Source organism: Phreatobacter sp., from assembly GCF_027532945.1.
In the GTDB taxonomy this organism is placed as follows: Bacteria; Pseudomonadota; Alphaproteobacteria; order Rhizobiales; family Phreatobacteraceae; genus Phreatobacter.
On the sequence record NZ_JAPZTZ010000028.1, the window covers coordinates 1 to 55,616 of the forward strand.

General features: G+C 69.1%; 53 protein-coding genes, 1 other RNA gene and 2 riboswitches (1 of these 56 running past the window's edge). Of the genes, 27 read left to right on the plus strand and 27 right to left on the minus strand.

Annotated elements, in window-relative coordinates:
* The first annotated feature begins 303 nt into the window (after positions 1–303).
* From O9344_RS17605 to O9344_RS17625, 5 genes are all read left to right on the plus strand, one after another.
* The gene (locus O9344_RS17605; RefSeq protein ID WP_298480427.1) at positions 304–1,911 is read left to right on the plus strand and encodes a class I adenylate-forming enzyme family protein; all 1,608 of its coding nucleotides are present in this window, start codon (positions 304–306) and stop codon (positions 1,909–1,911) included.
* Positions 1,912–2,022: 111 nt separating this feature from the next.
* A complete protein-coding gene (locus O9344_RS17610) occupies positions 2,023–2,901 on the plus strand; it encodes a polysaccharide deacetylase family protein (RefSeq protein ID WP_298480429.1) in 879 nt (292 codons plus the stop codon).
* Positions 2,902–3,143: 242 nt separating this feature from the next.
* Entirely contained in the window at positions 3,144–3,284 is a 141-nt protein-coding gene (locus tag O9344_RS17615) for a hypothetical protein (protein WP_298480432.1), read from the plus strand.
* Between the two features lie 470 nt (positions 3,285–3,754).
* Positions 3,755–5,107, plus strand: a complete 1,353-nt coding sequence (locus O9344_RS17620; protein ID WP_298480726.1) for a cytochrome ubiquinol oxidase subunit I — start codon at positions 3,755–3,757, stop codon at positions 5,105–5,107.
* A 5-nt stretch (positions 5,108–5,112) separates the two neighbouring features.
* Positions 5,113–6,117, plus strand: a complete 1,005-nt coding sequence (locus O9344_RS17625) for a cytochrome d ubiquinol oxidase subunit II (RefSeq protein WP_298480435.1) — start codon at positions 5,113–5,115, stop codon at positions 6,115–6,117.
* Here the strand turns inward: O9344_RS17625 and O9344_RS17630 are convergent.
* On the minus strand, positions 6,108–6,686 hold the full coding sequence (locus O9344_RS17630; protein ID WP_298480438.1) for a GbsR/MarR family transcriptional regulator: 579 nt from the start codon (positions 6,684–6,686) through the stop codon (positions 6,108–6,110). The genes O9344_RS17625 and O9344_RS17630 overlap by 10 nt on opposite strands.
* A 113-nt stretch (positions 6,687–6,799) precedes the next feature.
* A riboswitch (cobalamin riboswitch) is annotated at positions 6,800–6,993 on the plus strand.
* Between the two features lie 103 nt (positions 6,994–7,096).
* On the opposite strand from O9344_RS17630, the gene cobU reads away from it, so the two are divergent.
* Genes cobU through O9344_RS17645 form a run of 3 tightly spaced genes read left to right on the plus strand, consistent with a single transcriptional unit; the run spans position 7,097 to position 9,755 of the window.
* On the plus strand, positions 7,097–7,636 hold the full coding sequence (gene cobU, locus O9344_RS17635) for a bifunctional adenosylcobinamide kinase/adenosylcobinamide-phosphate guanylyltransferase (RefSeq protein ID WP_298480440.1): 540 nt from the start codon (positions 7,097–7,099) through the stop codon (positions 7,634–7,636).
* Between the two features lie 26 nt (positions 7,637–7,662).
* Positions 7,663–8,292 (plus strand): cob(I)yrinic acid a,c-diamide adenosyltransferase, encoded by a 630-nt coding sequence (cobO, locus tag O9344_RS17640; protein WP_298480443.1) that lies wholly within the window; start codon positions 7,663–7,665, stop codon positions 8,290–8,292.
* A 23-nt stretch (positions 8,293–8,315) separates the two neighbouring features.
* Positions 8,316–9,755 (plus strand): cobyric acid synthase, encoded by a 1,440-nt coding sequence (locus O9344_RS17645; protein WP_298480446.1) that lies wholly within the window; start codon positions 8,316–8,318, stop codon positions 9,753–9,755.
* Positions 9,756–9,761: 6 nt separating this feature from the next.
* Here the strand turns inward: O9344_RS17645 and cbiB are convergent, their stop codons facing one another.
* Together cbiB and O9344_RS17655 are read right to left on the minus strand one after the other, a co-directional pair.
* Positions 9,762–10,736: an adenosylcobinamide-phosphate synthase CbiB gene (gene cbiB, locus O9344_RS17650; RefSeq protein ID WP_298480449.1), complete on the minus strand. Its 975-nt coding sequence runs from the start codon at positions 10,734–10,736 to the stop codon at positions 9,762–9,764.
* Positions 10,720–11,604: an ABC transporter substrate-binding protein gene (locus O9344_RS17655; RefSeq protein ID WP_298480453.1), complete on the minus strand. Its 885-nt coding sequence runs from the start codon at positions 11,602–11,604 to the stop codon at positions 10,720–10,722. The genes cbiB and O9344_RS17655 overlap by 17 nt, the downstream gene beginning before the upstream one ends.
* Here O9344_RS17655 and cobD point away from each other — a divergent pair.
* On the plus strand, positions 11,596–12,663 hold the full coding sequence (gene cobD / locus O9344_RS17660) for a threonine-phosphate decarboxylase CobD (RefSeq protein WP_298480456.1): 1,068 nt from the start codon (positions 11,596–11,598) through the stop codon (positions 12,661–12,663). The genes O9344_RS17655 and cobD overlap by 9 nt on opposite strands.
* Here the strand turns inward: cobD and O9344_RS17665 are convergent.
* From O9344_RS17665 to O9344_RS17675, 3 genes are read right to left on the minus strand one after another with little or no spacing between them, the layout of a single operon-like run.
* On the minus strand, positions 12,594–13,379 hold the full coding sequence (locus O9344_RS17665; protein ID WP_298480459.1) for an ABC transporter ATP-binding protein: 786 nt from the start codon (positions 13,377–13,379) through the stop codon (positions 12,594–12,596). The genes cobD and O9344_RS17665 overlap by 70 nt on opposite strands.
* Complete coding sequence (locus O9344_RS17670) at positions 13,376–14,392, minus strand: iron ABC transporter permease (protein WP_298480462.1); 1,017 nt, start codon at positions 14,390–14,392, stop codon at positions 13,376–13,378. The genes O9344_RS17665 and O9344_RS17670 overlap by 4 nt, the downstream gene beginning before the upstream one ends.
* Positions 14,393–14,400: 8 nt before the next feature.
* Positions 14,401–16,374, minus strand: a complete 1,974-nt coding sequence (locus O9344_RS17675; RefSeq protein ID WP_298480466.1) for a TonB-dependent receptor — start codon at positions 16,372–16,374, stop codon at positions 14,401–14,403.
* 33 nt (positions 16,375–16,407) lie between these two features.
* Positions 16,408–16,616: riboswitch (cobalamin riboswitch) on the minus strand.
* Positions 16,617–16,762: 146 nt separating this feature from the next.
* Here O9344_RS17675 and O9344_RS17680 point away from each other — a divergent pair.
* Complete coding sequence (locus tag O9344_RS17680) at positions 16,763–17,185, plus strand: LysR family transcriptional regulator (protein ID WP_298480469.1); 423 nt, start codon at positions 16,763–16,765, stop codon at positions 17,183–17,185.
* Here O9344_RS17680 and modC read toward each other — a convergent pair.
* The 5 genes from modC to htpX all read right to left on the minus strand — a co-directional run bounded on the left by modC (position 17,173) and on the right by htpX (position 22,166).
* The gene (modC, locus tag O9344_RS17685) at positions 17,173–18,285 is read right to left on the minus strand and encodes a molybdenum ABC transporter ATP-binding protein (protein ID WP_298480472.1); all 1,113 of its coding nucleotides are present in this window, start codon (positions 18,283–18,285) and stop codon (positions 17,173–17,175) included. The genes O9344_RS17680 and modC overlap by 13 nt on opposite strands.
* The gene (gene modB / locus O9344_RS17690; protein WP_298480475.1) at positions 18,282–18,986 is read right to left on the minus strand and encodes a molybdate ABC transporter permease subunit; all 705 of its coding nucleotides are present in this window, start codon (positions 18,984–18,986) and stop codon (positions 18,282–18,284) included. Before modB ends, modC begins: the two co-directional genes overlap by 4 nt.
* Before the next feature lie 9 nt (positions 18,987–18,995).
* Positions 18,996–19,778, minus strand: coding sequence for a molybdate ABC transporter substrate-binding protein (modA, locus tag O9344_RS17695; protein ID WP_298480478.1), 783 nt, complete (start codon positions 19,776–19,778; stop codon positions 18,996–18,998).
* A 74-nt stretch (positions 19,779–19,852) separates the two neighbouring features.
* The gene (locus O9344_RS17700) at positions 19,853–21,208 is read right to left on the minus strand and encodes an RsmB/NOP family class I SAM-dependent RNA methyltransferase (RefSeq protein WP_298480481.1); all 1,356 of its coding nucleotides are present in this window, start codon (positions 21,206–21,208) and stop codon (positions 19,853–19,855) included.
* A 46-nt stretch (positions 21,209–21,254) separates the two neighbouring features.
* Positions 21,255–22,166, minus strand: coding sequence for a zinc metalloprotease HtpX (gene htpX, locus O9344_RS17705; RefSeq protein ID WP_298480484.1), 912 nt, complete (start codon positions 22,164–22,166; stop codon positions 21,255–21,257).
* A gap of 160 nt (positions 22,167–22,326) precedes the next feature.
* On the opposite strand from htpX, the gene fdxA reads away from it, so the two are divergent.
* The 3 genes from fdxA (at position 22,327) to O9344_RS17720 (ending at position 24,712) form a co-directional block, all read left to right on the plus strand.
* The gene (fdxA, locus tag O9344_RS17710) at positions 22,327–22,662 is read left to right on the plus strand and encodes a ferredoxin FdxA (RefSeq protein ID WP_298480487.1); all 336 of its coding nucleotides are present in this window, start codon (positions 22,327–22,329) and stop codon (positions 22,660–22,662) included.
* Between the two features lie 398 nt (positions 22,663–23,060).
* Positions 23,061–23,654, plus strand: coding sequence for a CarD family transcriptional regulator (locus O9344_RS17715; protein ID WP_298480489.1), 594 nt, complete (start codon positions 23,061–23,063; stop codon positions 23,652–23,654).
* Between the two features lie 185 nt (positions 23,655–23,839).
* Positions 23,840–24,712: an RNA polymerase factor sigma-32 gene (locus O9344_RS17720; protein WP_298480492.1), complete on the plus strand. Its 873-nt coding sequence runs from the start codon at positions 23,840–23,842 to the stop codon at positions 24,710–24,712.
* A gap of 4 nt (positions 24,713–24,716) precedes the next feature.
* Here O9344_RS17720 and O9344_RS17725 read toward each other — a convergent pair whose 3' ends face one another.
* The 3 genes from O9344_RS17725 to O9344_RS17735 form a co-directional block, all read right to left on the minus strand.
* Positions 24,717–24,941 (minus strand): Trm112 family protein, encoded by a 225-nt coding sequence (locus tag O9344_RS17725; protein ID WP_298480495.1) that lies wholly within the window; start codon positions 24,939–24,941, stop codon positions 24,717–24,719.
* A gap of 69 nt (positions 24,942–25,010) precedes the next feature.
* Positions 25,011–25,685 (minus strand): LON peptidase substrate-binding domain-containing protein, encoded by a 675-nt coding sequence (locus O9344_RS17730; RefSeq protein ID WP_298480498.1) that lies wholly within the window; start codon positions 25,683–25,685, stop codon positions 25,011–25,013.
* 85 nt (positions 25,686–25,770) lie between these two features.
* Positions 25,771–26,322, minus strand: a complete 552-nt coding sequence (locus tag O9344_RS17735; protein WP_298480728.1) for a peroxidase-related enzyme — start codon at positions 26,320–26,322, stop codon at positions 25,771–25,773.
* A 366-nt stretch (positions 26,323–26,688) separates the two neighbouring features.
* Here O9344_RS17735 and O9344_RS17740 point away from each other — a divergent pair, with 366 nt between their 5' ends.
* Both O9344_RS17740 and O9344_RS17745 read left to right on the plus strand, forming a co-directional pair.
* Positions 26,689–31,524, plus strand: coding sequence for an NAD-glutamate dehydrogenase (locus tag O9344_RS17740; protein WP_298480500.1), 4,836 nt, complete (start codon positions 26,689–26,691; stop codon positions 31,522–31,524).
* On the plus strand, positions 31,521–32,384 hold the full coding sequence (locus tag O9344_RS17745; protein ID WP_298480503.1) for a prolyl oligopeptidase family serine peptidase: 864 nt from the start codon (positions 31,521–31,523) through the stop codon (positions 32,382–32,384). Before O9344_RS17740 ends, O9344_RS17745 begins: the two co-directional genes overlap by 4 nt.
* Before the next feature lie 3 nt (positions 32,385–32,387).
* Here O9344_RS17745 and O9344_RS17750 read toward each other — a convergent pair whose 3' ends face one another.
* Positions 32,388–32,573, minus strand: coding sequence for a hypothetical protein (locus O9344_RS17750; RefSeq protein WP_298480506.1), 186 nt, complete (start codon positions 32,571–32,573; stop codon positions 32,388–32,390).
* Between the two features lie 143 nt (positions 32,574–32,716).
* On the opposite strand from O9344_RS17750, the gene O9344_RS17755 reads away from it, so the two are divergent.
* A complete protein-coding gene (locus O9344_RS17755) occupies positions 32,717–33,898 on the plus strand; it encodes a GGDEF domain-containing protein (protein ID WP_298480509.1) in 1,182 nt (393 codons plus the stop codon).
* A gap of 3 nt (positions 33,899–33,901) precedes the next feature.
* Here the strand turns inward: O9344_RS17755 and O9344_RS17760 are convergent, their stop codons facing one another.
* The 4 genes from O9344_RS17760 to xth all read right to left on the minus strand — a co-directional run bounded on the left by O9344_RS17760 (position 33,902) and on the right by xth (position 37,636).
* Positions 33,902–34,777 (minus strand): 3-hydroxybutyryl-CoA dehydrogenase, encoded by an 876-nt coding sequence (locus O9344_RS17760; protein ID WP_298480512.1) that lies wholly within the window; start codon positions 34,775–34,777, stop codon positions 33,902–33,904.
* A gap of 193 nt (positions 34,778–34,970) precedes the next feature.
* On the minus strand, positions 34,971–35,906 hold the full coding sequence (locus tag O9344_RS17765; RefSeq protein ID WP_298480515.1) for an FAD-binding protein: 936 nt from the start codon (positions 35,904–35,906) through the stop codon (positions 34,971–34,973).
* On the minus strand, positions 35,906–36,655 hold the full coding sequence (locus tag O9344_RS17770; protein WP_298480518.1) for an electron transfer flavoprotein subunit beta/FixA family protein: 750 nt from the start codon (positions 36,653–36,655) through the stop codon (positions 35,906–35,908). Before O9344_RS17770 ends, O9344_RS17765 begins: the two co-directional genes overlap by 1 nt.
* Positions 36,656–36,823: 168 nt before the next feature.
* Positions 36,824–37,636, minus strand: coding sequence for an exodeoxyribonuclease III (gene xth, locus O9344_RS17775; protein WP_298480521.1), 813 nt, complete (start codon positions 37,634–37,636; stop codon positions 36,824–36,826).
* A 198-nt stretch (positions 37,637–37,834) separates the two neighbouring features.
* Here xth and O9344_RS17780 point away from each other — a divergent pair, with 198 nt between their 5' ends.
* The 4 genes from O9344_RS17780 to O9344_RS17795 all read left to right on the plus strand — a co-directional run bounded on the left by O9344_RS17780 (position 37,835) and on the right by O9344_RS17795 (position 41,938).
* Complete coding sequence (locus O9344_RS17780; protein WP_298480524.1) at positions 37,835–37,984, plus strand: histidine kinase; 150 nt, start codon at positions 37,835–37,837, stop codon at positions 37,982–37,984.
* A gap of 4 nt (positions 37,985–37,988) precedes the next feature.
* Complete coding sequence (locus tag O9344_RS17785) at positions 37,989–38,912, plus strand: site-specific tyrosine recombinase XerD (RefSeq protein ID WP_298480527.1); 924 nt, start codon at positions 37,989–37,991, stop codon at positions 38,910–38,912.
* A gap of 123 nt (positions 38,913–39,035) precedes the next feature.
* Entirely contained in the window at positions 39,036–39,989 is a 954-nt protein-coding gene (locus O9344_RS17790; protein ID WP_298480529.1) for an acetyl-CoA carboxylase carboxyltransferase subunit alpha, read from the plus strand.
* 236 nt (positions 39,990–40,225) lie between these two features.
* Positions 40,226–41,938: a L,D-transpeptidase family protein gene (locus tag O9344_RS17795; protein ID WP_298480531.1), complete on the plus strand. Its 1,713-nt coding sequence runs from the start codon at positions 40,226–40,228 to the stop codon at positions 41,936–41,938.
* Positions 41,939–41,949: 11 nt separating this feature from the next.
* Here O9344_RS17795 and thpR read toward each other — a convergent pair whose 3' ends face one another.
* From thpR to O9344_RS17810, 3 genes are all read right to left on the minus strand, one after another.
* On the minus strand, positions 41,950–42,489 hold the full coding sequence (thpR, locus tag O9344_RS17800) for an RNA 2',3'-cyclic phosphodiesterase (protein ID WP_298480534.1): 540 nt from the start codon (positions 42,487–42,489) through the stop codon (positions 41,950–41,952).
* A gap of 149 nt (positions 42,490–42,638) precedes the next feature.
* A complete protein-coding gene (locus O9344_RS17805) occupies positions 42,639–43,421 on the minus strand; it encodes a glutamine amidotransferase (protein ID WP_298480536.1) in 783 nt (260 codons plus the stop codon).
* A 133-nt stretch (positions 43,422–43,554) separates the two neighbouring features.
* A complete protein-coding gene (locus O9344_RS17810) occupies positions 43,555–43,941 on the minus strand; it encodes a response regulator (protein ID WP_298480539.1) in 387 nt (128 codons plus the stop codon).
* 70 nt (positions 43,942–44,011) lie between these two features.
* Between O9344_RS17810 and O9344_RS17815 the strand changes: the two genes are divergently transcribed.
* From O9344_RS17815 to O9344_RS17840, 6 genes are all read left to right on the plus strand, one after another.
* Entirely contained in the window at positions 44,012–44,944 is a 933-nt protein-coding gene (locus O9344_RS17815; RefSeq protein ID WP_298480542.1) for an AEC family transporter, read from the plus strand.
* Between the two features lie 121 nt (positions 44,945–45,065).
* Positions 45,066–46,859, plus strand: a complete 1,794-nt coding sequence (locus O9344_RS17820; protein ID WP_298480545.1) for an ABC transporter ATP-binding protein/permease — start codon at positions 45,066–45,068, stop codon at positions 46,857–46,859.
* A gap of 49 nt (positions 46,860–46,908) precedes the next feature.
* Positions 46,909–47,484: a hypothetical protein gene (locus O9344_RS17825; protein WP_298480547.1), complete on the plus strand. Its 576-nt coding sequence runs from the start codon at positions 46,909–46,911 to the stop codon at positions 47,482–47,484.
* 87 nt (positions 47,485–47,571) lie between these two features.
* Complete coding sequence (locus O9344_RS17830) at positions 47,572–47,925, plus strand: DUF2794 domain-containing protein (RefSeq protein ID WP_298480550.1); 354 nt, start codon at positions 47,572–47,574, stop codon at positions 47,923–47,925.
* A gap of 155 nt (positions 47,926–48,080) precedes the next feature.
* Complete coding sequence (locus tag O9344_RS17835) at positions 48,081–49,241, plus strand: acyl-CoA dehydrogenase family protein (RefSeq protein ID WP_298480553.1); 1,161 nt, start codon at positions 48,081–48,083, stop codon at positions 49,239–49,241.
* 7 nt (positions 49,242–49,248) lie between these two features.
* Positions 49,249–50,223 (plus strand): acyl-CoA dehydrogenase family protein, encoded by a 975-nt coding sequence (locus O9344_RS17840; RefSeq protein WP_298480556.1) that lies wholly within the window; start codon positions 49,249–49,251, stop codon positions 50,221–50,223.
* A gap of 6 nt (positions 50,224–50,229) precedes the next feature.
* Here O9344_RS17840 and O9344_RS17845 read toward each other — a convergent pair whose 3' ends face one another.
* Positions 50,230–51,093, minus strand: a complete 864-nt coding sequence (locus O9344_RS17845; protein WP_298480559.1) for an aldose 1-epimerase family protein — start codon at positions 51,091–51,093, stop codon at positions 50,230–50,232.
* A 130-nt stretch (positions 51,094–51,223) separates the two neighbouring features.
* On the opposite strand from O9344_RS17845, the gene uxaC reads away from it, so the two are divergent.
* Entirely contained in the window at positions 51,224–52,660 is a 1,437-nt protein-coding gene (gene uxaC, locus O9344_RS17850) for a glucuronate isomerase (protein WP_298480562.1), read from the plus strand.
* 4 nt (positions 52,661–52,664) lie between these two features.
* On the opposite strand, the gene recR is transcribed toward uxaC, so the two are convergent.
* The 4 genes from recR to ffs all read right to left on the minus strand — a co-directional run.
* Entirely contained in the window at positions 52,665–53,270 is a 606-nt protein-coding gene (recR, locus tag O9344_RS17855) for a recombination mediator RecR (RefSeq protein WP_298480565.1), read from the minus strand.
* Positions 53,271–53,287: 17 nt separating this feature from the next.
* Entirely contained in the window at positions 53,288–53,611 is a 324-nt protein-coding gene (locus O9344_RS17860; protein ID WP_298480568.1) for a YbaB/EbfC family nucleoid-associated protein, read from the minus strand.
* 21 nt (positions 53,612–53,632) lie between these two features.
* Positions 53,633–55,507: a DNA polymerase III subunit gamma/tau gene (locus tag O9344_RS17865; RefSeq protein WP_298480571.1), complete on the minus strand. Its 1,875-nt coding sequence runs from the start codon at positions 55,505–55,507 to the stop codon at positions 53,633–53,635.
* A 94-nt stretch (positions 55,508–55,601) separates the two neighbouring features.
* Positions 55,602–55,616, minus strand: an RNA gene (gene ffs / locus O9344_RS17870) — signal recognition particle sRNA small type (it continues 83 nt past the right edge of the window).

A 55,616-nucleotide genomic window follows, 5' to 3' on the forward strand; every position in this document is an offset into this window, starting at 1 on the left:
ATGGACCTCTGCCCGATCACTTGCCAATCACGAACTTGAGAAATTGCAACGATGGATGAAAGTTTAAACTTGCATCATTGCACAATCGCACATCCGTGATCATTGGTCGCGAAACCGTGAGCCGACAAGCCTTGCGGAACCGGATCGCGTGACATGGAGCCCTGTGCTGGCCGCCGGCGGGCGGCTCCTGACACTCTGTCCAACCGCCAGTGGCGCGGGCCCGCGATTGTCGGTGATCTTGGCGCATCCAGCCGGACGGCGTCTCCCCCTGACACCGCCGACCGGCAGCCGCAGGAGCAGATCATGAGCTGGCGCGACACCTCTCCGCCGCCCCTCCGCCGCGAGGCCCATTTCGGCGATCGCGTGGTCTCCTGCTTCGCCGACCGGCCGGCAAGCCTCTTCGCGCTGCTGGACGAGGCCGTCGCCCGGCGGCCCGGCGGCGAGGCGATTGTCTGCGATGACGTCCGCTGGACCTATGCCGCGCTCGACGGTGCGGTCGGCCGGATGGCCGCGGGTTTCGTGGCGGCTGGCGTGGTGGCCGGCGACCGCGTCGGGCTGCTGGTGGGAAACCGAACGGATTTCGTCACCGCCCTCTTCGCCCTGGCGCGCCTCGGCGCGGTGTCGGTGCCCATGGGCTTGCGCCTCCAGGCGCCGGAGATCGCCCATATCCTCGCCGATTGCGGCGCGCGGCTCCTCGTCCACGAGACCGAGATGGCGGACCGCTTGCCCGCGGACAGCGACCTTCCGGCCCCGGCACGGCGCGTCACGGTCGGTGGAGAGGGTGGCGACCGCCTCGCCGATCTGGTCGCCCGCGCCGGGGCCCTGCCGGTGCCGCCGGTCGCCGACGTGGATGAGGAGGACCTCGCGGTGATCCTCTACACGTCCGGGACGACCGGACGGCCGAAGGGCGCCATGCTCACCCATCTCGGCATCGTCCATTCCTCGCTGGTCTACGAGCATTGCATGGGTCTGACTTCGGCGGACCGCTCGCTCGCCGCCGTGCCGCTCAGCCATGTCACCGGCCTCATCGCCAACATCACCGCGACCGTTCGCGCGTCGGCGACGCTCATCATCATGCCGTCCTTCAAGGCCTCGGATTTTCTCAGCCTCGCCGCACGGGAGCGCATGACCCAGTCAGTGCTCGTGCCGGCCATGTACAATCTCTGTCTGCTGCAGCCCGATTTCGACGCGCACGACCTCTCGGCCTGGCGGATCGGTGGCTATGGCGGCGCGCCCATGCCGACGCCGACGATCGAGCGGCTCGCCGCCCGCTGCCCCGACCTCGCGCTGATGAATGCCTATGGCGCCACCGAGACCACCTCGCCGACGACGATCATGCCGCCGCGCTATACGGCGACCCATGGCCATAGCGTCGGGATGGCCGCGCCGGGGGTCGAGATTCTCGTGGTGGACGACCGGGGTCGCGAGGTGCGAGCCGGCGAGGTCGGCGAGATCTGGATCGCCGGCCCGCATGTGGTGAAGGGCTACTGGGGCAATGCGGCGGCGACGGCCGAGGGCTTCACCGCCGGCTTCTGGCATTCCGGCGATCTCGGCTGCATCGATGCGGAGGGCTTCGTGCAGGTTCTCGACCGCAAGAAGGACATGATCAACCGGGGTGGCTACAAGATCTTCACCGCCGAGGTCGAGACCGTGCTCGTCGCCTGCCCGGGCGTCGTCGAATGCGCCGTCGTGGCGGTGCCCTGTGCCGTGCTCGGCGAGCGCGTCCACGCCGTGGTCGTCACCGACGCGAGCGAGCCGGCCACGCAGACAATCCGCGACTGGTGTGCGGCGCGGCTCTCCGACTACAAGGTGCCGGAGACGCTGACGCTGACCACCGAGCCATTGCCGCGCAACGCCAATGGCAAGGTGATGAAGCGCCTTCTGCGCGAGGGGCTGAGGCCCGTGGCCTGAACCATGCTGCTTTTTGCGGCAGGTGCTCCCGGCGACGATCCGTGACGCAGGTCCGGCGCGTATGTATACAATCGCGCCACCGCTGATCAGACCGTTGTCCCGCAGGCCCCCATGACCCTTCCCCGCGACCGCGCTCCCTATTCCGCCATCGTCGACCGGCCGCCGCTGAAGCTGCCCGGCGGGGCAAGGGTCGTGCTCTGGACCATCGTCAATCTCGAGGTCTGGGACATTTCCCGCCCCATGGCCCGTCAGGTGCTTCCGGCACCGACCGGGCAGGTCCTGCTGCCGGACGTGCCGAACTGGAGCTGGCACGAATACGGGATGCGGGTGGGGGTGTGGCGCTTCTTCGACCTCTATCGCCGGCTCGGCATCCGCCCCACCCTCTCCATCAATGCCCGTGTCTGCGAGGATTACGAGCGCGTGGCGGCCGAGGCGCGCGATGCCGGCTGGGAGTTCATGGGCCATGCCTATGAGCAGATGCCGATCCACAAGGTGGAGGACCAGCGCGGCATGATCCACCGCTCCATGGACATCCTCGAGCGCTTCGCCGGCAAGCGTCCCATCGGCTGGCTCGGCCCCGGCCTGACGCAGACGCTGGAGACGCCCGACCTCCTCGCCGAGGCGGGGGTGAAGTATATCGGCGACTGGGTCTGGGACGACGAGCCCTCGGTGATCGACACCGCCCACGGACCCCTGACCACGCTGCCCTACACGGTCGAACTCAATGACATTCCCACTATGATCGTCCAGCACCACGAGAGCCCTTATTGGGCGCAGCGGTGCCGCGACAGCCTCGACCGGCTGCACCCCGAGGGCGCCGAGCGCGCCAAGATCATGGCCGTGGCGATCCACCCCTATATTTCCGGCCAGCCGCACCGCATCCGTTACCTCGAGGAGGTCTACGACTACGCGCGCTCGCTCGGCGACGTGGTCTTCTGGAACGGCGAGGAGATCCACGACTGGTACCAGGGCGTCCGCGCCGCCGGCTGACCGGCCACCGGGGCCGGTTGCGACACGAGGGGAAAATCTCCTCCGCTGCCCAGGGGCGCTGCGTTGATATTCTCCGGAGGCGGGTACATTCAGCTGGCCATTTCATTGCCTCTGGACGGCTTCGGCCCGATCATCGGACTTCCCGATGCCGTTGGCTTTGATCGTCCATGCTTGAACGTTATGACCCCGCCGATGCCGCTGTTCCCGCGCCGGTTAGCGCCAGGGTCCTGAAGCAACGGACGATGCTGCACCAGATGGCTGACTGGAGCCTTGTGGTCGGCTCGTTTGGCCTCATCCTGTTCTCGACGGTGGCCCTGCGGCCCCCTGCGCCGCAATCGGCCGTTGTGACGGTGACGCCCGTCATCCTTGCGACGAACCGCTGAGACGTCGGCACTGAGCGCTTCGGTCCGGACCGCGGCCAGACCTATTCCTTCGCCTTCGTCCAGATGGCCTGGCGGTGGCCACGGCCGGGCGGATGCAATAGGAGCTGCAGACCTTCCCCGCGACGGTGCGCGCCGCCTGATCGCGGCGCAACTGGCAGCGGCCCCCGCATCCAGCCATTCCTCACCATGTTGCGCCCTCCAGTGTCCTCGCCGGTGGGCGCGGCGTTTCGGCAGGGCCAGCGGTCTTGCTTTTCAAGGCGCTATCGATATTTTCAGAAATAACAGAAATTAGCGATAGCCAGACTTTCCCCCGATGCCCTGGTCCGCCGCCGCCTGCGCCTCCGTCGCATTGCAGCCGTCACGTCGCGGCGGCATTGTGATGCACCGCGTCCCGGCATGGTCCCGGCTCGCGGGTGTTCCGGTATCCCCCGGCCAGGAACAGGAGCCTTGACGCCATGGACTCCCCCATCATGGACCCGACCATCCTCGCGCGGATCCAGTTCGCCGCCAACATTTCCTTCCACATCCTCTTCCCCACCATCACCATCGCGATGGGCTGGGCGCTGGTCTTCTTCAAGCTGCGCTACCGCGCGACCGGCGACATGAAGTGGATGGATGTCTACCATTTCTGGGTAAAGGTCTTCGCCCTGTCCTTCGCCCTCGGTGTTGTCTCCGGCATCACCATGAGCTTCCAGTTCGGCACGAACTGGCCGGGCTTCATGGAGAAGGTCGGCAATGTCGCCGGCCCGCTTCTGGCCTATGAGGTGATGACCGCCTTCTTTCTGGAGGCCGTGTTTCTCGGGATCATGCTCTTCGGCTTCCGCAAGGTGCCGGGCTGGGTGCACACCTTGGCCACCGTGCTGGTCGCCGGCGGTACCACGCTCTCGGCCTTCTGGATCATCGTGCTGAACTCGTGGATGCATACGCCGGTCGGCTTCGAGATCCGCAACGGCGTGGTCCATGCCACCGACTGGTTCGCCATCATCTTCAATCCGTCCATGCCCTATCGGCTGGCGCATATGCTGCTGGCCTCGGGCCTGACGGCGGCCTTCCTCATCGCCGGCCTCTCCGCCTATCGCTGGCTGAGGAACGACCGCTCCCCGGCCGTGCTCTCGGCCATGCGCTTCGGCGTCGGCGTCGCCGCGATCCTCATTCCGATCCAGATCTTCGCCGGCGACATGCATGGCCTCAACACGCTGAAGCACCAGCCGCAGAAGGTCGCGGCCATGGAGGGCAACTGGGAGACCGGTCCCGCCAAGCCGCTCCTTCTCTTCGCCTGGCCCGACGAGAAGGCGCGCGAGAACCGCTTCGAGATCGGCGTGCCCTATGGCGCCAGCCTCATCCTCAAGCATGATCCGCAGGGCGTCATTCCCGGCCTCAACGACTATGTGGGCCAGCATCCGCCGGTGGCGCCGGTCTTCTTCGCCTTCCGCATCATGGTCGGCGTCGGCATGCTGATGCTGCTGGTCTCGTGGGGCGCGGCCCTCTGGCTGTGGCGGCGCGGAGAGCCGCATCCGTGGCTGGCGCGCGGCCTCGTCGCCATGACCTTCTCGGGTTGGGTGGCGACGCTCGCCGGCTGGTACGTCACCGAGATCGGCCGCCAGCCTTGGCTCGTCTCGGGCGTGCTGCGCACGTCGGACGCGGTCTCGGCGGTGCCGGCCGCGATGGTGGCGACGACGCTCGTCGTCTATCTCCTTGTCTATGCCGCGCTGCTCGCGGCCTATATCGCGACGCTGTTCCTGCTCGCCCGCAAGGGTGCGGCCGGCAAGCCGGTAGAGACCGGCCCGACGCCCCATCCCAACGCCTTCGTCGCGGCGGAGTGAACCCGATGTTCAACGATCCCGCCGTCTGGCTGCCGCTCGCCTTCGCCGCCCTGATGGGCCTGTCGATCCTGATCTATGTCGTCCTCGACGGCTTCGACCTTGGCGTCGGGATCCTCTTCCCAGGCGCCAGTGGCGCTGACCGGGACCGCATGGTCGCCTCCATCGGGCCGTTCTGGGATGCCAACGAGACCTGGCTGGTGCTTGCCATCGGCCTGCTGCTCGTCGCCTTCCCGATCGCCCATGGCATGATCCTCACCGCGCTCTACCTGCCGGTGGCGCTGATGCTGGTGGCGCTGATCCTGCGCGGCGTCGCCTTCGAGTTCCGCGCCAAGGCCGAGGCCTCGTGGAAGCCGCTGTGGGACCGCGCCTTCTTTGGCGGCTCGCTGCTCACCGCGCTCACCCAGGGCTACATGCTCGGCCTCTATGTGACCGGGCTTGAGAGCACGCTGCCCACCGTCTCCTTCGGGCTGTTGACGGCGGTGTGCGTTGCCGCCGGCTATGCGCTGATGGGCGCCACCTGGCTCATCATCAAGACCGAGGGCGACCTGCAGCGCTATGCGGTGAGCCGGGCGAGGCTGGCGCTGGTGCTGACCATGATCGGCTTCCTCGCCATCTCGGTGGCGACGCCGCTCGTCTCGCCGCGCATCTTCACCAAGTGGTTCTCCCTGCCGGAGATCCTGTTCCTGTCGCCGCTGCCGATCACCGCCGGCCTCCTCGCGGTGGCGGTGTTCATCGCCCTGTCGCACCTGCCGGATTCGCGCGACCGGTTCCGCTGGGTGCCTTTCGCCGGCTCTGCGGGCATCATGGTGCTGGCCTTCTTCGGCCTCGCCTATTCCTTCTATCCGTTCATCGTCCCGGACAGGCTGACCATCTATGCGGCGGCGGCGGCACCCGAGAGCCTCGCCATCATCCTCGTCGGCGCGCTGGTCGTCGTGCCGGTCATCATCGCCTACTCGGCCTTCAGCTACTGGGTGTTCCGCGGCAAGGCGGGTGAGCTGCGTTACGACTGATCGTCGTCGCCCTTGCCCCGGCGCGCCTTGCCGGGGAAGAGCTTGTCCTTCCAGTCCAGCGCCTTGACGATGCGCGAGCCGAGGCTGAGGAGCTGGATCAGCCGCTCTGTCTCCAGCCGCTCGACGTCGTCGTACCAGGTGGTGAGCAGGTCGATGGCCTCGTGCATGGCCTGCATCCGCCCCTGGGCGTAGCGCTCGGCCTCCGATCCCGGCTGCTCCATGAGCAATTCGCGCAGGATCGTCATGGTCGGGTCGATCTCGCGGCGCTTGCGTTGCTCCACCAGCTTGCGGACGATCGCCCAGACATCCTCCAGCGTCACGTAGAAGTCGCGCCGCTCGCCGGGCACGTGCTTCAGCCGGATAAGCTCCCAGCTCTGCAACTCCTTCAGCGCCATGGCGACATTGGAGCGCGCCACGCCGAGGGCATCGACGAGATCGTCGGCGCAGAGCGGCCGGTCGGCGAGGAAGAACACCGCATAGACCTGGCCGACGGTGCGGTTGATGCCCCAGCGCGAACCCATCTCGCCGAAATGGAGCACGAAGGCCTGGATGAGCGGCGGCAGGTTCATCGTTGGGTCAGCCTCGTCAGTCGGCTCCGCACTAGCGGAATGGGCTCTGCCGATCAACGTCGATGGGTTTACCATGTGCGGCAGGTGACGTTGAGCGCTCCCTTTGGTTGTGCAACCTTGGCCTTACGAGCAGTGCCCGCCCCGGCGGGTGAAACGGGAATGCGGTGGGGGTTCGCCCGAAGCCGCGGCTGCCCCCGCAACTGTAGGCGACGAGCCCCATCGACAGCCACTGGCCATGAGGTCGGGAAGGCCGGCGGGGCGCCCCTAGTCGCGAGCCAGGAGACCGGCTGCTCGTGAACGCTGCTGATGGACGCAGCCCGGCGGGGAGCACGGGCGGCGCGCTGGCGAGGCCAAATGCCGGGTCTCGACCGTCAGGGCTGGCATCTGGCGCCTGGCGCCGGGATCGATCCGTGTCACCCTTTCCCCCACGCACCGGGCCCGTCACGCTCGTCCTCGGTGGCGCGCGATCCGGCAAGTCGGCCCATGCCGAACGCCTGGTGCTCGGCGCCGGCGCAGAACCCCTCTACATCGCCACGGCCGAGGCCCATGACGCCGAGATGGCCGAGCGCATCGCCCGCCACCGCGCCGACCGCGCCGGTCGCGGCTGGGCCACCGTCGAGGAGCCGCTCGATGTCGCGGGCGTCATCCGGCGGGAGGCCCGCCCAGGTCGCAGCATCCTTGTCGACTGCCTGACCCTCTGGCTGTCCAACCTCATGCTTGCCGGCGAGACGCCGGAGGGGCGGCAGGAAGAGCTGCTCGTTGCGCTGGCTGCCGCGACCTGCCCGGTCGTCCTCGTCTCCAATGAGGTCGGCCTCGGCCTCGTGCCCGAGACGCCGCTCGGCCGAGCCTTCCGCGATGCGCAGGGTCGCCTCAACCAGGCCATCGCCGCCAGAGCCGACCACGTCTTCTTTGTCGCGGCCGGCCTGCCCTTCACCCTCAAACCTGCCTGACCTCCCGTTTCCGAAAGATCCTTTTCATGACCGATACGTCCATCGCCGATTCTGCCGCCAACAGCCGCCACGCTGAAAAGATGAAGAAGGTGCAGGTGGCGCGGGCCCGCATGATGGCCACCAAGACGGTCGAGAAGGGGCTGCTCATCGTCCATACCGGCACCGGCAAGGGAAAGACGTCCGCCGCGCTCGGCATGGTGTTCCGCCATATCGGCCACGACATGCCTGTGGCGGTGGTGCAGTTCACCAAGGCCGAATCCTTCGTCACCGGCGAGGCCCTGCTGCTCCGGCGCTTTCCGGACCTCTGCACCCTCGCCATCATGGGCGACGGCTTTACCTGGGACACGCAGGACCGCGCTGCCGACATCGCCTCGGCCCGCGCGGCGTGGGAACTCTCGAAGGATTTCATTCGCGACGACCGCCACGCCATGGTGCTGCTCGACGAGCTCAACATCGTGCTGCGCTATGGCTATCTGCCCGTCGAGGAGGTCGTCGATTTCCTCAAGGCCGAGACGCCGCCGGGCAAGCATGTCGTCATTACCGGCCGCAATGCGCCGGCCGAACTCGTCACCATGGCAGACCTCGTCACCGAGATGACGCTGGTGAAGCATCCCTTCCGCGATGGCGTGAAAGCGCAGAAGGGCATCGAGTTTTGATCCGGAAACGCCCGCCCGCCCTGATGTTGCAGGGTACCGGCTCCAATGTCGGCAAGTCGACTCTGGTTGCCGGTCTCGCGAGGGCTCTTCACCGCCGCGGCTTCGCGGTGCGCCCCTTCAAGCCGCAGAACATGTCGAACAATGCCGCCGTCACCGCCGATGGCGGCGAAATCGGCCGGGCGCAGGCCTTGCAGGCCCGGGCGGCCGGCGTCGCGGCGTCGGTGCATATGAACCCGGTGCTGCTCAAGCCGGAGACCGACAAGGGCGCGCAGGTCATCGTTCAGGGCCAGCGCGCCGGGACGCTTGAGGCGAGGAGCTTCGGCGCTCGCAAGGGCGAGCTCATGCCGAAGGTGCTGGAGAGCTTCGCCCATCTCGAGGCCGAGGCCGACATCGTCCTCGTCGAGGGGGCCGGCAGCCCGGCCGAGATCAACCTGCGGGCCGGCGATATCGCCAATATGGGTTTCGCGCTTGCCGCGGAGGTCCCGGTGGTCCTCATCGGCGACATCGACCGCGGCGGCGTCATTGCCAGCCTCGTCGGTACCCATGCGGTGATCGCGCCGGAGGAGCAGGCGCTGGTGAGGGGCTTCCTCATCAACAAGTTCCGCGGCGAGGTCTCGCTGTTCGATGGCGGCCTCACCGCCATCACTGAGCGAACCGGCTGGCCCTCCATGGGCGTCGTACCGTGGTTCGCCGAGGCGCATCGCCTGCCGGCGGAAGACGCCCTCGACCTTGCGCGTCCGAAGGGCGACCGGGGCCGGCTTGTCATCGCCGTGCCGATCCTCTCCCGCATCGCCAATTTCGACGATCTCGACCCGCTGGCCCAGGAGCCGGAGGTCGATCTGCGCTTCGTCGCCCCCGGCGAGCCGCTGCCGGCGGAGGCATCCCTCGTCATCCTGCCGGGGTCCAAGTCGACGATCGGCGATCTCGCCGGTTTGCGCGCCGTCGGCTGGGACATCGATCTCGCCGCCCATCTGCGCCGCGGGGGGCGTGTTCTCGGCATCTGCGGCGGCTACCAGATGCTCGGCCGGTCCATTGCCGACCCAGAAGGGCTCGAAGGTCCGCGCGGTTCGGCGCCGGGGCTCGGTCATCTCGACATCCACACGGTGCTCACGCCTGACAAGACGGTTCAGCCGGTGACCGGCCTCCATATCGCCAGCGGCGAGCGGGTCGAGGGCTATGAGATCCATCTTGGCCGGACGACCGGGCCGGACTGCATGCGGCCGATCCTCCATATCGACGGTCGCTGCGACGGCGCGACCAGCGCCGACGGGCTGGTGGAGGGCTGCTACGTCCACGGGCTCTTCGCCGACGACCGCTTCCGCAATGCCTACCTCCGGAATTTCGGGCGGGCGAGCGATCTGGCCTACGAGGCAACGGTCGAGGCGACGCTCGATGCGCTGGCCGACCATTGCGAGGCCCATTGCAATATCGAGGCCTTGATCGCGGTGGCGCGGAGTCGCTAAGCCGGCTCAGGACACAAGCAGCGCGCCCGCGGCGACTATGGCGGCGAGCCCCAGGCATGCACTGATCATGACGCGAAGGGCGCGCCGGATGTCACCCGGCGTCGCCTCGCGTCGGCCCTCGGCATGGAGGAAGGGATCGTCGACGAGCCGCGCGCCGTAGCGCCGGGGCCCAGCGAGGGCGAGCCCGAGGGCGCCGGCCATGGCCGCCTCTGGCCAGCCGGCATTGGGCGAGCGGTGCAGGCGGGCATCGCGGATCATCACCCGGAGGGCCTTGGCCGGCGAGCCGGCCGCCAGCGGTGCGGCCGCCGTCACAAGCAGGCCGGCGAGGCGAGCAGGCACGAGGTTGAGAAGGTCGTCGCAGCGGGCCGCAGCCCAGCCAAAGTCGCGATGCCGCTCGGACAGATGGCCGATCATGGAATCGGCGGTGTTGACGGCCTTGTAGGCTGCAAGGCCCGGCAGGCCGAGAACCGCGAACCAGAAGGCCGGGGCGACGACGCCGTCGGAGAAATTCTCCGCCGCCGTCTCGATGGCGGCGCGACAGATGCCGGCCTCGTCGAGACTTTCGGGGTCGCGGCCGACGATCATCGCGACAGCGCGGCGGGCCTCCGCGATGCCGCCGGTCGCGAAGGCCTCGGCCACCCGCGCCACATGGACATAGAGGCTGTTCTGGGCCAGCAGCACCGCGGCAACGACGCCGATGGTCCATGTGTGCCACGGGAGGGCGCGTAGCATCGCCTCCGCGACGGCCCCTGCCGCGATGGCCACGCACAGGATCACCGCCAGCGCCGCGACGCCCGCGGCCTTGCGCTTGGCGGCTTTCGCCTCCGGCCGGTTCCAGGCGGTGTCGAGCCTTGCGATGAGCGCGCCCATCCAGGCGACGGGATGGGGAACCCGCCGCCAGACTGCATCCGGATCGCCCACCACCGCATCGATGGCCAGCGCGACCAGCAGGATGAGGATGGCGTCAGTGTGGAGGAGCACGGCGGGGAGTCAGCGCGGCGATCTGCGCTGCGAGCCTGTCGATGGCCTCGACCAGCATGGGCCCGCCGCAGACCGTAAGCGCCTCGGGGAGGACGATGCGGCGCTCTGCGGGGAAGCGCTCGGCGATGGCAGGATGGACCAGCATCGCCTGGCCCTGGTCCTCGGCGCCGTCTGCGTCGCGGCTGATGAGGATGGCGTCAGGCTTCAGCATGACGATCTCCTCCACCGAGAGGAAGCCGCCGGAGCGGAGCCCTGCCTCACCGGCGACATTGACGAGGCCGGCGGCCTTGAGGAGGTCGGTGATGACGCTGTCCTGTCCGGCGACCCAGCCGCGCCGGGCAAGGGGCAGGATGCGCAGCGGCTGTCCCTTCGCCGCCGCCCTCAACCGCTCCATGGCGGCATCGAGGGCTGAAGCCCGGGCCTCGCCCGCCGCTTGCGCGCCGACGATGGCGGCGACGCGGAGGATCTGCCGCCGCGCATCGGCGACCGTGCGCACCACGTCGAACTCCTCCATGGCGATGCCCCGGTCGCGAATGAAGGCGCGCGTCGCCTGCCGGGTGAAGCGGCCAGCCAGCACGAGGTCCGGCTTCAGCACGATGATCTCCTCCGCCGTGCCGGACAGGGCCGGAAAAGCCCTGGCCCGGGCGGCGGCCCATGACCGCCAGCCATCGTGGGCGAAGGGGCTCAAGCCCACGATCTGGTCCGGGCGGGCGAGATCGACCAGCAACTGATCGGTGCACATGTTGATCGAGGCGATGCGGGCCGGGGGCTCCGCCTTGGCGGCGGTGGTGGCCGCCAGCAGAGCGGCGATGCCGGCGAGCGACTGGCCAAGGCGGCGGCGCCATGGCAGGGACGGGCGATGCAGCACGGCGGCGACCTCACCACGGCCATGACCCTCCACGGGGGCACGCGCGGCGACTGGCTCGACCTGTCGACCGGCATCAACCCGCATGCCTTCCCGCTGCCGGACCTGCCCGCCGAGGCCTGGACTGCGCTGCCGGCGGAGGGGGCGCGCAGCCGGCTCATCGATACCGCGCGCCGCGCCTATCGGCTGCCGGACGGGATCGGCCTCGTCGCCGCGCCGGGCACGCAGGCGCTGATCCAGTGGCTGCCGCATCTCGCGCCCGCCGGCGATGTCGCGGTGGTCGGGCCGACCTATGGCGAGCACGCCCTGTCGTGGCGGCGGGTCGGCGCCAAGGTGCACATGATCGGTGATCTCACGGCGATTCCGGAGTGTGTGCGCCACGTGGTGGTGGTGAATCCCAACAATCCGGACGGGCGCTGGACCGATCCCGTCGACCTCGCCGAGGCCGCGCGCCTCGTCGATGCGCGGGGCGGCTGGCTCGTCATCGACGAATCCTTTCTCGACCTCAGGCCGGAGGCGACAGCCGCCGGCCTGTGCCGCGATGCCCCGGTCGTGGTGCTCAGATCCTTCGGCAAGTTCTTCGGTCTTGCCGGCGTGAGGCTCGGATTTGCCGTGGCCCCGCCGGTCATTGCCGGGCTGATCGCCGCCGCTCTTGGTCCATGGGCCGTAGCAGGGCCGGCCCTCGCCATCGGCGCCGCGGCGCTCGGTGACGAGCGCTGGGCCGAGACCATGCGCGAGAGGCTCGCGACCGAAGCTGCTGCCCTCGATGCCGTTCTCGCGGAGACCGATTTCGCGCCGGCCGGTGGCACCGACCTCTACCGCCTCGTGCGCCATCCCGAGGCCCGCCGGATGCACGAGGGGCTCGCAGCGGCACGGATCTGGGTCAGGCGATTCGACTGGGACGAGACGCTTCTGCGCTTCGGGCTGCCGCCCGAGGCCGCGGGCCTCGACCGCCTCGCTGCCGCCGTGCGGGCGCTCGCCGCTGAGCCGGCTCATGGAGCGGTCCAGGGCACGATGACAGGCTCGCCCGCGTGCTCCGTCACGAGCGCATCGACGCCATAGACATCCCGCATCAGCTGAGGCGTCAGCACGGCGCGCGGTTCGCCGCGCGCGACGATGCGGCCGCGGTCGATGACCATGACCTCGTCGGCCATGCGGGCGGCGAGGCCGAGATCGTGGGTCACGGCGATGACGAGGGCGCCGCGCCGGGCCTCCTCGCGCAGCGCCGCCATGATGCCGATCTGGTGACGCGGATCGAGGGCGGCGGTCGGTTCGTCCGCCAGCAGGATCGGCGCCTCCACCGCGAGGACGCGGGCCAGCATGACGCGGGCGCGTTCGCCGCCCGAGAGCGTCGTCACCTGCCGCCCGGCAAAGGCGCTGGCATCGGTGCGGGCGAGGGCTGCATCGACGATGGCAGCGTCGCGCTCGCCCATGCGGGACGGATCGGCAAGGCCGTGGGGGTAGCGCCCGAGCGCCACGACGTCGCGGGCGCTGAGCGGCCAGTGCACCACATGGCCCTGCGGCAGGAAGGCGATGCGGCGGGCCCGCTCGCGCGGCGGCAATTGTGCGAGGTCCGTGCCGGCGACGGTGATGCGCCCGGTCGAGGGTGCGAGGCCGCCGAGTGCCCGCAGCAGCGTCGTCTTCCCCGCGCCATTCGGCCCGACCAGGGCGACGAGCCGGCCGGCATCCAGCCGAAAGCCGGCATCGGTGACAACCGGGCAGCCGCCATAGGCGACGCCGACACCGTCCGCGACGAGGAGATGCGCCACCTCGCTCATGCCACGCCGCCGGCAAGGCTGCGCCGCTCCCTGACGATGAGCCAGAGGAAGAAGGGAACGCCGATGGTGGCGGTGAGCACGCCGACCTTGATGTTGGTGGTCGCGGGGATGATGCGCACCGCGATGTCGGCGGCGAGCAGCAGCGCCGCGCCGGTGAGGGCGCTGGGGACAAGAAGGCGCGCCGGATCGTAGCCGACCAGTGGCCGCATCAGGTGCGGGGCGACGAGGCCGATGAAGGCGATGGTGCCGGCGACCGAGACGGCGGCGCCGACCCCCAGCGCCACGCCGGTGATGACGACGAGGCGCAGGCGAGAGACGCCGACGCCAAGGCTCTCGGCCGCCTCCTCGCCGAGCGAAAGGGCCCGGAAGGCGCCGCGCTGCATATAGAGAATGAGCGCGGCGGGAATGATGAAGGGCAGCGCCAGCGCCACGTGGCGCATCGAGCGGTCCTCGAGCGAGCCGAGCAGCCAGAAGGCGATCTCCAGCGCGGCGAAGGGGTTGGGCGCCAGATTCATCGCCAGCGCCGTGCCGGCACCGGCCAGGCTCGAGATGGCAAGGCCGGAGAGAATGAGGAGCAGGAGGCTGGCATTGCGGCCGGCCACCGCCACCAGCACGAAGACCGAGAGGAAGGCGCCGGCAATGGCCGCGACCGGCAGGCCCCAGGACAGGGCGTCGTTGAGCCCGAGCGAAATGGTCGCGACCGCCGCAAAGGCCGCCGATTGCGGCGCACCGAAGAGCGAGGGGGCGGCGAGCGGATTGCGCAGCAGGCCCTGCATGGCGGCGCCCGACAGGCCGAGGATGCCGCCAATGGCCACCGCGAGGATCGCCCGCGGCAGCCGGATCTCGGTGACGATGGTGCGGATGGCGTCATCGCCGCGGCCAAGGAGGGCCGCGACGATGTCGGAGGGGGCAAGGCGCACCGGCCCCGCCGCAAGGGAGGCAATGGCGAGGACCGCGACGAGGAGGGCGAGGCCGGGGACCAGTCCCCGCCGCGCCAGGCTCGTCATGGTCATCGCTTCGCTCACCAGTTCGCCCTCAGGCCGGCATAGAAGGACCGGCCGGCGGTCCCGTAATTGAAGACCTCCTCATAGCGGACATTGGTGAGGTTCTCGACCCGCGCGAAGGCGGTCCAGGTCCTGTCGATCTGGTAGGAGGTCCTCAGGTCGAACCGCATGTAGGGGTTGAGGCGCAGGCTCTCGCCGCTTCCCGAATAGCGCTGCGAGACGAAGGTCATGGATGGCTCGATGCTCCAGGCCGGCGTCGGCGTCACCACGAAGCCGAGGGTGCCGACATTGCGCGGACGACGGGCCAGCGTCAGGCCGGTGCCGAGGTCCCTCGCCTCAAGATAGGTCCAGCCCGCCCGCATCCTGACGAAATCCGGCCAGAACACCACGCTCGCCGCCATCTCGACACCGCGGGTCTCGGCCCGCGCCACGTTGAAATAGCTGCTGGTCGCCGAGTTGAACTCGATGAGGTTCGAGAAGCGGTTGGAGAAGGCGGTAACCGACAGGGTGCCGCGGCCGCCGAGGAAGGACTGGTCGATGCCGGCGTCGAAGCCGATGCTGGTCTCGGGCGAGAGCGAGGGATTGCCGTAGATCGGCGCGTAGAGCTGGAACAGAGTCGGCGCCTTGCCGCCCGTGCCGGCGCTGGCGCGCAGCTTGGTGCCTGTCTCAGTGATCCGGTAGGCCAGCGTACCGCGCCAGGTGGCGAAGCGCGCAACGCCGACAACGTCATCGATGCGACCGCCGATGGACAGATCAAGCCGTTCGCCGATGGGCAATTGCCACAGCGCGAAGAGGGCACGCGTGTTCTGCCCGGCCTCCAGGGTCGAGGCGCGGGCGATCGGCGTCGGCAGGCTGCGCTCAGAGAAGGTCTCAGCCGTCTCGCGCTCGAGCCGGGCACCGAAGGTGACCCGTCCGGCGAGGCCCAGCCGCAGGTCGCCCTGGTATTCGGCACCGACGCGCTGGCCATAATACTCGGACAATGTCGCGGTGGTCTGGGCCGGCGTCTGGTTCGACCCGTAGCGCACCTCGCGGAAGATGCGCTCCGAGCGGGCAAAGAAGGTGGTGATTGCGTGGGTGAGCGCGCCGTCCAGCGTGTCCCACGAGCCGCGGCCGTAGAGTTGGTAGAAGCGGCGGAATGACACGTTCGGCGTGTCCGGGTACCTGCCGGAGGCCGCGTCATATTCGGAGCGCGTGGTGCTGGCCATCACACCCGCCTCGAAGCGGAAGCCGGTACCCGGATCGTAGCCGACCCGGCCATAGCCGCTGAAGCGGTTGTAGCCGTCGGCGTCGTAGCCGGCGGTCACGGCAGGGTCGAAGCGGCTGATGCGATAGCCGTAGCGCGAGAATCCGTCGGACCGCGCGAAGGAGCCGGAGGCGGCGTAGCTCCAGGGACCCTGCGAGCCGTGGACACCGCCGGAGACGGCGCCGGTGCCATAGCTGCCGCCCTCGACCTGGGCGAAGGCGCCGGTCGGGCCGAGGCCGCGCTTGGTGATGATGTTGATGACGCCGCCCATGGCGTCGGAGCCATAGAGGGCGCTCTGCGGGCCGCGCAGCACCTCGATCCGGTCGATGAGGGCCGGCGACAGGCTCGATATGTCGAACTCGCCGCTGGTCGACGAGGGATCGCCGACACGGATACCGTCGATCAGCACGAGGGTCTGGCCGGAGTTCGCTCCGCGCAGGCGCACCGAGGTGGAGGCGCCGGGGCCGCCGGTCTCGGTCACGTCGAGGCCGGGCACCGTGCGCAGCACATCGACGAGCGAGCCGGGATTGGAGGATTGCAACTGCTCCCGCGGCACGACGGTGATGGCGCTGCCAGTGCGCTGGATCTCGGTCGGCGAGCGGTTGGCGGTGACCGTGATGTCGATGGAAGGGAGTTCGGTCTCGCGTGGTTGTGGCGGAGACTGGCTGAAAGCAGGCGTAGAAACAGCGGAAAAAGCCGCGCATGCGGCGGCAAGGGCAAGCCTTGCCCGGAGAGGGTCGCGAACCATGTGTCACCTTCTTCGGCCCACCGCCGAAGTTTGGGGTCTGAGGACACTCTGGGCCGGTCTCCTGGCTCGCGACTGGTCCGGTGAGGACCGGCTCCAACCTTCCCAGTCCCGGGGGACCAGTGGTGCGTGGAGCTTGGCGTCGCTTACAGTTGCGGGGGCAGCTGCGGCATGGGGTCTTTCGACCCGCACCGCATTCCCGTTTCACCCGCCTCGCGGCGGGCACCCAGAGCAGCGCCATCACAACCACGGGGCGCAGGCGCCCGCAAGCCGTGCCGCTGGGGCATCCGCGTCCCCCCTTAGGGGGAGGGCTGTGGACAAGTCGGCGCGGGGAATCGGTGACGCCCGGGGGCGGGCTTGCTAGACCGGGGGGCGTGGGGAGTGCTCGCCGATGGGCGAACCGGGATCGGACAAGGACACGGATGTGCCGCGGCAGTCGACGGAGGATCGCTTTGCGCGGTCGGAACTCCGCCTGCGAATCGTGCTGTCCGGCACGACGCGGCTCGGTCCGGGCAAGGCTGACCTGCTGGACGCGATCGGCCGCACCGGGTCGATCTCGGCGGCAGGCCGCGAACTCGGCATGAGCTACCGCCGCGCCTGGCTGCTGGTGGACGAGGTGAACCGGCTGTTCCGCCGTCCCGTCGTGGTCACCTCCGCCGGCGGCAGCCATGGCGGCGGGGCGAAGCTCACCGATTTCGGCCGGGCGCTGGTGGCCGCCTATCGGCGCGTCGAGGAGCGCACGCGCGCCGCGATCCGCGAGGAATTCGCGCCCTTCGAGACCGACCTGGTGGACGAGCCGGATCAGCCGGGCTGAGCCGTTGGCACCGCGCCCGGTAGGGAGCTCTCATCGATCGCGCCGGCCTTGACCAGCGCCTTCACCGGAACACCCGGCGCGAGGTCCAGCGCCTCGGCGGCGAGCCGCGTCACGGCCGCGATGATCACGTCACCGCCGGTGAGCGTCAGCGTCACGGTGACGAAGGGGCCGCCGGCGTCCGGATCGATGCGGGTGACGGTGCCACCCAGCACCGTGCGGGTGCTGAGGCCCTCGGTCGCGCCACGGGACAGGGTGACGTCGGTGGCGCGGATGGCGAGGCGCACCTCGGCCTCCGCCGTCAGCAGGCCCGGCACGACGATGTCGCCGGCGGGATGGTCCAGGAGGGTGACGCCGTAGGCCGGCAGGCGCTGCCTGATGCGGGCGGTGAGCACCGAGCGCAGGGCGAAGCGGTCGCTGCCCGGAATCTCCCGGCCAGCGGCGAAAACATCGGCAGGCGTGCCCTCGGCCACCACCCGTCCGGCGTCGAGCCGCACCACATGACTGGCGAGGCGCGTCACTTCCTCTACGGCATGGCTGACATAGACCACCGGCAGGGCGAAGGCGTCGCGCAACCGCTCGATGAAGGGCAGGATTTCCTGGCGTCGCGCCTGGTCGAGCGAGGCGAGCGGTTCGTCCATGAGCAGGAGGCGCGGGCTTGCGAGCAAGGCTCGGCCTATGGCGACGCGCTGGCGCTCGCCGCCCGAGAGCGTTGCCGGGCGACGGTCGAGCAGGTGACCGATGCCGAGGACCTCCACCACCGGATCGAAGGTGATGCGGCGCTCGGCGCGCGGCGTGAACCAGCGGCCATAGGTGAGGTTCGCCTTCACCGAGAGATGCGGCAGCAGCAGCGCGTCCTGGAAGACGAGGCCCATGCGGCGACGGTGCGGTGGCACTGCGATGCCGCTGCCGGTGTCGAGCAGCAGGGTGTCGCCCACGGCGATGCGCCCCTCTTTCGGGCGCTCAAGGCCCGCGAGCAGGCGGATGACGGTGGACTTTCCCGACCCGGACGGGCCGAAGAGGGCGGTGACGCCTTGTCCTGCCGTAAAGGTGGTGTCGAGGGCAAAACCGGGACGGGTGAGGCGGCAGGCGAAGCGGATCATGCCGGCGCCCCATGACGGTTGCCGCTGCGCCGCGCCAGCCACTCGGAGGCGACGAGGGCGGCCAGAGCGATGATGACGGCGACGACCGATAGCCGGAGCGCGATGGCGTCGCCACCGGGGACCTGGGTGGCGTTGTAGATCGCCGACGGGAGGGTCTGCGTTTCACCGGGAATGTTCGAGACGAAGGTGATGGTGGCGCCGAACTCGCCGAGCGCCTTGGCAAAGCACAGCACGGCTCCCGCAATGATTCCGGGGAGCGCCAGTGGCAGGGTAACGGTGAGGAACACCCAGGCCGGGGAGGCCCCGAGCGTGCCGGCGGCCTCGCCGAGCCGCGCGTCGATGGCCTCGATGGAGAGGCGGACGGCGCGCACCATCAGCGGAAAGCCCATCACCGCGCAGGCGAGGGCCGCGCCGGTCCAGCGGAAGGCGAGGACGATGCCGAAGGTTGCTTCCAGCCAGGCGCCGATCGGTCCGCGGCGGCCGAAAAGGACCAAGAGGACGTAGCCGGTGACAACCGGTGGCAGGACCAGCGGCAGGTGGACCAGCGCATCCACGAGGCTCTTGCCGGGAAAGCGCCCGCGCGCCAGCAGCAGGGCGGTGAGGATGCCGAGCGGCAGGCTTGCCAGAGTCGCGACGGTGGCGACGCGCAGGCTGAGGTTGATCGCCGTCCATTCCTCGGGGGTGAGCGAGAACGCATCCATGGAGCGGGTCTAGCGCAGGACCGTGAAGCCTTCAGCCTCGAAGATCCGGATGGCAGCCGGCGAGGCGAGATAGGCGAGGAGAGCGGCCGCGTCCGGATGGGTGGACGCCGCGGTCACGGCGACCGGATAGGCGATGGGCGGGTGGCTGGCCGCCGGAAAGGTGCCGACGACCCGTACCCGCGGCTCGGTCCTGGCATCGGTCGCATAGACGATGCCGAAGCGCGCCTCGCCGCGCGCCACGAGGGCGAGCGCCGCACGGACATTGTCGCCGCCGGCGATGCGCGGGGCAACCTCCGGCCAGACGCCGAGCGCGGTCAGCGTGGCCTGGGCATAGCGGCCGACCGGCACGGACTGGACATTGCCGGTGGCGAGGCGCGATGAGCCGATGGCTGCGGCCAAGGGGAAACCGGGGCCGATGGCAAGGGTTGAGGGGGTCTCGCTCACCGGCTCGATCAGGACGAGGCTGTTGCCGAGCAGGGTGCGGCGGGTGCCGGCGCGGATGAGGCGGCGCTGCTCGGCGAAGTCCATCCAGTCGAGGTCAGCCGAGGCGAAAAGGTCGGCTGGCGCGCCCTGGTCGAGCTGGCGGGCAAGCGCCGAGGAGGCCGCGAAGGAGAAGGTCACGCGCTTGCCCGTCTCGCGCTGCCAGTCCGAGGCGATGGCGGTGAGGGCGGTCTGCAGGCTGGCGGCGGCGAAGACCACGAGCGGGCGCGTCTCCTGCCCCCGGGCCGGGGCTGCGAGCCCCGCCAGCAGGACGAGGGGCAGGATGCGGCGGCTGAAGCCAGGGATGCGCATAGCGTTATGCTCAGTGGGATATATCGCTGCGCATAACGCCCTGTCCCGGTGGCGCCGTCAAGCCGGTTGCGGCGTCAGGCGATGCGCTTGAGGCGGGCCGCAAAGAAACCATCGAGACCCGCCATGCGCGGCTCGTCATGCGGCCAATGGCTGGGCAATGTCCGCAGATGGCCCGCGGGCGTGACGAAATCGGTAATGCCGGGGATCTCATCGGGGGTGATGGGGTCGAGCACCAGGCGCTGTTCCCGTGCGAGCAGTGCGGCAATCTGCGCCTCGCCCTCTTCGGGCTCCAGCGAGCAGGTGCAATAGACGGCCCGTCCACCGGGTTTCAGGAGGTCGGCGAGGCGGTCGAGCAGGCGTGCCTGCAGGCGTGCCAGCCCGTCCACGTCGGCGGCCGATTTCAGGTGCGTCACGTCGGGATGGCCGCGCAGCGTGCCGGTCGCGGCGCAGGGGGCGTCCAGCAGGATCGCGTCATAGGTGCCGTCGAGCTCCAGCGCATCCACGGCGCGGATCGCGACGTCGAGCTTCAGCCGCGCCATATTCTCGGCGAGGCGTTCGAGGCGGCGGGGATTGCGGTCGACGGCGGTGACATGGGCGCCGGCGCTGGCGAGCTGCGCCGTCTTGCCACCGGGGGCGGCGCAGAGATCGGCGACGGCGAGGCCCCTGACGTCGCCGAGGAGGCGCGCGGGGAGGGCAGCGGCGGCGTCCTGCACCCACCAGGCGCCCTCGTCGAAGCCTTCGAGATCCGGCACCGCGCCATCGGGAAGGAGCCGAAGGGAGCCCGTCGGCAGCAGCGTGCCGCCGAGGCGCTTCGCCCGGCCTGCCGCGTCGGCCTTGACGGTCAGGTCGAGGGGCGGCTCGTGGATCACGGCTGCCGCGATGGCGCGGGTGGTCGCCTCGCCATAGGTCGCGATCCACCGCTCGCGCAGCCAGGGTGCGAGGTCGTCGAGCGGGTCGAGGCTGGCGAGGTCGGCCTCGCGGTCGCGGGTGAGGCCGCGGAGCACGGCATTGGTGAGCCCGGCGAAGCCCTGCGTCTTCTTGTTGGCCTCGACCATGCGCACCGCCGTGTCGACGGCGGCATAGTCGGGCACGTCGAGGAAGAGGATCTGGCAGGCCGCGGTGCGCAACACGGTTTCGAGGCGCGGCAGGCCTTCGGGCAGGCCCTTCGCCAGGCGTTCGGCAAGCAGGCGGTCGATGGAGCCGAGGCGCCGCAGGGTGGTCGCGGCGATCTTGCGGGCGAGCGCCCAGTCGAGGGCGGAGAGATCCGTCGGCTCCTCCAGCGCCTCGTCGAGCGGGCGGCGGCGCAGCAGCACCGCCTCTACGAGGTCGCAGGCGCGCCGTCGCGCCGGCAGGCCCGGCGGTGGCGGCGGCGGGGCCTTGGGCTTGCGGGCCGGGAAGAACGGGCGCCTGGCGCCGGGGGGCTTGCTCATCCCGCCCGTTTAGGCGCGGAACCCCCGCCGCCGCAAGCGCCGCCCATCACCCCCACGGACCGCGCGAGGGGCGCGCGCCCCATGCGGGGGCCTGAGGCGGCAGGTAGCCGACGCCCCAGGCCTGGGCGAGCTGCTGCAGCGCCGCGATGCGGTTGCCTGTGTCCGGATGGGTGGAGAACAGATTGTCCATCCGCTCGCCCGAGAGCGGGTTGATGATGAACATGTGCGCGGTCTGCGGATTGTGCTCGGCCGTGTTGTTCACCGTCATGCCGTGGCCGCCGGCGATCTTGGCCAGCGCCGAGGCGAGCCAGATCGGGTTGCCGCAGATCTCGGCGCCGAGCTTGTCCGCCTCGTATTCGCGCGACCTGGAGATCGCCATCTGGACGATGGAGGCTGCGAGCGGGGCAAGGATCATCATGGCGATGGTGCCGATGATGCCGAAGCCATTGCGGTTGTCGCTGTTGCCGCCGGAGAAGGCCGCGAAATTGGCGAGCATCGAGACCGCGCCGGCGAGCGTCGCGGTGATGGTCATGGTCAGCGTGTCGCGGTTCCTGATGTGGGCGAGCTCGTGCGCGACGACGCCCGCCACCTCCTCGCGCGTCAGCATGTTGAGGAGGCCCGTGTTCACCGCGACAGCGGCGTTCTCGGGGTTGCGGCCCGTGGCGAAGGCGTTCGGCTGGTCCTCGTGGATGATGAACAGCCGCGGCATGGGCATGCCGGCGCGCTGGGTCATCTCATAGGTCATCTGCCAGAGGTCCGGGGCGCTGTGCTGGTCGACCTCCTGCGCGCCGTACATGTTCAGAACGGCGCGGTCAGAGCCCCAGTAGCTCCAGAAATTCATGGCGCAGGCCACCGCCAGCGCGATCAGCATGCCGGCCTGGCCGCCGATGAGAAAGCCGACGCCCATAAAGAGCGCCGTCATGGCGGCAAGGAGGATGGCAGTCTTCATGTAGTTCATCGACACCCCTCCTGCGGGTTCGGCCCCAAGATTGGATGCGACCGGCCGTCGGACAAGGGTCCGCCCTGTCGCAGGCGCGTGGCTCGGCCCGGGTCGCTTGCGTACGAACGAGTTGATCTGGTAATCGGCTTGGTCGCCCCCCGCATGCCGGAGATCCCGCATGACCTACGTGGTCACCGAGAACTGCATCAAGTGCAAGTACACGGATTGTGTGGAGGTCTGTCCGGTCGATTGCTTCTATGAGGGCGAGAACTTTCTCGTGATCCATCCGGACGAATGCATCGACTGCGGCGTCTGCGAGCCGGAATGCCCGGCCGAAGCGATCAAGCCGGATACCGAGCCGGGGCTGGAGAAGTGGCTGGCGATCAACGCCGATTTCGCCGGAAAATGGCCGAACATCACGCAGAAGCGCGACGCGCTGGCGGATGCCAAGGACTGGGATGGCAAGCCGGGCAAGGAAGGCCTCCTGTCGACCGAACCGGGCGCCGGCGACTGATCGACTGGCGGTAACCAAACCCGGCGAATGGTGCCGGGTGCGGGGCGGGTCGCAGGACAGTCTCGTCGCCAAGCCTTTGAATTCGGCGAAAATTGTGGTATGGTGCGGCCACAGTCGATCAGAAAAGCGGTCCCACCGGTGCGCTCCCCTCGTGAGGAGCGTTATTTTTCGGAAAAATCCGATGAATCGTCGCGATGGAGCCCTCGCGGGCCGCTGATCGCGCCGCGGAAGATCGTTTTCTCGTCGCCTGACGTCAGGGACCGGTCGGGCGATCCGGCAGAGTCCCTTTCGCGCGAAACGCCACGGCGCCGCGGTGCGGCCGTGGACCCGCAGGAGCATCGCTTCCATCGCGGGCATCACCACCGGCCGGCCACGGCCGACGAGGAGTAAGGCGCAGTATGACCGTGAAGAAGAACGCGCAGACCCGTCAGGGCTTCAAGACGAACGAGTATATCGTCTATCCGTCCCACGGCGTCGGGCAGATCGTCTCCATCGAGGAGCAGGACATTGCCGGCTTCAAGCTCGAGCTGTTCGTCATCACCTTCGAGAAGGACAAGATGACGCTTCGCGTGCCCACCGCCAAGATCGCCCAGGTCGGAATGCGCAAGCTGGCCGAGCCCGACGTCATGGCCAAGGCCATGGAAGTGCTCAAGGGCCGCGCACGCGTCAAGCGCACCATGTGGTCGCGCCGCGCCCAGGAATATGAAGCGAAGATCAATTCCGGCGACCTGATCGCCATTTCCGAGGTCGTCCGCGACCTGTTCCGTTCCGACGCCCAGCCCGAGCAGTCCTATTCGGAGCGCCAGCTCTACGAACAGGCCCTCGACCGCATGGCCCGCGAGCTCGCCGCCGTCGAGCGCGTCGGCGAGGCCGAGGCCGTGAAGATGATCGAGGCGCAGCTCGCCAAGGGCCCGCGCCGTGGTCCGGCCAAGGCTGAGGCCGAGGCGGACGATGCCGACGAGAGCGACGAACCCGAGGTCGAGGCGGCCTGATCCGCCCGAACCTGACGATCCAGCCTTCCGAGAGCCCGGCCCCGCGCCGGGCTCTTCGCTTCTGTGGCCTGGCCATCGCTTAGCCCCCATATCCGCAGGGACGCTTTTGATCCGTAGCGCACGCCCCTGCGTAAAGCGTGACAAGAGCAAAGACCGCCTGCGCATCCGCGCCCAGGGGACACATCATGGCTCAGGCACACGGCATCGGTCGCATCCTCGCCAAGGCGGCGATGAACGCCCCGTTTCTCGCACGCGAAGAGGAACATGATCTCGCCGTGCGCTGGAAAGACGGCGCCGACGAAGCGGCGCTGCATCGCCTGGCGCAGTCGCACATGCGGCTCGTCATCGCCATTGCCGCCCGCTTCCGCAATTACGGCCTGCCGATGCAGGACCTCATCCAGGAGGGCCATGTCGGCCTGCTGGAGGCGGCGGCCCGCTTCGAGCCGTCACGCGAGGTGCGCTTCTCCACCTATGCCACCTGGTGGATCCGCGCCTCGATCCAGGACTACATCCTGCGCAACTGGTCGATCGTGCGCGGTGGCACGTCCTCGGCCCAGAAGGCGCTGTTCTTCAACCTGCGCCGCCTCAGGGCGCAGCTGTCCCAGACGATGGGGTCGGGCGTCGGCTCGACGGCGATCCACCAGCACATCGCCCAGGCCGTTGGCGTCTCCGTCGCCGACGTCGCCGTCATGGACGCCCGGCTCTCCGCCAACGACATGTCGCTCAACGCCCCGAGCTTCGAGGCCGACGGCCAGAACAGCAGCGAGCGGCTCGATCACCTGCCCGATGCGGCGCCGCCGCCGGACGAGGTGGTGGGCGAGGCCATCGATACCGACAGGCGCGTGCGCTGGCTGCGGGACGTGCTCCACGTGCTCTCGGCGCGCGAGCTCGACATCATCCGGGCGCGACGGCTCGACGAGGACCAGGCGACGCTGGAATCACTCGGCGCCCGTCTCGGCATTTCCAAGGAGCGGGTGCGGCAGATCGAGAGCCGTGCGATCGAGAAGCTGCGCAAGGCGCTGGTCGATCGTCACCCCGACTCGAGCGCCCTCGTGTGAGGCCTCAGTCCTCCAGCGGACGGGCTTCTTCCGGCAGCATGATCGGAATGCCCTCGCGGATCGGATAGACGAGGCGGGCGGCGCGCGAGACCAGCTCGTTCGCGGCGGCATCGAATTCCAGCGGGCCCTTGGTCACCGGGCAGACGAGCACTTCCAGCAGGCGCGGATCGACAGTGCCGGGCCGGGTCTGGGGCACGGCGGTCTTTGTCTCGGGCGTCGGCTCGGTCATGACGGCAATCCTCGTCGCGGGCGGGTCCTCTCTAGCGCGGCCATGATCGCCGCGCCAGACGCGCCAGGGTCAGTTGAGGGTCTGGGTCTCGCTCGCCGGTTTGTCCTTGGCGAGCGCCATCTCGGTGACGGCGACGAGCAGGGCGGCGCGGGTCTTCAGGTCGGGCGCCTCCAGCAGCGCCTGCTTCTCCTTGATGCCCCAGGGCGACATCATGCAGAGCGCATTGACCAGCGTCTCTGTCGGGGCGCTGCTGATGCCCTCCCAGTCGGCCTCGAGGCTGTTGACCTCGAGAAACTCCTTCAGCGTCTTGAGCAGGCCGTCGCGGTCGACCTCGCCCTCGCCGGCCCTTGCCTCGAAGTCAGCGGCGAAGGGCTCGAAATCGGCCCGGCACTGGCGATAGGCGGTGGTCGCCGCCATTTCCTCAAGGATGCGGAAGCGGGCAATGCCGGTGAGGCTGAGCATGTAGCGGCCATCACCCGTCTCGGCGAGCTGGGTGATCCGGCCAACGCAGCCGACCGCGGACAGGGCCGGGCGGCGGGCGTTTTCGTCGGCCGGGACCGGCTGCACCATGCCGATGAGGCGATGCCCCGACAGGAAGGCGTCGTCGATCATGGCGAGGTAGCGCGGCTCGAAGATGTTGAGCGGAAGCTGCCCGCGTGGCAGCAGGAGGGCGCCCGGGAGGGGGAATACGGGGATCACGTCCGGCAGGTCTGCCGGGCCCCGGTAGGTCACGTTGGCGGCCATGGCAGTGCTCCGTGGCGACATGACAGGGTCATCCCCGTCATCTAGGGGGCCGGACGCGCTCCGCCAGTCCCCCCACCGCGCCAAATCAGCGCGCGGTGCCGTGATACTCCGGATTGGGCCGCATGTCCGTTGCCGAAGCCATGCGGTTCGACATGTTGTAGAAGGAGGCCGTCGCGGCAATGTCCCAGATATCCTTCTCCGAGAAGCCGGCCTTGCGCAGGGCCTCGCGGTCGGGCTCGTCGATGGTCCAGGGGGCCTCCGTCAGCTTCACGGCGAAGTCGAGCATGGCGCGCTGGCGGGCGTCGAGCTTGGCCGCGCGGTAGTTCATCACCATGAGCTCGCCGAGTTCCGGGTCGCCGGAGAGCTGGCGCACCGCTGCGCCATGGGCGGTGAGGCAGTAGAAGCAGCGGTTCACCGAGGAGACGGCCACCGCGATCATCTCGCGCTCCAGTTTGCTGAGCCCCGAGGGCGCCAGCATGAGGTCGTTGTACATGGCCGAAAAGGCCTTGAGCTTGGCGAGATCGTGCGTGTAGGCGAGCAGCACATTCGGCACGAAGCCGATCTTCTCGACGCATTTGCGGAAATAGGCCTCGGTCTCGGCGTCGAGCGCGGCCGGCGCGAGGTCCAGGGCGATGATGGGCTCCGCCTTGGGCACCGGGCGCGGCTTCTCGGCGCTCTTGATCGGCTCGGGCTTTGCAGCCTTCGCAGGCGCGGTCTTGGCCGGGGTGGCCTTGCTGGCCGCTGCCTTGCTACCCGCTGCCTTGCCGACCCCTGCCTTGGTGACCGGCTTGCCCTTGCCAGTCTTCGCCGAGCTCTTCGCAGCCATCGCGCTTCTCCCGAAAATGGCGGTGCCATGGTTCCACCAAGGCTTCGTCATCACCGCGTCTTGAGGACCTAGCATGGCGTCTGGAACCGACGAAATGGGCTTTACGGCCGAGTCCGGGCGTGATCATCCTGCCTTCGCGGGAACAAAAATCACGAATCCGCCCTCTGGGAGACAAGCATGACCAATCGGGCCGAGGATGCGCGGGGGGCCGCGGCCATCATCGAGCAGGCGGGCATCATCCTGCGGGGCACGGCGCCAGGCGTCCCGCCCGATTACGCCGCCGACCTGTTCGGCCGCAGCGATGCCGAAGATCTCGTGGCCTATGATTCCCGCGATATCGCCAGCCTTGCCGCCGAGAGCTTTTCCCATTTCTCCCGCCGCACTCCCGGCCTCTCCACCATCCGCATCGCCGATCCCGAGCCGACCTCGGCCGCCTCCCGCCTTGCCGCCGTGACGGTGGTCGAGGTGGTCAACGAGAACATGCCGTTCCTCGTCGACTCGGTCCTTGGCGTGCTGGCGGAGCAGGGCTTCCAGGTCCATCTCGTCGCCCATCCCATCCTCACCGTCGACCGTGAGCTCGACGGGGCGCTGGCCGCGTATCGCGGCCTCGAGCCGGGCGAGGACCATGCCGCCCGCGAGAGCCTCATCCACGTCCATGTCGACCGCATCGGCGACGAGGCGCGGCGCACGGCGCTGGAGACGGAGCTGCAGGCGACGCTGGCCGACGTGCGGATCTGTGTCGCCGACTGGAAGCCGATGCAGCAGCGCGTCCGCGCGATCATCGAGGATCTCAAGGAAAACCCGGTCCTGCCCGTCACCGAGATGGCGGAGGGCATCCAGTTCCTCGAATGGCTGGTGGCCAACAACTTCACTCTGCTCGGCGTACGCGACTACAGTTTCGTCGGCGGCGTCGCCGACGGGCAGCTTGAGCCTGACTTCCCGACCGGCCTCGGCATCCTGCGCGATGACACGGTGCGCATCCTCAAGCGCGGCACCGAACTGGTGGTGATGACGGCGGAGCTGCGCGAGTTCCTCATGCAGCCGGTGCCGCTGATCATTACCAAGGCGAATGTGAGGTCCCGCGTCCATCGCCGCATCCACATGGACTATGTGGGCGTGAAGCGCTTCGACCGGCAGGGACAGCTGGTCGGCGAGGCCCGCATCGTCGGCCTCTTCACCTCCACGGCCTATACGCGCTCGACCAAGACCATCCCCTATCTGCGCCGCAAGGTGGACCGGGTCCTGACCCGTGCCGGCTTCGATCCCGACGGGCATTCCGGCAAGGCGCTGGTCAATGTGCTGGAGAGCTATCCGCGCGACGAGCTGTTCCAGATCGATGACGAGACGCTGTTCCACCACGCTATGGCGGTCATGCAGCTCGAAGACCGGCCGCGGGTGCGCGTCCTGCCGCGCGAGGACCGTTTCCATCGCTTCGTCTCGGTCATGGTCTATGTGCCGCGCGACCGCTTCGACACGACGGTGCGTCTCGCCATCGGCGCCCACCTGGCGAAGGTCTATGACGGCCGCGTCTCGGCCTATTACCCCTTCTTTCCCGACGGGCCGCTGACCCGCGTCCATTTCATCATCGGCCGCAACGAGGGCGAGACGCCGCGCGTCGACCGCGTCGCGCTGGAGACGGCGGTCGCGCGCATCGTGCGCACCTGGAGCGACGGGCTAGGCGAGGCCATTGCTCTCATCCATGGACCGGCCAAGGCCGGCGACCTCATCACCCGCTATCGCGACGCCTTCTCGGCCGCCTATCGCGAGGCGGTGACGCCGGAAGCGGCCATTGGCGACATCCGCATCCTCGAAGGCCTGTCGGATCAGCGCACGCTGGCCATCGACTTCTACCGGCCGGAGGGTAGCGCGCGCACCGAGGCCGGCCTCAAGGTCTTCTCGCGCGGGCGGCCGATCCCGCTGTCGGAGCGCGTGCCCATCCTCGAGGCCATGGGCTTCGCGGTGGTGGACGAGCGCACCTACGAGATCGCCGCGGGCGGCGCCGGTGCGACGCCGGTCTGGCTGCACGACATGGCACTGGCGCGGCCGGCCGGCCAGGCCATTGACCTCGAAGCGCTCGACGAGAAGCTCGAAGCCGCCCTGATGGCGGTGATGCGGGGCGAGGCCGAGAGCGATGGCTTCAATGCCTTGACGCTGGAGGCGGGCCTTGCCTGGCGCGACGTGGCGGTCATCCGCACGCTGGCGCGCGTGCTCCGGCAGATCCGCGCGCCTTTCAGCCAGGACTATCTCTGGGCGACGCTGCGCAAGCACGCGACCATCGCCAAGGGCGTGGTGCTGATGTTCCACCTGCGCTTCGATCCGCGTCTCGGCCTCAGCATCGCCGAGCGCGATGCCAAACTCACGGACCTTCTCGCCCGCTTCGAGGAGAGCCTCGCCCAGGTCACCTCGCTTGACGAGGACCGCATCCTCAGGGCCTTCATCAACCTGATCCAGGCGGCGGTGCGAACCAATTTCTACCAGCTTGGCCGCGATGGTCAGGTGCGCCCGACCATCGCGGTGAAGTTCGAGTCGAAGAAGATCGATAACCTGCCGGCTCCCCGGCCGCTCTACGAGATCTTCGTCTATTCGCCGCGCGTCGAGGGCGTGCATATGCGCTTCGGCAAGGTCGCCCGCGGCGGCCTGCGCTGGTCCGACCGGCCGCAGGACTTCCGCACCGAGGTGCTGGGCCTCGTCAAGGCGCAGCAGGTGAAGAACGCCGTCATCGTGCCGGTGGGCGCCAAGGGCGGCTTCGTGCCGAAGAAGCTGCCGCCGCCGGCGCAGCGCGACGCCTGGCTCGCCGAGGGCACCGAGGCCTATCGGATTTTCGTCCGCTCGCTGCTGCAGCTCACCGACAATATCGACGGTGCCGCCATCGTGCCGCCGCCGGACACGGTCCGCCATGACGGCGACGACCCCTATCTCGTTGTCGCTGCCGACAAGGGCACGGCGACCTTCTCCGACACCGCCAATGCGCTCTCCATCGAGAAGGGCCACTGGCTGGGCGACGCTTTCGCCTCCGGCGGCAGCCAGGGCTACGACCACAAGAAGATGGGCATCACCGCCCGCGGCGCCTGGGAGGCGGTGAAGCGCCACTTCCGCGAGATGGGCACCGACATCGGCACGACGCCCTTCACCGTTGCCGGTGTCGGCGACATGTCGGGCGACGTCTTCGGCAACGGCATGCTGCTGGAGAAGACCATCAAGCTGGTCGCCGCCTTCGACCACCGCGACATCTTCCTCGATCCGACGCCCGATCCGGCCGCGGCCTTTGCCGAGCGCCGGCGGCTCTTCGACCTGCCGCGCTCCTCCTGGGCCGATTACGACAAGAGCCTGATCTCCGCCGGTGGCGGCGTCTTCCCGCGCTCGGCGAAGTCCATCCCGCTCTCGCCCGAGGTGCAGGCCGCCATCGATCTCCACAAGAGCGAGGCGACGCCGCAGGAGGTGATGAACGCCATCCTGAAGGCGCCCGTGGACCTCCTCTGGTTCGGCGGCATCGGCACCTATGTCCGTGCCTCCTCGGAGAGTGACGAGCAGGCCGGCGACCGCGCCAATGACGCCATCCGCATCACTGGCGCCGACATCCGGGCGAAGGTGGTGGGCGAGGGCGCCAATCTCGGCATGACCCAGAAGGGCCGCATCGAGGCTGGCCGCCGAGGCGTGCGCCTCAACACCGACGCCATCGACAATTCCGCCGGCGTCAACACCTCGGACGTCGAGGTGAACATCAAGATCGCGCTGACCACGCCGGAGCGCGACGGCCGCCTGTCACAGGACGCGCGCAACACGCTGCTCGCCGAGATGACCGAGGATGTCGGCCGGCTCGTGCTGCGCAACAACTACCTGCAGACGCTGGCGCTTTCGCTCTCACAGCGGCGCGGGCTCGACGATCTCGGCTTCCAGCAGCGCCTGATGCAGACGCTCGAGGCCCAGGGCAAGCTCGACCGGCCGGTGGAATACCTGCCGGACGAGATGGAGCTTGCCGAGCGCCGCCGCCGCGGCGAGCCGCTGACGCGGCCAGAGTTCGCCGTGCTGCTCGCCTATGCGAAGCTCGATCTCTATGACGATCTCCTCGCCTCCTCGGTGCCGGACGACCCCTATCTCGCGCGCGAACTCGTCCGCTATTTCCCGCGGCCGATCCAGGAGCGCTTCCCGGACGCCATCGAGACCCACCGCCTCAGGCGGGAGATCATCGCCACCGGCCTTTCCAACTCGATGATCAACCGTGGCGGGCCGGCCTTCGTCACCCGCCTCATCGACCAGACCGGTGCCGATGTCGCCACCATCGCCTCGGCCTTCGCGGCCGTGCGCGACGCCTATGGCATGACGGCGCTGAACACCGAGCTCGACGGCCTCGACAACCGCATCGCCGGCAGCCTGCAGCTCGAACTCTATGCGGCGATCCAGGACCTGCTGATCGATCGCGTCATCTGGTTCATCCGCAATGTCGACCTCACCCACGGCCTCGCCGATGTGGTGGTGCATTACCGCGCCGGCATCGAGGCGGTGGCGGCGAGCCTCGACACGGCGCTGCCGGGCGATTCGGCGACGCTGCGCAAGGCCCGCACGGAGGAACTGCGCGCTGCCGGCGTGCCCGATCCCCTGGCGGGTGTGCTCGCCAGCCTCGACCAGCTCGCCGCCGCCCCGGACATCGTGGCGGTGGCCGACCAGACGGGCCGCGGGGTCGCCGAGGTCGCGGCGACCACCTTCGCCGCATCCGCCCTGTTCCGGCTCGACCAGATGAAGGCAGCGGCGCGGGCCATCACCGTCACCGACTATTTCGACCGCCTCGCCCTCGACCGGGCGCTCGATTCCATCGCCGATGCCGAGCGGCGGCTCACCGCCGACATGGTCGCGGGCGGTGCCTCGGGCACGGCGGCGGTCGAGGCCTGGATGGGCGTGCATGGCGCCCGCGCCGAGCGCATCCGGAGTGCGGTGTCCGACATTGCCGGCTCCGGCCTCACCGTCTCCAAGGCGACGGTGGCGGCCAGCCTGCTCGGCGACCTCGTGCGGGGATGAGGCGGCGTCTTTGCCTTGTCCTCGCGGCCCTGCTGGCCGTGGCCCCGGCCGCGGCGCAGGAGGCGCGACCCGAGGGGCAGGAGGGATCGCGCCTGCGCGAGCAGGTCTGGCGCATCCCGCATGTTTCCGACGAGGGCCGCGTTCTTGCAGCCATCCTGTTCCGGCCGCCGGGCGAGACGCCGCGACCGCTCGTCGTCATGGCCCACCACACCTCCGCCGAGGCAGCGCGCAACGGCGAGCCCGCCCATGGCGTCTATCCCCAGGTCGTCGCCTGGTTCGTCGAGCGCGGCTATGCCGTCGCCATCGTCCATCGGCGGGGCTATGGGCTCACCGGCGGCGAGCGGGCGGAGCGCTTCGCCTGCCGCCGGCCCAACCATGCCGGTGTCGCGCGGGCCGATGCGGCCGATCTCGCGGCGGTGATCGACGCGCTGACGCGGCTGCCTTTCATCCGGCCATCCGGTGTCGTGGCGGTCGGCCAGTCGACCGGCGGCTGGGCGGTCATGGGTCTTGCCGCCGAGAACCATCCGGCGGTCGCGGCAGTCATCAATTTCGGCGGCGGGCGGCGCGGCCGCTCCGGCGAGACGGGCGACACCTGCGCGCTGGAGGAACTGGTCCGCGACATCGTGCCACTTGGGCGGCGCGCCCGCACGCCGGCCCTCTGGATCTACACGGAGAACGACCAGACGTTCGGTCCGGCGCTGGCACGCCGACTGGCCGACGCATACCGGGCCGCTGGTGCGCCGCTGGAGTTCCGCATGCTGCCGGCCTTCGGATCGGATGGCCATGCGCTGCTGCCGAGCACGGCCGGCGTAAGGGTCTGGGCTCCGGTTGTGGAGCCGTTCATCCTGCAGTTTCGCTGAATTTCAGGCCGTCTTGTCGACGAGAAGGCCGGTTCCGGGTGCCGGAGCCGCCTGAACGGCGGAAGCGAGCAGGTCAACCACGGCCTGATCGGCCTGGTTCTGCTGCTTCACCATCACGGCCTGAAGGCCCATGCGGGTCTCGGCGGCCTGCATCGCCACCATTGTCCCGGCGATCGCGTCGGTCGACATCAAGGTCTCCTGTCCGTCATCAGGATGGCCCGGCAGGGTTAAGGAAGGCTGAGGGCCTGATCGATCGTTGAAACAAAGCGGTGGCTCGGCTCTGGACCTTTCCGTAAGGTCAAAATACCGGTTTCCCGATTCGTCGAAGGTCGATGACGTCCATTCTGTTCCGCTTTCCGCTGCTGCTCGGCGCCGATGTCTGCGATGCACGGCAGAAGCAGGAATTGATCGACGAGTTCTTCGATCACCGTCCCTTCCTCGTGGCTGTCGTCGTCATGACGCTGGCCATCCTGCAGGTCTGTTTTTCGGGCCAACCTACCGCGGCGCTAATGGCCGCGGGTCTGCTCGCCTGCGCCCTCGTCGTGAGGATTGGAGCAGCCGAAGCCTATCGCCGGTATGGTCGTGGAGGCGATGAGCGGCGATGGCTGCGGGTCTTCGCCGCAACCTGCGTGACCATTGCCATCCTCTGGGGAAGCACCGGCGCCGTGCTTTATCTCGCAGCCGATGCGAACATGCGCTTGGCCGTGCTCGCCATCGGCTGCGTGCTCATCCAGGCGGTGACGCTGCGCACCTACATGGCGCCCGGTCCGACCCTGGCGCAGGTGCTTATTCTCATCGCCTTCCACCTGCCGGTGCTTGCCGCGGACGGCCTCACGGTGCTGGTGCCGATTTGCCTTCTCTATGGCGGCTTCCAGGCCTATTGCATCCTTCAGCTCGGCCAGGTGAGGCTGAGGCAGATGCATGCCGAGCGCGACGCCCTGCGCCTGCTCGACGAGTTGCAGCGCACCAACGTGGAGCTGACCCGGGCCAATCTGCGGCTCGCCCAGTCCGCCCTCAGCGACCCACTCACCGGAATCGGTAACCGCCGGCGCTTCGAGGAGGCGCTCGGTGCGCTCGCCGCGGCCGCAGAACGCGAGGGGTCGGCCCTCGCGCTGCTCATGATCGATGTCGACGGGTTCAAGCGCTTCAACGACGTCAACGGCCATCTGGCGGGCGACGAGGCGTTGCGCGGCGTCGCCGCGGTGCTCCAGGCGACCGCCGGCCGGCTGGGGCACGTCGTGGCGCGCTATGGCGGTGAGGAGTTCGTGGTGCTCATGGCGCGCGGCGGCCTGGATGAGGCCGGGGCACTGGCCGAGGAGATCCGCGTGACCATGGGCGCCTCGGGGACGGTGCCGCTGACCGTCAGCATCGGTGTCGCCACGGGCGCACCGCCGGAACCGCCTTCGGCGCTGGTGGCGCGGGCGGATGCCGCGCTCTATGCCGCGAAGCGGGCTGGACGTGATCGCGTCGTCGTGGCCGATGCCGATCCCGACCGGGATCGGCGTAGCGCCTGAGCGTCAGCGGGTCGGGACGGGACGTTCGCCGCGATAATCGTAGAAACCGCGCTGCGACTTGCGGCCGAGCCAGCCGGCCTCGACATATTTCACCAGCAGCGGGCAGGGGCGGTACTTGGAATCCGCGAGGCCTTCGTAGAGCACCTGCATGACCGACAGGCAGGTGTCGAGGCCGATGAAGTCGGCGAGCTGCAGCGGACCCATCGGGTGATTGGCGCCGAGCCGCATGGCGGTGTCGATGGCCTCGACCGAGCCGACGCCCTCGTAGAGCGTGTAGATGGCCTCGTTGATCATCGGCAGCAGGATGCGGTTGACGATGAAGGCCGGGAAGTCCTCGGCCACCGCGACCGTCTTGCCGAGCTTGGTGCACAGCGCGCGCGCGGACTCGAAGGTGTCGTCCTCGGTGGCGATGCCGCGGATCAGCTCGACGAGCTGCATGACCGGCACCGGGTTCATGAAGTGGATGCCGATGAAGCGCTCGGGCCGGTCGGTGGTCGAGGCGAGGCGGGTGATCGAGATCGACGAGGTATTGGTCGCCAGGATCGCGTCCGGCTTCACCACCGGGCAGACCGACTGGAAAATCTTGACCTTGACCTGTTCGTTCTCGGTGGCGGCCTCGATGACGAGATCGCAATCGCCGAGCTGGGCGACCTGAGGGGCGGCCTCGATGCGCATCAGCGCCTTCTGCCGCTCCTCCTCGCTGATGAGGTTCTTCGACAGCTGGCGGCTCATATTGCCGTTGATGGTGGCCAGACCCGACTTGATGCGGTCTTCGGAGATGTCGTGCAGGGCCACGTCGATGCCGGCGAGAGCCGCCACATGCGCGATGCCGTTGCCCATCTGCCCGGCGCCGATCACGCCGATCTTGCGAATGTCCATGGTTCCACCCGGTGCACGGCCCGGGCGTGTGCCGGGCAGCGGTGCGATCTAAACGAACTGGCGGACATCTCTACGACGGTCTCGCCGCCGACGCCATCCCGATTGCCGGGAGGCCGCCCGCCGGGCGGCGATCGCCCATGCGCATCGCCAGACGGCACGGGCGGGGATCACTCCCCGCCCGCCGCGATCGGCCTTACTTGCCGAGCTCTTTCTCGAGCTCGGGGAGCAGCGTGAAGAGGTCGCCCACCAGGCCGTAGTCGGCGACCTGGAAGATCGGCGCCTCCTCGTCCTTGTTGATGGCGACGATGACCTTGGAGTCCTTCATGCCGGCGAGATGCTGGATGGCGCCGGAGATGCCCACGGCGATGTAGAGCTCGGGGGCTACCACCTTGCCGGTCTGGCCGACCTGCCAGTCGTTCGGCGCATAGCCGGCGTCCACCGCGGCGCGCGAGGCGCCCATGGCGGCACCGAGCTTGTCGGCGACGGGCTCGATGACCTTGGCGAAGGCCTCCTTCGAGCCGAGCGCGCGACCGCCGGAAATGATGATCTTGGCAGCGCCCAGCTCGGGACGGTCGGACTTGACGATCTCCTCGCCGACGAAGGTCGAGACGCCCGGATCGGCCACGGCGGCGACCGCCTCGACCGGGGCCGAGCCGCCCGTGCCGGCCGCCTGGAAGGAGGCGGTGCGGACGGTGATGACCTTCTTGGCGTCGGTCGACTGGACGGTCTGCAGCGCGTTGCCGGCATAGATCGGCCGCTCGAACGTGTCGGGCGCGATGACCTTGATGATGTCGGAGATCTGCATGACGTCGAGCAGGGCCGCGACGCGCGGCATGACGTTCTTGCCGTTGGCGGTGGAGGGCGCGACGATCGCGTCATAGCCGCCGGCGATCGAGACGATCAGGGCGGCGGTCGGCTCGGCCAGCAGGTTGGCATAGGCGGCGCTGTCGGCGACCAGCACCTTGGCGACGCCGGCGAGCTTGGAGGCAGCCTCGGCAGCCGGGCCGCAGCCCGTGCCCGCGACGAGGACGGTGACCGGCGCGCCGAGGGCGACGGCAGCGGTCAGCGCCTTCAGCGTCGGATCCTTCAGCGAGGCATTGTCGTGTTCGGCGAGAAGGAGCGTGGCCATCAGAGCACCCCGGCTTCGTTCTTGAGCTTGGCGACGAGTTCGGCGACCGAACCCACCTTGACGCCGGCCTTGCGGCCACCCGGCTCGGTGGTCTTCAGCACCTTGAGCCGCGGGGCGACGTCGACGCCATAGGTGTCGGGCGCCTTCTCGTCGATCGGCTTCTTCTTCGCCTTCATGATGTTCGGCAGCGAGGCATAGCGCGGCTCGTTGAGCCGCAGGTCCGTCGTGACGATGGCAGGCGTCTTCAGCTTGACCGTCTGCAGGCCGCCGTCGACCTCGCGGGTCACCGAGACGGCGTCGCCGGCAACCTCGACCTTGGAGGCGAAGGTGCCCTGCGGCCAGCCGAGCAGGGCGGCCAGCATCTGGCCGGTCTGGTTGCTGTCGTCGTCAATGGCCTGCTTGCCGAGGATGACGAGGCCGGGGGCTTCCTCAGCCACCACGCCCTTGAGGATCTTGGCGACGGCCAGCGGCTCGACGGTGGCGTCGGTCTTGACGTGGATGCCGCGGTCGGCGCCCATGGCAAGAGCGGTGCGGATGGTCTCGGCGGCGCCCTGCGGGCCGATGGAGACGACGACGATCTCGGTCGCGGCGCCCTTCTCCTTCAGGCGGATGGCCTCCTCGACGGCAATCTCGTCGAAGGGGTTCATCGACATCTTCACGTTGGCGAGTTCGACCCCGGAGCCGTCGGGCTTCACGCGGATCTTGACGTTGTAGTCCACCACCCGCTTCACGGGCACCAGAATCTTCATCGTGTCCCTCCCCGCACGGACGATTTTCCGCGCGGATAATCGGTTCCAAGAGGTCGTTTCGACCGGGCGCGCACCCTAGAAGCGGCCCATGAGGGTGTCAACGAAACCACCTCGGCGCCGCCATAGGGCCTTCGGGTGATGCAGCGCAACACGAACCGCGGTGATGGCTCACACTGCCAGCGTCGCCACCACCGGCACGTGGTCGGAAGGCCGGTCCCAGCCGCGGGCGTCGCGCAGCACTTTCACCTGCCGCATCGCCGGGGCAAGGGCCGGGCTCAGCCAGACATGGTCGAGGCGGCGGCCCTTGTCGGCGGCGTCCCAGTCGGGCGAGCGGTAGCTCCACCACGTGTAGAGCTTCTGCGGCTCGGGGGTGAGGGTGCGCATCATGTCGACCCAGCCGCCGGCGGTGGCGACCTCGGTGAGGCGGCGGCGCTCCAGCGGCGTGTGCGAGACGACCTTGGCGAGTTGCTTCGAGCTCCAGACGTCGTGCTCCAACGGGGCGATGTTGAGGTCGCCGACGAGGACGGCCTTCGAGGCGCCGCCGCCGACGCGCAGGGCGTCCCAGGCCTCCATCTCGTCGAGGAAGCCGAGCTTGTGGGCGAATTTCTCGTTGATGGCGGGATCCGGTTCGTCGCCGCCGGCGGGGACATAGAAATTGTGGATGCGGGTGCCGGCGCCCGGACCCTCGGCGAGCGTCACGGCGATGTGGCGGGCATCGTTCTTGTCGCAGAAGGCGCGGCGATCGATGTCCTTGAGGGCGAAGCGGGAGAAGACGGCGACGCCGTGATAGCCCTTCTGGCCATGGATGGCGGTGTGCTCGTAGCCCATGCGCTTGACGTCGGCGAGCGGGAACTGGCCGTCGATGCACTTGGTCTCCTGCAGGCAGAGCACGTCCGGCTGGTGTTCGGCGACGAAGCGGGCGACCGTCTCGATGCGCAGGCGCACGGAATTGATGTTCCAGGTGGCGATGGTCAGCGTCATGGTGTCGGTCCGGCCTCGTTCGGCGCGCACCATAGAAGCCGCGCCGGTGCCGGGATAGCTGCGCAAGGGGCGCTGTCCACCCGTTTCCGTCCGCTGCTGCCAAAGTTGGCTGCTGCCATGACGTGTGGAGCAGCGCCGCCACCTCTTGTCCGACGCGGGCTTTGATGGTCCAAGGGAGCCCGAGAGGGCGCTCCCGTCATGCCGACGCTGTTCCGTTTCATCACCATCCTGCTTGTGCTCGCCGGCCTCGGCTTTTCCGGCATGCTGGCGCTCGCCTATCTGGTCGACCCGGAGCCGCGCGAGATGAGCGTGCAGGTGCCGCCAGCCCGCCTCCAGCCGCGCCGCTAAGGCCATGGCCGGCGAGGTCGACCTCTTCCTCGACATGATGGCGGCAGAACGCGGCGCCGCCCGCAACACGCTCGAGGCCTATCGCCGGGACCTCGAGGATTATGACGGCTTCCTCGCGGCCGCGGGCGCGACGGCCAAGACGGTCACCACCGCGACCATCCGCGACTATCTCGCGGACTGTCGGGGACGGGGTCTCCAGACCGCCTCGGTCGCCCGCCGGCTCTCGGCGGTCCGGCAGTTCCATCGCTTCCTCTATGGCGAGGGCATCAGCACCGAGGATCCGGCGGCGGTGCTGGAGGGGCCGAAGCGCGGCCGGCCGCTGCCGAAGACGCTGGGGATGCAGGAGGTGGAAAAGCTCCTCGCCGTCTCCCGCGAGGGCATCGATGACGCCGCCCGCCCGGTCGGCGAGCGCCTCAGGGCCGCGCGGCTCGCCTGCCTGCTCGAACTCCTCTACGCCACGGGCCTGCGCGTCTCCGAGCTCATCGCCCTGCCGGTGGCGGCGGCGCGGCGCGACCAGCGCTTCCTCGTGGTGCGCGGCAAGGGCAACAAGGAGCGCATCGTGCCGCTCAATGCCGCGGCGACGGAGGCCATGGCGACCTATCTTGCCCTGCGGGAGGCGGCCGGCCTCGGTCCGTCGAAATGGCTGTTTCCCTCCTCCGGCGAGAGCGGCCACCTGACGCGCCAGCATGTCGGCCGGGAATTGAAGGCCATCGCCGGGGCGGCCGGCCTGCCGGCGGCCAAGGTCTCGCCGCACGTGCTGCGCCACGCCTTTGCCAGCCATCTGCTGCAGAACGGCGCGGACTTAAGGGCCGTGCAGCAACTTCTCGGCCATGCCGACATTGCGACGACACAGATCTACACCCATGTGCTGGACGAGCGGCTGAAGAGCCTCGTGCGCGACCTTCATCCGCTCTCGGGCGAGGACTAGGCGGTCCTCCGTCCTTGACTTGCCCCGTCCTGACGGGCATGTCGTCGCGCTTCATCGGGCCCTCCGGGGCCGTCCCCGGCCCTCACCGGCCGATGCACACGGGTTGTGGGCCGCACCTTGCCGATGCGCAGCTACCTCGATTTCGAAAAGCCGATCGCCGAGCTCGAATCCAAGGTCGAGGAGCTGCGCGAAGTCGCCGCCCGCGACGGCGGCGTCTCCATCACCGACGAGGTGACGCGGCTCGAGCAGAAGGCCGACCAGGCGCTGAAGGACCTCTATGCTGGGCTTACCCCCTGGCAGAAGACGCTCGTCGCCCGCCATCCCGGCCGCCCGCACACGCTCGACTACATCGCCTCCCTGCTGGAGGACTTCACCCCGCTCGCCGGCGACCGCGTCTTCGGCGAGGACGAGGCCATTGTCGGCGGCTTCGGCCGGTTCCGCGGCCAGAGCGTCTGTTTCATGGGCCATGAGCGCGGCGACACGACCGAGACCCGCATCCGGCACAATTTCGGCATGGCTCGCCCCGAGGGCTACCGCAAGGCGGTGCGCCTGATGGAGACCGCCGAGCGCTTCGGCATCCCCGTCATCTCCCTTGTCGACACGGCCGGTGCCTATCCCGGCATCGGCGCAGAGGAGCGCGGCCAGGCCGAGGCCATCGCCCGCTCCACCGATTGCGGCCTCCGGCTGGGCGTGCCGAACATTGCCATCGTCATCGGCGAGGGCGGCTCGGGCGGCGCCATCGCCATTGCCACCGCCAACAAGGTGATGATGCTGGAACACGCCATCTACAGCGTCATCTCGCCGGAGGGCGCCGCCTCGATCCTGTGGCGCGACACGTCGAAGGCGCAGGAAGCGGCCACCAACATGAAGATCACCGCGCAGGACCTGATGCGGTTCGGCGTGATCGACCAGATCATTCAGGAACCGGTGGGCGGCGCCCATCGCCAGCCGGAGGTCGCCATCACCCGCGTGGGCGATGCGATCGAACAGGCGCTCGGCGCGCTGGCCGGCCAGTCGCCTGAGGACATCCGCCGCCTGCGTCGCGAGAAATTCCTCGCCATCGGCCGGTCCCTCTGAGGCATGGCGACGCGGGCCGGGGCGCTCGCGCCTTGGTTCGGCCACCTTCCTTGCCGCATCTTCGCCCATCCGTGACGGGACGGGGAATTCGTTAACCCTCGGTCACGTTTTCGGCTGCTTGCAGTAACCGCGGGTTGACGCTATCGGTCGCTTTCAAGGGTCCGTTAAGGATCCACGGCGCCAAGCTGAACCGTTCGCGGGGCCTTTTTTCGACGCCCCTTTTCGGGAGCAGAGCATTGCATCAGTCGGCCGGTGATCACACGAAGGCAGCTGTCCGGCACGGCCGGACCCGCGGCTGGCGGGTCGTCGCGCTCGTCTCGATGGCCGCCCTGCTCGCCGCCTGCCAGGGCGAAACCGTCTCCCGCAACGACCCGAACCGCGGCAACCGCCCGCTGGCGCAGACCGTGGTGGAAGAGCTGAACGTGAAGGGCATGACGCGCACTTCGCCGGTGCTCATGCGCATCTTCAAGGAAGAGGCCGAGCTCGAGGTCTGGAAGCGCGACGCCACCGGCCGCTACGCGCTCTTCAAGACCTATCCGATCTGCAACTATTCCGGTGATCTCGGACCGAAGGTCCGTGAGGGCGACCGTCAGTCGCCCGAGGGCTTCTACCAGATCAATATGGGCCTGATGAACCCGCGGTCGTCCTACTACCTCGCGTTCAATATGGGCTTCCCCAACCAGTTCGACCGGTCCTACGGCCGCACCGGCTCGCACCTCATGGTGCACGGCGACTGCTCGTCGCGCGGCTGCTACGCCATGACCGACGAGGCCATCGCCGAGGTCTATGCGCTGGCCCGCGAGGCGCTTCAGGCCGGCCAGGACTCTTTCCAGGTGCAGGCCTATCCGTTCCGCATGACGCCGCGGAACCTCGCCCGCCACCGCAACAATCCAAACATGGCCTTCTGGAAGAATCTCAAGGAAGGCTACGACCATTTCGAGGTCACCCGGCAGGAGCCGCAGGTCGATGTCTGCGAGCGCCGCTACGTGTTCAACGCCGTCTCGCCGCAGTCGGTGCTGGCGCAGGCCGGCGGCACGGGCGAGACGCGGGAGATGATCGCCGCCAACGATCCGTGGGCCGGCACTCGCAGCGCGGGCACGTCGCGCGCCAATGTCTCGACCTCGGCTGCGCCGCGGACCCCCGTTCCGACCTCCGTCAACCAGCCGGTCACCACCATGGCGCCGGTCACGCGCGAGGCCCCGGCCCGCAACCTGCGCACGCGCTTCACTGCCGTCGGTGATGACACGTCGGCGCCGCGTCCGAACTTCCAGGCAGCCTCTGCCTGCCCGGCCTATGTGGTCCCGGCGCCGATCCGCCAGGCGGTTGCGGCGAAGAATGCCCGCGACATGGCCCAGATGGCGGCGCTCTCGCGCGAGGTCACCGCGGCTCCGGCGCGTTCCGGCATTGACGGCGGTACCCACCGCACCTTCGCCTCGCGCTTCACCGATCGGCAAATCCGCGTCGGCTCGTCCGAGCCGACCTTCTCGCTGGCGAGCCAGCAGAGCGAGCCGGTGACCCTGGTCTCGGCCAGGGCCTCCACGCCGGCCGCTGCGCCGACCGCAACGGCTCCGGCCCTTGCCGCCGCCGCCTCGACCCCCGTTGCCACCGCTCCGGCCCTCGCCTCCGCGTCCTCGACTCCCGTCACCTTGCCGGCGGCAGCCGCGCCGCAGCAGGGCGTTCCGGCCCTCGAGGCCTCGGTCGCCAGCGCCATCACCGCGCCGGTGCCGGTGCCCTCGCCGCTGCGCACCAGCGTTGCCGCCCGCTCCAGCGGGCCGGTCCAGGCGCCGACGGTCTCTGCCTTCGCGCCGGAACCGGCGCCCGCTCCCGCGCCGCAGGGCAACTGGCTGTCGCGCACCATGGGGTCCATCGGTCTCGGTCAGGCCCAGGGTCAGACGCCGGCGCCCTCCGACGCACCGCAGGTGGCCAACCAGGGCGGCGCCCGCAACTGATCGGGGGCGCGTCAGGCGGCGAGCGGATAGCTCTCCTCGACCAGGTAGGGCCCGCCGCCGACCGATTCCTTCGACGAGAACAGCACGAAGCTCGGCACGATGAAGGTGCGGCTGAGGAACAGGCCGCGCAGTGCGAGCCAGTCCGCCGCCGTGCGGGCGGTGGTGTCGCGGCCGAGCCGGGCCAGCGTGATGTGCGGAATGAACTTGCGCGTCTCGGGGGCGAGGCCGACGCGGCGCATGATGCGCTCATGTTCGGCCTGCAGCTCCATCAGCGGCTGGGTCTGCTTCACCGCCACGAAAAGCGAGCGCGGTCTGTCGCCGCCGAAGGCACCGAGCCCGGTCAGTGTCACCTCGATGGCGCGCCTGCGGACCGCATAGAGCAGGTCGGCGATCTCGTTGGCCGTGCGGTCATCGACGTCGCCGACAAAGCGGAGGGTGAGGTGGTAGTCTTCGGGCTCGATCCAGCGCGCCCCGAGCAACCCGCCGCGCAATCTCGCAAGATCATCGCCAATGGCCTCGGGCACTTCGAGACCGGTGAAGATGCGCGGCATGGCGACCTCCCTGCGCTCGGCATGGGGCCCTGCCGGGCCACCGTGCCAGGCCCTGCGCTCCGCATCTCCGCGAATCGCAGCCTTCAAGCCGATCGTGACGCTGGCCGCAGCCGATGTCACGCCGGTGACATGCGCGCCCTCCGACCGGATCAGGCGACCTTCAGGGCCGTCCAGTGGTCGAGGAAGGCGTCAAGCCAGAGACGAACGCCGGGGTCATAGAGGTAGCGTCCGTCGAAATGGTCCTGCCGCGGCCGCGCATTGGGCGAGGCCATGCGTTCATGCGCGCGCGTCGTCCAGCGGTTCATCATCCAGTGCGTCACCTCGGGGTGGAACTGGATGCCGTAGGCGCAGCGGCCGACGCGGATCGCCTGGTTGGCGAAGGTGTCGCCGGTGGCGAGCAATTCGGCCCCTGCCGGCACCTCGAAGCCCTCCCGATGCCACTGGTAGACGTGGTCGGGCCAGGGAAGCTCCTTGCAGGCCGTCTCGCTCGGATAGAGCGGGTAGTAGCCGACCTCGACATGACCCTCGGGGTGGAAACCGACCTTTGCGCCGAGATGGCGCGCCAGCATCTGGGCGCCGAGGCAGATGCCGAGATAGGGCAACTCATCCTTGAGGGCGAGGCCGATCCAGTCGGTCTCCGCCTTGACGAAATCGTCGGGGTCGTTGGCGCTCATCGGCCCGCCGAAGATCACCGCACCGGCATAGGGGGCGGTGTCGATGGGAAGCGGATCGCCGAAGCGGGGACGGCGCACATCGAGGCGGAAACCGCGCTCCTGCAGCAGGCGCCCGACGCGACCGGGCGTCGAATGCTCTTGGTGGAGGATGATGAGGATATCCTTGGGGCGCGAAGAGCGCGGTTGCCGGCGCCGGACGAGGGGCGTCGCCGGTCCGGAGATCCTCGCGTCGGATCGCATCAGGGCGCGGACGGACATGACGCTGAATCACCTTGGGGCCAGTCGGTGGAACCAAGTGTGATGAAACCTTGGGCTTGGTGAAAGATGGCTGAACAAATGGCAGATGTGCGTTGCACAACTGTCACATGAACCGCCTCAGCCGGCGATGGAATCAGCCTGCAATCGCCTTGGCGAGGATCGCGGCCTCGACGGGCTTCTGCAGAACCACGTCGAAGAGGCCGGGCAGCATATCGCCGGGATCGTCGCCGGAGAGCGCGACGAGGCGGGGATGGCGCGGATGCGACTTCATGGCGATGGCCACCGCCGCGCCGTCCATGTCTGGCATCCGCCGGTCGATGATGGCGACGTCGAACTCGCCGGCCGCAACTGCCTCGAGCGCGGCGTGGCCACCCTCGACGCTGGTCACCCGATGGCCGAGGGCGGTGGCGATGCGGCTCACCACCTCACGCGAATAGGCGTGGTCGTCGGCGATCAGAACGCTGAGCGACGGCCGGGCCGCGGGGCTCTTGGCACGGGACGGGGCGGACATGACGGGCATGCAGCGGTCTTAGCCGCCAATGGCGAAGAAATGGTTTATGGGGCCCTGATCGGACCCCGAACCACGGCCCATGATCGAGCTCATTCTCCTTGTCGCCCCTGTCTTCGGCCTCGTCGCGCTTGGCTATGCGGCCGGGCTCGCGGGGCTCATCGGCGAGCGCGCCAATGAGGGTCTGACCTCCTATCTCTTCGTCATCGGCGCCCCCGCGCTGATGTTCAAGCTGCTCACCGCGGCGGTGTTTCCCGGCGTGTTCCCCTGGGGCTACTGGATCGCCTACTATGTGGGGATGGCGGTGGTCTGGACGCTGGCCACCCTGCTCGCCGCTCGGCTCTTCCGCCGCAGCCATGGCGACGCGGTCATCGCCGGCCTGTCGACCGGCCAGGCCAACACCGTGCTCATCGGCATCCCGATCATCCTCAAGGCCTATGGCGAGGCGGCGGCCTTTCCCATCGCCATGCTGCTGGCGGTGAACCTGCCGATCACCATGAGCATTGCGACGCTGATGCTGGAGGGGACCCGTGCCGCCCGCGGGGGTGCGCTGTTCGCCAAGCTCGGCCGCGGCCTGGCGACGCACCCCCTGATCATCGCCATGGTCGCGGGCGTCGCCTGCCAGGCACTCGGCGTGAAGCCGTCGGGGGTGCCTGCCACGATGCTCGACATGGTCGCCGGCACGACCATTCCCCTCTCGCTCATCGCTCTCGGCCTGTCGCTCAAGACCTATGGCGTGCGCGCCGACGTGCCCGTGGCGCTGATGGTCTGCGTGCTGAGGCTGATCGTTCACCCCGCGATTGCCTTCGTGGTGGCCCATCATGTCTTCGGCTTGCCGCCGGCCTGGACCGGGACAGTGGTGCTCTTCGCCGCCATGCCGGCCGGCATCAACGCCTATCTTTTCGCCGCCCGCTACGGCCAGGGCGTCGGCATCGCCTCGACGGCGGTGGCCCTCTCCACCCTCCTGTCGGTGGCCACCTCGATCCTCTGGCTGAGGGTGCTCGGCATCGGCTGAACGACCGTTCATCGCCGGTTCACGCTGTCGCAACGTGAATAGGGCTGATTGCGTAGCTCCTCCGGATGGGGGACAGTGGCGCTCACGAAATCGTGTTCAGCCGTCGCGGGTGGCCCCAGCGTTGACCTCTTCTTCCCCCTCCCCAGCAGAAGGGCTCGACCGCAAGGTCTTCCGTGACTTCTTCGGCCTCGCGTCGGGGTGGTGGACGGGTGCTACTGCGAGCAGGGCGTGGTTCCTGACGGCGGCCCTCGCCCTCTGCCTGATCGTCAATGTCGGCATCAACTTCGCCGTCAACACCTGGAACCGGCGCTTCTTCGACGCGCTGGAGAATTCCGACACGACGACGGTGGTCTGGGCGGTGTTCGTCTTCCTCGGCCTCGTTGTCTGCGCCGCGGCGATCGGCGTCGGCATCGTGCTGTCGCGTGAGACGCTGCAGGTGCGCTGGCGCGAATGGCTCATCGGCTCGCTGATCGGCCGCTGGCTTTCTGGCCAGCGCTACTATCGCATGGGCCTCGCCCGCACCGAGCCGGCCAATCCCGAATATCGCATCGCCGATGACACGCGGCTCGCCACCGAGCCTATCGTTGACTTCGCCATCGGGCTCACCAGCTCCATCGTCTCGGCGCTGACCTTCGTTGGCGTACTCTGGGTGGTGGGCGGCTCGCTGACGGTCCAGGTCGGCTCCGGAACGTTCGTCATCCCCGGCTACATGGTGCTCGCCGCGATCATCTACGGCGTCGTCATGTCGACGCTGATGCTCTGGGTCGGCCACCGGCTCCCCGGCGCCGTGGCCCGGCGCAACGAGGCCGAAGCCAAGCTGCGCTTCGAGCTGACACGGCTGCGCGAGAATGCCGAGAGCGTCGCGCTCATCCGCGGCGAGGCCGACGAGCGGCGGGCGCTCGGCACGACCTATGCCGACCTCGTGCAGCGCTGGCTCGGCGTCGTGCGCCGCCATGGCCACATCACCTGGCTGACCAATGGCAGCGGCGTCTTCGTGCCGGTCCTGCCGCTGCTGCTCGCCGCGCCCAAATATCTCTCCGGCGAGTTCACCCTCGGCCAGGTGACGCAGCTCGCCGGCGCCTTCCTGCAGGTCCAGGTCGCCATCGCCTGGCTGGTCGACAATTTCCGCGCCATCGCCCAGTGCTACGCCTCGATGCAGCGCGTCACCGAACTCACCAACGCCATCGATGACATCGACCTCGACCGCACCGCGGGCCAGGCCGGTGGCGTCGTGGTGGAGCCGGGCCTCGGCGGGGTCGTGGCGCTCGCCGGTCTCACCATCTCCGACCGGACGGGGCGGGTGCTGATCGACCGGGCCGAGGCGCGGATCGAGCCGGGCGAGAAGGTCATGGTCTCCGGCGAGAGCGGCACCGGCAAGTCGATGCTGGTCCGCGCCCTCGCCGGTCTCTGGCCCTGGGGGAACGGCGCCATCGCCCTTCCTGCCGGCGGCAGCATCGCCTTCGTGCCGGAGCGGGCCTATCTGCCGGAGGGGAGCCTGCGCGGTGCCCTGCTCTATCCGGCGCAGAGCCTTGCCGTCGACGATGCCGTCCTGCGCGAGGCCTTGGTCGAGGCCGGGCTCGGCTATCTCGGCAACCGGCTCGATGATGTCGGCAGGTGGGACCAGACGCTCTCCAACGGCGAGCGGCAGCGCCTCGCCATCGCCCGGCTGCTGGTGCAGCGGCCGGATCTCGTCATCCTCGACGGCGCGACCAGCGCCCTCGACGAGGGCGGCGAGGCTCGGCTCATGGCGACGCTGGTCGGCGCGCTTGCCAGCTCGACGCTGATCAGCGTGGGACTGCGCCCGGGCCTCGAAGCCCTCCACGATCGCAAGCTCGTGCTCTCTCGCGCTGACGATGGCGCACGGCTCGCGTCCGTCCCCTTGCGGCCAAGGGTGGCGCAGGCGGCGGGCGCCTGAGATCTTTCATCACGCAGCGGCCGATGCCGCCCAATGAGGACCTGACACCATGTCACTGCACATCTGGGATCACTTCTGGGACCTGCGCGTCAAGGAGTGCCCCTGCGACGTCCATTTCTGCGACTGGCTGGACGACAATGACATCTCGCAGAAGGCGATCTTCCATTTCGGCACCGGCGGCCATCACATCCTCGGCCTGCACAATGTCGAGAAGGAGCGCAAGAACGCCATCCTCGGCATCACGGCCTCGCCGGGCGAGATCCGCACCTACGAGACGATGATCGTCGAGAATCCGGAGCTCGGCTGGGGCTACAAGGCCTTCTTCGGCGACATCTACCAGCTCGACGCGCGGCTCCTGCCGATGTTCGACATCGTCACGCTGTTCCATGTCGGCGAGTTCCGCACCGAGGCCAACGACGCCTATGGCGGGCTGACCGACTACCAGATGGTGAAGCTGCTGGTCGGCCAGACCAAGCCCGGCGGCACGGTCGCCTTCTATGCCGGCTCCTACGCCTACGACATCGCCAAGGTGCAGCACGACAAGATGGTCGAGGAGGGCCTCCTGACGCCCAAGGAGCCCTACAAGACCCTGCCGCTCTTCGAACGCACGGCAAAGCCGGTCTGAGCCAAGCCGCCTCCGGCTTGCCAATCGCGCCGGACGGGTCGATCATGACCTGACCGTGACACGAGCCGGAGCGCCGGCAGGAGCCTCATGTCCGATGTCGATACGAGTCAGGCCGGCACCGTCGTTCCGCTGAACGCCGGTGCCGCGCAGCCGAGAGTGTCGTTCGATCGCCGCGAACTGCAGCAGATCCTCCAGCTCTACGGCCGCATGGTCGCCGCGGGAGAATGGCGCGACTACGCGATGGATTTCCTGAAGACCAAGGCGGTCTTCGCCATCTTCCGCCGGTCCTCGGAAATGCCGCTCTACCGGGTCGAGAAGATGCCCGATGCCAAGCAGGGCCCCTATGCCGTGATCAACACGGCGGGCCTGGTGCTGAAGCGCGGCCACGACCTGAAGCGCGTGCTTGCCGTGCTGGAAAAGCCGCTGAAGGTGGTCCAGTAGCGGTTCCTCGTCCGTAGGGCAGATGGCCCGCCTGCGGGGCGGCCCTGCGCGGCCTCGCATTGACGCTGGTCGTCGCTCCGTGGTCTCATTGAAAGACCATTTCATCCAATGAAATGAACGCCCTGTCGGCGTTCCGAGCCAGGCTGTCAGGACCCATGTCGAGCTTCGCGCCGCTGCCCTATGCGACCATTCCCGCCGAGGACGAGAGCCTCCGGGCGGAGGTGAAGGCCTTCCTCGCGGAGGCGCTGGCCGGCATGCCGGCGGAGAAACGGGCGCGCTCCTGGGTCGGTGCCGATCCCGCCTTCAGCGGGGCGCTGGGGAAGCGTGGGTGGCTCGGGCTGAGCCTGCCGAAGCGCTATGGTGGCGCCGAGCGCGGCTTCTTCGCCCGCTTCGTCATCGCCGAGGAGCTGCTTGCCGCCGGCGCGCCGGTGGCCGCCCACTGGATCACCGACCGCCAGTCCGGTCCGCTGATCCTGCGCTACGGCACTGAGGCGCAGCGCCAGTTCTACCTGCCGAAGATCTGCGCTGGCGAGATCTTCTTCTGCATCGGCATGAGCGAGCCGAATTCGGGCTCCGATCTTGCCAGCGTCCGCACCCGCGCCGAGCGGCAGCCCGATGGGAGTTTCCGCCTCAATGGCCGGAAGATCTGGACCAGCAATGCCGCGGTCTGCGACTACATGATCGCGCTGGTGCGCACCTCCGGCGCGCCGGAGGACCGGCACAAGGGTCTCTCGCAGGTCATTATCCCCTTGAAGCAGGATGCCATCACCATCCGGCCGATCCGTGACCTTGCGGGCGATGCGCATTTCGCCGAGGTCACCTTCGACGACGTGATCTTGCCCGCCGATGCGCTGATCGGCGAGGAGGGCGCCGGCTGGGAGCAGGTCAATGCCGAGCTCGCCTTCGAGCGCTCCGGCCCTGAGCGCATCCTCTCCTCAATGGTGCTGGTTGACACCTGGCTCGCCTACCTCAAGACCCTGCGAAAGCTCTCGACCGACGACGTGATCCTCGTCGGGCGCCTCGCCGCCCATCTCGCCTCGCTCCGCGCCCTGTCGCTCAGCGTCACCGCAAGCCTTGCCGCCGGCGAGAGCCCGGTGGTGCATGCGGCTTTGTTGAAGGATCTCGGCACGACCTACGAGCAGATGATCCCGCAGGCCGTGGCCGCCGCCATTGCCGCCGATCCGGAGGGCGACCCGCCGGGCGAGCTGATGCGGACGCTGGCCTATACGATGGGCATGTCCCCCTCCTTCTCGCTGCGCGGCGGCACCCGCGAGATCCTCCGCGGCATGATCGCCCGCGGCATCGGCCTGCGCTGAGACATCCATGACCGACAGCCTCATCACCGAAACCGCCGACCGGCTGATGGCCGATCACGTGACGCCGGCCGCGGTGCGGGCGCTCGCTGCCGGGGGATCGCCCGCGGCGCTCTGGGCGGGCCTTGCCGAGTCGGGCTTCCTCGACGCGCTGGCCTCCGAGGATGTGGGCGGCGCCGGTCTCAGCGAGATGGACATGCTGCCGGTCCTGCTCGCCGCCGGCCGGCATGCCCTGCCACTGCCCTTCGGCGCGACCATTGCGGCGCGTGCGGCCATTGCCGCCGCTGGCGAGACGGCTCCCGAAGGGATCAGCGCCCTGGCGGCGTCCGGACGTCGCGAGGGCGGGCGCCTCATCGCGCAGGTCCCGGCCGGCGAGCATGCCGAGGCGGTCCTTGTGCCCGATGGGGACGGCGCGATCCTGCTCTCCGTCGCCAGCGCCACGGTCGAGGCCGCCGGCGACGGCACGGTCTGCCGCATGGTCTGGAACGGCGCCAACGGGCCCCGCATCGCCGGTTTCGATGTGCTCGCCACCGGCGCGCGGATCGAGGCGGCGGAGATGGCGGGGGCCATGGAGGCGATGCAGGTCACGACGCTGCGCTATGCCAATGACCGCTCGCAGTTCGGCCGCGCCATCGGCAAGTTCCAGGCGGTGCAGCAGCAGCTCTCTGTCATGACCGAACTCGTCCACGGCGCCCGCGCCGCGGTCCATGTCGCGGCTGCGGCGCCCGGCAGCCTCGAGGCCACGGCCGCCGCCAAGGTCACGGTGGGCGAGGCGGCCGCCCAGGTCGTCGCCATCGCCCATGCCGTCCATGGCGCCATTGGCATGACCGAGGAGCTCGACCTCCATCTCCTCTCCGAGCGCATCCGGCGCGGCCGGCTGCGTTACGGCTCCGAGCGGCACTGGGCGGAGAGGCTGGGACAGGCCGTGCTTGCGTCCGATCAGCCGACGCTGCTCGATTTCGTCAGGACGCGCGTCTTTCGCTGAACTGGCTCAGGCCGTCGTGAACGCAAGGCTGACCCGTGCCCTGTCGGTGGCGCCGGGGGCAAGGCGGCGCATGGAGGGCTTGTCCTGAAGCTCGCCGGTGAAGCCGACCGGATCGCCGTGGCCCGACCAGGCCTCAAGGCAGAGGAAGGGCGCGCCCGGCTTCGACCAGAGGGCGAGGTGCGGCAGCCCCTCGACATCCATGCGCAGGGAGCCGCCGGGGCTCTCAAGGGTCAAGGTGCGGCTGCGGGCAACGAGGAAGCAAAGCGCTTCCTGCGCGAACAGCGCATCGTCGAGCGCCAGGATCCGGCCGTCCAGGGGGATGGGCCGGCATTCGGTGGAGAACAGGCCGCCGGGAGCGATCACCGGCACAAAGGGCTCTTCCCGCTCCGCGAAGACGATGCGGTGACCGGCGCGGTCAGACCCCGTCAGCGGCCAGCGGAAGCCCGGATGGACGCCGAAGGCATAGGGCAGCGGCCGCTCGCCGGGATTGGTCACGGCGAGCTCGGTGACGAGCCCCCTGTCGGTAAGGCTGTGGGTGACCGTCAGGCGGAAGGCGAAGGGATAGGCCGCGCGGCTCTCTGCGTCGTCGGTGAGCTCCAGCGTGCAGGACTCGGCCGTCGCCGCGACGAGCGTGAAATCCCGGCTCGCCGCGAAGCCGTGGACGCCCATCGGCCGCTCCACGCCGTCGATGCGGATGCGACCGTCGCGGGCCCAGCCGACGATGGGAAAGAGGATCGGCGCATGCTGCCCCCACCAGACCGGATCGCCGGACCAGAGCAGGTCCTGTCCGCTGAAGCTCCAGGCCGTCAGTTCGGCCCCGCGCAGGGCGATGGTGGCGCGCTGGTCGCCGCGGGTGAGCGTGATCGTCATGGCCCGTGCGTGCCGCATCGAAGGGATCGCGGCAAGCCCCTGTTGACTTGCCCGACTACCATACTAGCTTGCGGCGGCTCGCCGGATGCGAGGCCGTGCAGGAGATGCGGCCGCCGGCGCGGGAGGCATCATGATCCCTTCGAGGCTGCCGGCGCCGTCGAGCCGCATCTGCGCACCCGACCGGCTCATGCCGCTGGATGCGACCGCCCGCGCCATTGCCCGGCGGCTCTACGACTCGGTTGCGACCCTGCCGATCGTCTCGCCGCATGGCCATACCGATCCGCGCTGGTTCGCCGAGAACGCCGCCTTTCCCGATCCGGCGACGCTCTTCGTGGTTCCTGACCACTATGTCTTCCGCATGCTCTATTCGCAGGGCGTGCGGATGGAGGATCTCGGCGTTCCGACCCGCGACGGCACGCCCGTCGAGACGGATCCGCGCACCATCTGGCGGCGTTTCGCCGCGCATTACCACCTCTTCCGTGGCACGCCGACGCGGCTGTGGCTCGACCATGCCTTCGCCGCCCTGTTCGGCCTCGACGAGCGGCTCTCGGCTGCCGATGCCGATGCCGCCTTCGACCGGATCGATGCGGCGCTGAAGCTGCCGGCCTACCGGCCGCGGGCGCTTTTCGAGACCTTCGGCATCGAGGTCATTGCCACGACGGAAGGCGCGCTCGACGATCTCAAGTGGCATGCCGCGCTCGCTGCCTCCGGCTGGACGGGCCGCGTCGTCACCACCTACCGGCCGGACGCGGTGGTCGATCCGGATTTCGAGGGGTTCAGGGCCAATCTCGCGAAGCTTGGCGGCATCACCGGCGAGGATACGGCGACCTGGAGCGGGTATCTTGCCGCGCATCGCAAGCGGCGGGCCTTCTTCAAGGCCCATGGCGCCACGGCCTCGGACCACGGCCATCCCACGGCCACCACGGCAAACCTGTCGCGGACCGAAGCGGAGGCCCTGTTCGCGAGAGTCATCGCCGGCCCCGTGACGGCGACCGAAGCCGATCTCTTCCGCGGCCAGATGCTGACCGAGATGGCGAAGATGAGCCTCGACGACGGGCTCGTGCTTCAGATCCATCCCGGGTCGCGGCGCAACCACAATGCCGGCATCTTCGCCCGCTTCGGCCGCGACATGGGCGCCGACATTCCGGGGCCGACCGATTACGTGTCGGCGCTGAAGCCGCTACTGGATGCGGTCGGCAACGAGCCGTCGCTGACGATCATCCTCTTCACGCTGGACGAGACGGCCTATTCGCGCGAGCTCGCCCCGCTTGCCGGGCACTATCCGGCACTGCGGCTCGGTCCGCCCTGGTGGTTCTTCGATTCGGTCGAGGGCATGAAGCGCTTCAAGCAACAGGCCATCGAGACGGCGGGCTTTTCCAACACGGTCGGCTTCAACGACGACACCCGCGCCTTCCCGTCCATCCCCGCGCGGCACGACGTGGCGCGGCGGGTCGACTGCGCGCATCTCGCCGAGTTGGTCTGCGACGGACGGCTCGACGAGGACGAGGCGCAGGAGCTGGCGGTGGACCTCGCCTACGGGCTGGCGAAGGCGGCCTATCGGTTGTGACCGCTCAGAACGTCGTCCGCGAGCGGATGGCCGCCGAGATCGTGCCCTCGTCGAGATAGTCCAGCTCGCCGCCGACCGGCACGCCATGGGCGAGGCGCGTCACCGAGACGCCGGTATTGGCCAGGAGATCGGTGACGTAATGCGCCGTGGTCTGGCCGTCGACCGTGGCGTTGACCGCGAGAATGACCTCGCGCACGCCGCCCTCGCGCACGCGGGTGACCAGGCTCTCGATGTTGAGGTCCTGCGGGCCGACGCCGTCGAGCGGCGAGAGCGTGCCGCCGAGCACATGGTACCTGGCATTGATCGCTCCGGCGCGCTCCAGCGCCCAGAGGTCGGAGACGTCCTCGACCACGATGATGACGCCGCCGTCACGGCGCGGATCGCAGCAGATGGTGCAGGGGTCGGACGTATCGACATTGCCGCAGGTGCGGCAGATGACGATCTTCTCCAGCGCCTCGCCCATGGCCGCGGTGAGCGGCTGCATCAGGCTCTCGCGCTTCTTGACCAGATGCAGCGCCGCGCGCCGCGCCGACCGTGGCCCGAGGCCCGGCAGCTTGGCGAGGAGCTGGATCAGCCGCTCGATCTCGGGGCCCGCGACCCGCTTGGACATACTGATGCCGCCTCAGGTCAGAACGGCAGCTTCATGCCGGGCGGCAGCGGCAGGCCGCCGGTGACGCCCTTCATCTTCTCCTGCATGACGACCTCGGCCTTGCGGCGCGCATCCGCATGGGCGGCAACGATGAGATCCTCGACGATCTCCTTCTCGTCCGCCTTGAGCAGCGAGGGATCCACCGAGACGCTCTTCAGGTCGCCCTTCACGGTGAGGCTGACGGTGACCATGCCGCCGCCGGCGGTGCCCTGCACCTCCGTTCGCTCCATGTCGGCCTGGGCCTCCTGGAGCTTGGCCTGCATGGCCTGCGCCTGTTTCATCAGGCCCATGATGTCCTTCATCGCGGCAATCCTTCCCGAACTTCAGAAATCGTCGTCCCAGGGGTCGACCGGCTCCCAGCCGCCATCGCCGTAGCCCTCGTCGTCTTCGCCGGCCGATGCGACGGCGGCGGCCACGGCCGGGCTTGCCTCGGCTTCGGCGGCACCCTCCAGCGGGCGCACGGCGACGATCTCCGCGCCGGGGAACTTCGCCAGCACGGCCTGTACGGTGGGGTGGGCGAGGACGCCGCGCTCGCGGTCGGCCTGCTCGGCGGCGAGGCGCTCGCGCACCGTCTGTTCGCCTTGCTCAGACGAGATCGTCACCACCCAGCGGCGACCGGTCCAGTCGGTGAGCTTCTTCTGCAGGTCGCCGGCAAGCGTCGGTGCGGCGGAGCGCGTCGGGCGGAAGTCGAGGCGGCCGTCCTCGCAGCGTACGACATGCATGTCGCCCTCGAGCTGCTGCTTGAGGCGCACGTCGCGCTTCTCGGCGGCGAGCTTGATGATGTCGGCGAAGGTCGCGAGCACGACATGCGGCTGCGCTGCGGGGGTGGCTTGCGCCTGCTCGCGCATGGCGACCGGCGCGCCCTCGGGTCGGGCGACGGTGGCAAGGCGCGGCGCCGGTGCCGCCATGGCCTGCGCCGAGGCGCCGCCGCCACCACCGCCGCCGGAGGGCAGGCGGGGCGCTGTGCCCGCACCCACCGCGCCGGAGCCGTCGGCGAGCATGCGCAAGGCTTCATCCGGGGTCGGCAGGTCGGCGGCATAGGCGATGCGCACCAGCACCATGTCGGCGGAGGCGAGCGGCTTCGGCGAGCGCGCCACCTCCTCGATGCCCTTCATCAGCATCTGCCAGGCGCGGGCGAGGACGCGGTGCGACAGGCGGGCGGCGAAATCGCGGCCGCGGCTGCGCTCGGTCTCGGAGAAGGCGACGTCGTCGGCGGCAGCGGGCGCCACCTTGATGCGGGTGACGAAATGGACGAATTCGGCAAGCTCGCCGAGCACGATCTCCGGGTCCGCCCCGTCGTCGTACTGGCTCTTGAACTCCGCCATGGCGGCGGCCACGTCGCCCTTCATCAGGTGCTCGAAGAGGTCGATGATGCGGGTGCGGTCGGCAAGGCCGAGCATCCGCCGCACGTTCTCCGCCGTCACCGTGCCGGCGCCATGGGCGATGGCCTGGTCCAGCATGGAGAGGCTGTCGCGCACCGAGCCCTCGCCGGCGCGGGCGATGAGGCCGAGCGCATCGGCCTCCACCGTCACGCCCTCGCGGGCGCAGATGCCAGAGAGGTGGTTCACCAGCACGTCGGCCTCGACGCGGCGCAGGTCGAAGCGCTGGCAGCGGGAGAGCACGGTCACCGGAACCTTGCGGATCTCGGTGGTGGCGAACATGAACTTCACATGGGCCGGCGGCTCTTCCAGCGTCTTGAGAAAGGCGTTCCACGCCTTCTCCGAGAGCATGTGGACCTCGTCGACGATGTAGACCTTGTAGCGGGCCGAGACCGGCGCATAGCGCGCGCCATCGGTGATCTGGCGCACGTCGTCGATGCCGGTATGGGAGGCCGCGTCGATCTCCATCACGTCGACGTGGCGGCCCTCCATGATCGCCTGGCAATGGGTGCCCGGCCGGTCGAGATGGATGGAGGGGCGGTCGACCTCGCCGGGCAGCTCATAGTTGAGGGCGCGGGCGAGGATGCGGGCGGTGGTGGTCTTGCCGACGCCGCGCACGCCGGTGAACAGGTAAGCCTGGGCGATGCGGCCGGTGTCGAAGGCGTTCGACAGGGTGCGGACCATGGCCTCCTGGCCGATCAGGTCGGCGAAGCTCTGCGGCCGGTACTTGCGGGCAAGGACGCGGTAGGGCGCCGCGGCGGCCGCTGGCTCCGGCGTCCCGAGAGCGAACCCGGGTTCGGTCTCGGGCGAGGAATCCATGAGGGGCCTGCTCGGGCGGTTCGCGAACGGGGCCAGTCTCGCGCGCGCCGCGCGCGGCGGCAACCCTCCGCTGGGGAAGACTGGACGGGGATTGAGTGGGAGGCTGACA

Coding starts and splice junctions, on each gene's coding strand:
- O9344_RS17605 (WP_298480427.1), top strand. CDS start 304: ATGAGCTGGCGCGACACCTCTCCGCCGCCCCTCCGCCGCGAGGCCCAT.
- O9344_RS17610 (WP_298480429.1), top strand. CDS start 2,023: ATGACCCTTCCCCGCGACCGCGCTCCCTATTCCGCCATCGTCGACCGG.
- O9344_RS17615 (WP_298480432.1), top strand. CDS start 3,144: ATGCTGCACCAGATGGCTGACTGGAGCCTTGTGGTCGGCTCGTTTGGC.
- O9344_RS17620 (WP_298480726.1), top strand. CDS start 3,755: ATGGACCCGACCATCCTCGCGCGGATCCAGTTCGCCGCCAACATTTCC.
- O9344_RS17625 (WP_298480435.1), top strand. CDS start 5,113: ATGTTCAACGATCCCGCCGTCTGGCTGCCGCTCGCCTTCGCCGCCCTG.
- O9344_RS17630 (WP_298480438.1), bottom strand. CDS start 6,686: ATGAACCTGCCGCCGCTCATCCAGGCCTTCGTGCTCCATTTCGGCGAG.
- cobO (WP_298480443.1), top strand. CDS start 7,663: ATGACCGATACGTCCATCGCCGATTCTGCCGCCAACAGCCGCCACGCT.
- O9344_RS17645 (WP_298480446.1), top strand. CDS start 8,316: ATGTTGCAGGGTACCGGCTCCAATGTCGGCAAGTCGACTCTGGTTGCC.
- cobD (WP_298480456.1), top strand. CDS start 11,596: ATGCAGCACGGCGGCGACCTCACCACGGCCATGACCCTCCACGGGGGC.
- O9344_RS17665 (WP_298480459.1), bottom strand. CDS start 13,379: ATGAGCGAGGTGGCGCATCTCCTCGTCGCGGACGGTGTCGGCGTCGCC.
- O9344_RS17670 (WP_298480462.1), bottom strand. CDS start 14,392: ATGACCATGACGAGCCTGGCGCGGCGGGGACTGGTCCCCGGCCTCGCC.
- O9344_RS17675 (WP_298480466.1), bottom strand. CDS start 16,374: ATGGTTCGCGACCCTCTCCGGGCAAGGCTTGCCCTTGCCGCCGCATGC.
- O9344_RS17680 (WP_298480469.1), top strand. CDS start 16,763: ATGGGCGAACCGGGATCGGACAAGGACACGGATGTGCCGCGGCAGTCG.
- modC (WP_298480472.1), bottom strand. CDS start 18,285: ATGATCCGCTTCGCCTGCCGCCTCACCCGTCCCGGTTTTGCCCTCGAC.
- modB (WP_298480475.1), bottom strand. CDS start 18,986: ATGGATGCGTTCTCGCTCACCCCCGAGGAATGGACGGCGATCAACCTC.
- modA (WP_298480478.1), bottom strand. CDS start 19,778: ATGCGCATCCCTGGCTTCAGCCGCCGCATCCTGCCCCTCGTCCTGCTG.
- O9344_RS17700 (WP_298480481.1), bottom strand. CDS start 21,208: ATGAGCAAGCCCCCCGGCGCCAGGCGCCCGTTCTTCCCGGCCCGCAAG.
- htpX (WP_298480484.1), bottom strand. CDS start 22,166: ATGAACTACATGAAGACTGCCATCCTCCTTGCCGCCATGACGGCGCTC.
- fdxA (WP_298480487.1), top strand. CDS start 22,327: ATGACCTACGTGGTCACCGAGAACTGCATCAAGTGCAAGTACACGGAT.
- O9344_RS17715 (WP_298480489.1), top strand. CDS start 23,061: ATGACCGTGAAGAAGAACGCGCAGACCCGTCAGGGCTTCAAGACGAAC.
- O9344_RS17720 (WP_298480492.1), top strand. CDS start 23,840: ATGGCTCAGGCACACGGCATCGGTCGCATCCTCGCCAAGGCGGCGATG.
- O9344_RS17725 (WP_298480495.1), bottom strand. CDS start 24,941: ATGACCGAGCCGACGCCCGAGACAAAGACCGCCGTGCCCCAGACCCGG.
- O9344_RS17730 (WP_298480498.1), bottom strand. CDS start 25,685: ATGGCCGCCAACGTGACCTACCGGGGCCCGGCAGACCTGCCGGACGTG.
- O9344_RS17740 (WP_298480500.1), top strand. CDS start 26,689: ATGACCAATCGGGCCGAGGATGCGCGGGGGGCCGCGGCCATCATCGAG.
- O9344_RS17745 (WP_298480503.1), top strand. CDS start 31,521: ATGAGGCGGCGTCTTTGCCTTGTCCTCGCGGCCCTGCTGGCCGTGGCC.
- O9344_RS17750 (WP_298480506.1), bottom strand. CDS start 32,573: ATGTCGACCGACGCGATCGCCGGGACAATGGTGGCGATGCAGGCCGCC.
- O9344_RS17755 (WP_298480509.1), top strand. CDS start 32,717: ATGACGTCCATTCTGTTCCGCTTTCCGCTGCTGCTCGGCGCCGATGTC.
- O9344_RS17760 (WP_298480512.1), bottom strand. CDS start 34,777: ATGGACATTCGCAAGATCGGCGTGATCGGCGCCGGGCAGATGGGCAAC.
- O9344_RS17765 (WP_298480515.1), bottom strand. CDS start 35,906: ATGGCCACGCTCCTTCTCGCCGAACACGACAATGCCTCGCTGAAGGAT.
- O9344_RS17770 (WP_298480518.1), bottom strand. CDS start 36,655: ATGAAGATTCTGGTGCCCGTGAAGCGGGTGGTGGACTACAACGTCAAG.
- xth (WP_298480521.1), bottom strand. CDS start 37,636: ATGACGCTGACCATCGCCACCTGGAACATCAATTCCGTGCGCCTGCGC.
- O9344_RS17780 (WP_298480524.1), top strand. CDS start 37,835: ATGCCGACGCTGTTCCGTTTCATCACCATCCTGCTTGTGCTCGCCGGC.
- O9344_RS17785 (WP_298480527.1), top strand. CDS start 37,989: ATGGCCGGCGAGGTCGACCTCTTCCTCGACATGATGGCGGCAGAACGC.
- O9344_RS17790 (WP_298480529.1), top strand. CDS start 39,036: ATGCGCAGCTACCTCGATTTCGAAAAGCCGATCGCCGAGCTCGAATCC.
- thpR (WP_298480534.1), bottom strand. CDS start 42,489: ATGCCGCGCATCTTCACCGGTCTCGAAGTGCCCGAGGCCATTGGCGAT.
- O9344_RS17805 (WP_298480536.1), bottom strand. CDS start 43,421: ATGTCCGTCCGCGCCCTGATGCGATCCGACGCGAGGATCTCCGGACCG.
- O9344_RS17810 (WP_298480539.1), bottom strand. CDS start 43,941: ATGCCCGTCATGTCCGCCCCGTCCCGTGCCAAGAGCCCCGCGGCCCGG.
- O9344_RS17815 (WP_298480542.1), top strand. CDS start 44,012: ATGATCGAGCTCATTCTCCTTGTCGCCCCTGTCTTCGGCCTCGTCGCG.
- O9344_RS17825 (WP_298480547.1), top strand. CDS start 46,909: ATGTCACTGCACATCTGGGATCACTTCTGGGACCTGCGCGTCAAGGAG.
- O9344_RS17830 (WP_298480550.1), top strand. CDS start 47,572: ATGTCCGATGTCGATACGAGTCAGGCCGGCACCGTCGTTCCGCTGAAC.
- O9344_RS17835 (WP_298480553.1), top strand. CDS start 48,081: ATGTCGAGCTTCGCGCCGCTGCCCTATGCGACCATTCCCGCCGAGGAC.
- O9344_RS17840 (WP_298480556.1), top strand. CDS start 49,249: ATGACCGACAGCCTCATCACCGAAACCGCCGACCGGCTGATGGCCGAT.
- O9344_RS17845 (WP_298480559.1), bottom strand. CDS start 51,093: ATGACGATCACGCTCACCCGCGGCGACCAGCGCGCCACCATCGCCCTG.
- uxaC (WP_298480562.1), top strand. CDS start 51,224: ATGATCCCTTCGAGGCTGCCGGCGCCGTCGAGCCGCATCTGCGCACCC.
- recR (WP_298480565.1), bottom strand. CDS start 53,270: ATGTCCAAGCGGGTCGCGGGCCCCGAGATCGAGCGGCTGATCCAGCTC.
- O9344_RS17860 (WP_298480568.1), bottom strand. CDS start 53,611: ATGAAGGACATCATGGGCCTGATGAAACAGGCGCAGGCCATGCAGGCC.
- O9344_RS17865 (WP_298480571.1), bottom strand. CDS start 55,507: ATGGATTCCTCGCCCGAGACCGAACCCGGGTTCGCTCTCGGGACGCCG.